The organism is Pseudorhodoferax soli (assembly GCF_003337555.1).
Taxonomy (GTDB): domain Bacteria; phylum Pseudomonadota; class Gammaproteobacteria; order Burkholderiales; family Burkholderiaceae_C; genus Pseudorhodoferax; species Pseudorhodoferax soli.
Window position 1 is genome coordinate 1 of record NZ_QPJK01000021.1, and the last position, 48,388, is coordinate 48,388.

A 48,388-nucleotide genomic window follows, 5' to 3' on the forward strand; every position below is an offset into this window, starting at 1 on the left:
CAAAACGTTGGACTGGAGGACTCCCACGGAGGCGCTGAACGACTACCTAAAATCCGCCGCGTAACCCGGTGTTGCGTCGACCGGTTGAATCCACCTGGTGTTCCAGGACCCGTATGCCTCGCTGAACCCGCGCCACCGCATCGGTTCGGCCATCGCGCAGGGCCCGATCGCACAGGGCTTGTCGAAGGACAAGGCGCTGGCGCGCGCGGCCGAGCTGCTGCAGCTGGTGGGCCTGGGGCCGGAGGCGCTGGACCGCTTCCCGCACGAGTTCTCGGGCGGCCAGCGCCAGCGCATCGGCATCGCGCGCGCGCTGGCGATGGAGCCGCAGCTGCTGGTGGCCGACGAGCCCGTCTCCGCGCTGGACGTGTCGGTGCAGGCCCAGGTCTTGAAGCTCTTCGCCGAGGTGCGCGAGCGCTTCCAGCTGGCCATGGTCTTCATCACGCACGACCTGCGCGTGGCCGGCGAGATGTGCGACCACATCGCCGTGATGCAGCGCGGGCAGATCGTCGAGTACGGTGAGACCGCCAAGGTGCTGGCGGACCCGCAGCACGCCTATACGCGCACGCTGATCGAGGCGCAGCCGAGGTTGTCGGCTGCTGCTGTGGAGGCGGTAGCGGTATGAGCGCACGCGACGAGGGGCCCCGCGCAGCGGGGATCGGCGCCAGCGCGCATGCCGCTGGCCACCGACTGCATGCCCCGTGGAACAACAGCGACTGTTCGGAGGTGGCGGCATGACGTTGCAGATCGCCCTGGTCTCCGACCAGATCGCCATGGACTACCTGCGCCCCGCCTTCAGCGCGCGTTTTCCGCAAGCCAAGCTCCACCGCATCGACACCGAGGTGCAGGAGCTCGACGCCCTCGCAGAGATCGACGCCGTGGTCTGCTGGTCGCCCCCCGTCGGCCTGCTCGCCCGCATGCCCAGGCTGCGGCTGATCCAGTCCGTGGGCGCGGGCACCGACCACATCACGCGCGACACCACGCTGCCCGACGTGCCGATCCACCGCATCGTCGATTCCGAGATGGCCGCCGGCATGAACGCCTACGTGGCCTGGGCCGTTGTGCACGGCCAGCGCCACATGGGCGGCTACATCGAGAGCCAGCGCCGCGCCGCGTGGGAAGAGTCGCCCGTCGTGCCGCCGGGCCGGCACCGCGTGGGCATCGCCGGCCTGGGCGTGCTGGGCCAATCCGCCGCACGCGCGCTGGCAGCCATCGGCTACCGCGTGCGCGGCTGGAGCCGCAGCCCCAAGCAAGGCTTGCCCGAAGGCGTCGAGGCCTACCACGGCGATGCCGCGCGCGCCGACTTCCTGGCCGGCTGCGACACGCTGGTCTGCCTGCTGCCGCTGACGGACGACACCCACCGCATCCTGAACGCCGAGCTGTTCGCGCAGCTGCCGCGCGGCGCCCGGCTCGTCAACGCCGGCCGTGGCGCCCAGCTGGTACAAGACGACCTGCTCGCGGCGCTGGAGAGCGGGCAGATCGCATCGGCCGTGCTGGACGCCTTCGTCGAGGAGCCGCTGCCGCAGGCGCACCCGTTCTGGCACCACCCGCGCATCACCGTCACCCCCCACATCGCCACGCGCACGGGCCCCGAGGCCATCGCACGGCAGACCGAAGACAACCTGAAACGCCTGAGCGTTTAAAACCAAGAGGAGCCCCATGGCCAAAGACCTGCTGAGCACCGGCGAGAAAGATGTCGCCACCCACCTGCATTCCTACACCAACCTGGCCGCGCTGCCGCAGACGCCGCCGCTCGTCATCGTCAGTGGCGACGGCATCCACGTCGTCGACGACCAGGGCAAGCGCTATGTCGAGGGCATGTCGGGCCTGTGGTGCGCCTCGCTGGGCTTCTCCAACAAGCGCCTGGCCGCAGCCGGCGCCAAGGCGCTGGACACCCTGCCCTACTACCACACGTTCAACCAGCGCACCAACGTGGCCGTGGCCGATCTGGCCGAGAAGCTGCTGGCGCTGGCGCCCGTGCCCATGGCGCGCGTGTTCTTCGCCAACTCGGGCTCCGAGGCCAACGACAGCGCGGTCAAGATGGTCTGGTACTACCACAACGCCATCGGCATGCCGGCCAAGAAAAAGATCATCGCGCGGCGCAACGCCTACCACGGCGTGACCGTGGCCGCGGCCAGCCTGGGCGGGCTGGACGGCAACCACCGCGACTTCGACCTGCCCATCGCCACAGCGCCCGAAGCGCGCTTCCTGCATGTCGACTGCCCGCACCACTACCGCTACGCGCAGGATGGCGAGACCGAGCAGGACTTCTCCACCCGCCTGGCGCAGCAGATCGAAGAGCGCATCCTGGCCGAGGGCCCGGAGACGGTGGCCGCCTTCATCGCCGAACCCGTGATGGGCGCGGGCGGCGTGCTGGTGCCGCCGGCCGGCTACTTCGAGAAGGTGCAGGCCGTGCTGCGCAAGTACGACGTGCTCATGATCGCCGACGAGGTGATCTGTGGCTTCGGCCGCACCGGCAACATGTTCGGCTCGACCACGCTCGGAATCCAGCCCGACATCCTGTGCTGCGCCAAGGCGCTGTCGTCGGGCTACGTGCCGATCTCGGCCGTCATGGTCAACGACAAGGTGCACAGCGCGATCGCCGCCAACAGCGGCAAGCTGGGCAGCTTCGGCCACGGCTACACCTACTCGGGCCACCCGGTTGCCTGCGCCGTGGCGCTGGAGACGCTGCAGGTCTACGAGGACGAGAAGCTCATCGACCACGTGCAGGCGCTGGCCCCCGCCTTCCAGGCCGGCCTGCGCTCCTTCGCCGAGCGCCGCTGGGTGGGCAACTGGCGCGGCGTGGGCCTGATCGGCGCCATCGAGCTCATGGCCGACAAGGCCGCGCGCACGCCCTTCGCGGCCGACCGCAAGGCCGGCTACCGCTTCGCCGCGCTGGCGCTCGAGGAAGGCCTGATCGTGCGCGCCATGGGCGACAGCATCGGCCTGTGCCCGCCGCTCATCATCACTGCCGCCGAGCTGGCCGACCTGTTCGCGCGCCTCACGCGCGCCATGGACCGCTTCGACGCCGAGATGGGGGTCTGAGCATGCAGGCCTTCTTCTCCGACGACCAGCTGCTGCACGATCCGCAGCAGTACATGCGGCTGGGCCGCATCTGCAAGCCCACCGACCTGCCCACGCGCGCCGAGGCGCTGATGGGCACGCTGGCCACCCGCGGAATCACCGTCAGTGCGCCGCCCGAGGCCGGCCGCGCCGCGCTCGAACTGGTGCACAGCACCGACTATCTGGACTACCTGCAGACCGCCTACGCGCGCTGGCAGGATGCCGGCGCCTTCGGCCTGCAGCCCGGCATCGAGGTGCTGCCCAACCTGTCGCCCCACGGCCAGCGGCTGGGCCCCTGCCCTTCGCCCTCGGTGGTGGCGCAGACCGGCTGGTACATCGGCGATCTGTCCTGCCCCATCGGCCCGAACACCTGGCGCTCGGTGCTGCGCTCGGCCCATGCCGCGCAGGCCGCGGCAGAGACCGTGCGGGCCGACGGCGGTGTCGCCTATGCGCTGTGCCGCCCCTCGGGCCACCATGCCCAGCATGCGCGCGCCGGCGGCTTCTGCTACGTCAACAACAGCGCCATCGCCGCCGCCACGCTGCGCCAGAGCCATGCGCGCGTGGCCGTGCTCGACATCGACGCCCACCACGGCGACGGCACGCAGCAGATCTTCTACGACCGCGCCGATGTGCTGACCGTCTCCACGCACGCCGATCCGGCCGGCTACTACCCCTGGTACACCGGCTACGCGCACGAGCGCGGCGCCAGCGACGGGGAAGGCTTCAACCTGAACCTGCCGCTGCCCCATGGCAGCGGCAACGCCGCGTTCGCCCAGGCGCTGGACCAGGCCATGGCCGCCATCGAGCGCTTCCAGCCGCAGGCGCTGGTGATGCCGCTGGGCTTCGACACCTACAAGGACGACCCCATCAGCGTGCTGAAGTTCGACATGGAGGCCTTCCGCCTGGCCGGCGCGCGCGTGCGTGCGCTGGGCCTGCCCACCGTGGTGGTGCAGGAAGGCGGGTACATGGTCGAGGCCATCGGCGCCGCACTGGACGCCTTCCTCGAAGGCCTGCAGGCATGACGGTTTCGGTGAACGGCGAGCGGCTCTGGCAGAGCCTGATGGACCTGGCCCGCATCGGCGCCACGCCCAAGGGCGGCAATTGCCGCCTGGCACTCAGCGCGCTGGACGGCCAGGGCCGCGATCGCGTGGTCGGCTGGATGCGCGAGGCCGGCCTCCAGATCACGGTCGACGCGATCGGCAACATCTTCGGCGTGCGCGCAGGGCGCGACGCGGCGCGCAAGCCGGTCATGACGGGCAGCCACATCGACACCCAGCCCACAGGCGGGCGCTTCGACGGCTGCTACGGCGTGATGGCCGGGCTGGAAGTCATGCGCACGCTGAACGACCAGGGCATCACCACCGAGGCCCCGCTCGCCCTGGCGATCTGGACCAACGAGGAAGGCACGCGCTTCGTGCCGGTGATGATGGGCTCGGGCGTGCACTGCGGCGTGTTCCCGCTGGAGACGGCGCTGTCTGCCACCGACACCGACGGCCTGGTCGTGCGCGACGAGCTGGCCGCCATCGGCTATGCCGGCAGCGCGCCCATCGGCACCGTGCAGGCCGGCAGCTACCTGGAAGCCCACATCGAACAGGGCCCGATCCTGGAGGCCGAGGACACCGTCATCGGCGTGGTCACGGGCTCGCTGGGCCTGCGCTGGTACGACGTGACCGTCACCGGCATGGAGGCCCATGCCGGCCCCACGCCCATGGCGCTGCGCCGCGACGCGCTGTACGCGGCCACGCACCTGATGCAGGCGGTGGTCGACATCGCCAACGCGCCCGAGTTCGCGCCGGCAGGCCGCGGCACCGTGGGCGTGGTGAACGTGCACCCGGCCTCGCGCAACGTGATCCCGGGCCGCGTCACGTTCACGGTGGACCTGCGCCACGAAGACGCCGCGCTGCTGGAGCAGATGGAGCAGCGCTTCCGCGCCGCGGCTGATGCGCTGGCGGCCGGCGAGACCACGGGCACGCCGGTGCAGGTCGACATCGCCTTCGTGCAGGAATTCCCGCCCACGCCATTCGACAGGACGCTGGTGGAGCGCGTGCGCAGCGAGGCCGTCGCGCGCGGCAGCAGCCACCGCGACATCGTCACCGGCGCCGGGCACGACGCCGTCTACATGGCGCGCTGCGTGCCCACCGCGATGATCTTCGTGCCCTGCAAGGACGGCATCAGCCACAACGAGGTGGAAGACGCCGATCCGCGCCATTTGGAGGCCGGGGCCAACGTGCTGCTGGGGGCGATGCTGTCGCAGGCGGCATGAGCGCGGTGCAAGCCACGGCCCCGCTGCCGCGCAGCGACAGTGCCGCCACCGGCATCGCGCTGTTCCTGGGCGCGCTGGTGCTGTTCGCCGCCTACGACGCGTTCGCCAAGCAGATGGTGGCCAGCTACGCGCCGGCCGTCGTCAACCTGGGCCGCTACACCGCCATCGGCGCGCTGGCCTTCGTGCTGCTGCTGCGCCATGGCGACCTGCGCCTGTGGCGCCAGCCGCACCAGAAGCTGCTCACCGCGCGCAGCGTGTCGCTGGCCATCGTGGCCACCTGCTTCATGACGGCGCTGGTGACCATGCCGCTGGCCGAGGCCACGGCCATCTACTTCACGGCACCGCTGATCATGGTGGCGCTGTCGCCCTGGCTGCTCGGCGAACGCGTGGGCCGCGCGCAGTGGACAGCCGTGCTGCTGGGCTTCGCGGGCATGCTGTGCATCGTGCGGCCCGGCGGCAGCCTGCCGCTGGTGGGCACGCTGCTGATGGCGGTGTCGGCGGTCTGCTATGCGGTGTTCCAGGTGCTCACGCGCAAGCTCTCGGGCCTGGTGCCGGGGCCGGTGCAATTCGCCCACATGGCGCTGGCCTGCCTCGTCGTCACCAACATGCCGGTGCTGTTCATGCCGCACGTCACGCTGCCGCCGTGGCCCGAGATGGCGCTGCTGATCGCCGGTGGCGCCGTGAGCGGTTGCGCCCAGCTGCTGTTGCTGGCCGCGTTCCGCCGCGTCGGCGCGGCCACGCTGGCGCCGCTCAACTACGTGCAGCTGCTGCTGGCGGTGCTGATCAGCACGCTGTGGTTCCAGCGCCCGCCGGACGCACTGGCGCTGGTGGGCATGGCGTTGATCGCTGTCGCCGGCGTGTACCTCGCCAGGGCCCGCCGGCCCGCATGATCCAGACCAACACACGAGAGACAAAGGGAGCACACCATGAGCACGAGCCGGCTTGAAGCCGCCGCCCCACCCGCCTTCTCCTCGATCCAGATGCCGGATCTGGTCGGCGTGGTCGAGGCGCAGCTGCAGGAGGCCATCCTGTCGGGCCGCATTGCGCCCGGCGAGCGCATCGTCGAGGCCGAGTTGGCACGGCAGATGGGCGTGAGCCGCGCGCCCGTGCGCGAGGCCGCGCGCCGGCTCGAGAGCCTGGGCCTCTTGGTCTCGCGCCCGCGCCACGGCTTCGCGGTGCGCACGGTCTCGTCCAAGCAGGTCAACGACCTCTACGAAGTGCGCATCCAGCTCGAGCTGCTGGGCGCCGCGCTGGCCTGCCAGCACGCCAGTGACGCCGAACTCGCCGCACTCGATGCGCGCGTGAACGACATGGTGGAGCGCGCCGAGACCATGGCGTCGCAGGAGCGCGTGGCGCTGGACCTGGACTTCCACTTCGCGATCAGCGCGCTCTCGGGCAACCACTACCTGCACCGTTTGTTCGACAACATGCAGACCGAAGTGCGCATGTTTCTCGCGCTCAGTGAAGACAGCTACGGCGACCTCAAGGTGCTGGCAGAGACGCACCGGCCGATCGCCCAGGCCATGGCCCGGCGCGACGTGGATGCGGTGCAGCATGCGCTGTGCTTCCATCTGGAAGACGCCAAGGCGCATGCCAGCGGACTCTTCAAAAACTGACATGAAAAGCCGCCTGTCAGCGCGCAGCACGCCAAGTCTCGCCCCATGCTTTGGCCGAGCGCAGCGATGGCCCGAGCCCCAGGCCGAGCGCAGCGACGGCCCGTGTGGGACTTCCCCCTGTGCCACTGCCGAGGAGCGCAGTGCCATGGGCTGCGCGGGGAACCTCGCGCTTCAACATCTGACTCATTGCGCTTGTCCGAGCGTAGTGAACGCAGTGAACGGTGCGAGTTGCGCAATGCAGCCCATGGCGCGAGCACCGCAGGTTGCCCGGAGCGTTAGCGGAGGGACAGGGGCACCGGGGTCGCCTTCTTTTGCTTACTTTTCTTGGCGAAGCAAGAAAAGTGAGTCGTCGTGCGGGGGCGAAATCCCCGCCTCCTCATCTCGATCCACAGTTGGTGTGCATAGAAACACTGCTTTGAAACAAGCACCAGGGACCGGGATATGCCCCCGGCAGTGCAGTCACTTTCTCTTGCTCGCCCAAGAGAAAGTAACCAAAGAGAAGGCGGCCCCGGTGCCCCCGTCCCTGCGCTGGCGCTCCGGGCAACCTGCGGTGCTCGCGGCCTGGGCGCATTGCACAACTCGCACCACTCACTGCGTTCGTTCAGCTCGAACAAGTGCAATGAGTCAGTTATTGAAGCGCGAGGTTCCCCGCGCCGCCCAGTCCACTGCGCTCCTCGGCGTGGGCACAGGGGTGGGAGCGGGGTCACACACGGGCCATCGCTGCGCTCGCCCCTGTCCATGAACGGAGCACGTGGATGAACGAACACTCCCCCATCGCCATGGTCAGCGGCGGCACCCGCGGCATCGGCCTGGCCATCGCCCGCGAACTGCTGGCCCACGGCTGGCGCGTCAGCGTGGGCGCGCGCAGCGCGACCGACGCCTTTGCCGGCTACAGCGCCGACCAGCTGCGCGTCTACCGCTTCGACGCCGAAGACAGGCAGACCGAGACCGACTGGGTGGCCGCCACCGTGCGCGACTTCGGCGGCATCGACGCGCTGGTGCACAACGCCGGCATCCTCAGCACGCGCTCTGTCGTCGCGGCCGACGACGACGAGGTCGACCGGCTGCTGGAGGTCAACGTCAAGTCGCCGCTGCGGCTCACGCGCAAGGCCTGGCCGCACCTGCTTGCCGCGCGCGAAGGCAAAGTGCTGGTGATGGCCTCGCTCGCGGCCAAGCGCGTGCGCAACGCCGACGCCTCGCTCTATGCGCTCAGCAAGGCGGCGGTGCTGTCGCTGGCGCATGGCATCCGCCACTGCGGCGCCGAAGCGCGCGTGCGCTGCACGGCGCTGTGCCCGGGCTTCGTCGCGACCGACATGGTGGCCGGCCTGCCGCTCGAACAGCAGCAGCAGGCCACGCGCCCCGAAGACATCGCCCGCATCGCGCGCATGGCGCTCGAACTCCCCGCTTCGGCCAGCGTGGCCGAGATCCCCATCAGCTGGACCGTCGAACCCCAATACTGAAAGCCCCCATGAAAGTCATCTACAGCGACCAGCACACCGGCCACGACCCGCAGCAGTTCATCGTGCGCGGCCGCATGAAGCGCAGCAACGAGCAGCCCGAACGCGGCACGCTGCTGCTGAACGCCGCGCGCGCCCAGGGCCACGAGGTGGTGGCGCCCGCCGACCACGGCCCCGGCCCGCGCGCCGCGATCCACACGCCGCAGTACCTGCGCTTCCTGGAGACCGCGTGGGAGCGCTGGCAGCAGCTCGAGGGCGCGTCCGAAGAGGTGATGCCCAACGTGCACCCCTTCCCGGGCCAGCCCTTCACCTACCCCGACAGCCTGGTCGGCCAGGCCGGCTACCACATGGGCGACATGGCTTGCTCGATCGGCCGCCACACCTGGCACGCCGCGACCTGGTCGGCCCACGTGGCCACGCACGCGGCCCAGCTGGTGCTGGACGGCGAACGCGCCGCCTACGCGCTGTGCCGCCCGCCCGGCCACCATGCCTATGCCGACCGCGCCAACGGCTTCACCTACCTCAACAACGCGGCCATCGCGGCCCAGCATCTGCGCGGCCGGCACGACCGCGTGGCCATCCTGGACATCGACGTGCACCACGGCAACGGCACGCAGGGCATCTTCTGGCGCCGCCGGGACGTGCTGACCATCTCGCTGCACGGCGACCCCCACTTCTGCACGCCCTTCTTCACGGGCCACGCGCACGAGATGGGCGAAGGCGAAGGCCTGGGCTACAACCTGAACCTGCCGCTGGCGCGCGGCACGCAGGACGAGGGATTCCTCGCCGCGCTGGCGACGGCCCTGGCCACCATCCGCGCCTATGCGCCCGGGGCGCTGGTCGTGGCACTGGGGCTGGACGCGCACGAGCACGATCCCTACCAGATGCTGGGCGTCAGCACGGCGGGCTTCGGCCGCATCCTGGGCGAGATCGCGCGGCTGGGGCTGCCCACGGTGCTGGTGCAGGAAGGCGGCTACCTGTCGGAAGACCTGGGGCCCAACCTGGCGAGTGCGCTGGGTGGGTTCGAGAAGGCGGCCTGAGCATGGAAGACCTCGACGCCGCGATCCGCGCGGCTTTGCCCGAAGCCGCGGTGTTGACCGCCCCGCCGGCGCCCGTCGCCACCGACTGGGCCGCCGACTTGCTGCAGCGCCTGTACGGCATGCAGGGCCAGCTCAAGCCACTGACGGGCGAGCGCGATGCCAACTTCCTTCTGGAGCCCGCGGACACGTCCAACGGCGGCACGCGCTGCATGCTCAAGCTCTCGCACCCGGACGAAGACCCTGTGGTGGCGGACTTCCAGACCCAGGCGCTGCTGCATGTCGCGCGCACCGACCCAACCCTGCCCGTGCAGCGCCTGCTGCCGGATCGGCATGGCGCACCCTCGGTGCAGATCGAAGACGCGGAAGGCCGCGCCCGCGTGGCCCGCCTGTTCAGCTACCTCGAAGGCATGCCCATGCCGCAGGCGCCGCGCTCGGCCGCACAGCGGACCAGCGTGGCACGCATGTTGGCCCGGCTGGACTGCGCGCTGGCCGGCCTGGACCACCCGGCCGCCATGCGCGAGTTGCCCTGGGACATCCAGCGCGCCGACCGCGTGCGCCCGCTGCTCGTGCACGTGGCCGACCCGGCCCGGCGCGCACTGGCCGAGGCCGCGCTCGACGGCTTCGCGCAGCGCACCCAGCCCCGGCTGGCAGCCCTGCGCCGCCAGCCCATCCACAACGACTTCAACCTCTACAACCTGCTGGTCGATCCGGCCGACCCGACGCGTGTGTCCGGCATCCTGGACTTCGGCGACATGGTGCATGCGCCGCTGGTGGACGACCTGGCCGTCGCGGCCTCGTACCACATCGACGAACAGGGCGACGCGCTGGCCACCATCGCACGGTTCGCGGCGGACTACCACGCGGTCTCGCCGTTGACGGAGGCCGAGACCTTCGTGCTGCTCGACCTGGTGCGCGCACGCCTGGCCATGGTGGTCGCGATCAGCGGCTGGCGCGGCGCGCGCCAGCCCGATAACGTTCTCTACCTGATGCGCAACAACGCCGTGTCGTGGGCGCGCCTGCAGGCCTGCGCCAACCTGACTCCCGAGCAGGTGCAGGACGCCATCCACGCCGCCTGCCGCACCCAGGAGACCACCCATGCCTGAGACCACCACCGCCGACCTGCTCGCGCGCCGCGCCCGCCTGCTGGGCCCGGCCTACCGGCTGTTCTACGAAGAGCCCTTCCACCCCGTGCGCGGCGACGGCGTGTGGCTGTTTGATGCCGCCGGCACGCCCTGGCTGGACGCTTACAACAACGTGGTGCCGCTGGGCCATGCGCGGCCCGAGGTGGTGGAGGCCATCGCGCGCCAGGCCTCCGTGCTGAACACGCACACGCGCTATCTGCACGAGGGCATCCTCGACTACGCCGAGCGCCTGTTGGCCACCATGCCGCCCGAACTCGGCCACGCCACCTTCACCTGCACGGGCAGCGAGGCCAACGACCTGGCCATGCGCATCGCCACGGCGCACACGGGCGGCACCGGGCTCATCGTCACGCGCTTCGCCTACCACGGCGTGACGGCGGCCATCGCCTGCGCCTCGCCCTCGCTGGGCCAGTACGTGCGCATCGGCGACCACGTGCGGCTGGTCGACGCGCCCACGGGTGGTGATGCTGAAACCGGCAAGCGCTTCGCCGATGGCGTGCGCGCGGCCATCGCCGACCTGCAGGCCCATGGCCTGAAGCCGGCCGCGCTGCTGGTCGACACCGTGTTCTCCAGCGACGGCGTGTTCACGGCCCCGGCCGGTTTCCTGCGCGAAGCCGTGGACGCCATCCACGCGGCCGGTGGCGTGTTCATCGCCGACGAGGTGCAGCCCGGCTTCGGCCGCACCGGCGAGGCCTTCTGGGGCTTTATGCGCCACGGCGTGGTGCCCGACATCGTGACCATGGGCAAGCCCATGGGCAACGGCCACCCGGTGGCTGGCCTGACGGTGCGGCCCGAGGTGATGAAAGCCTTCGGCCAGGCCAGCCGCTACTTCAACACCTTCGGCGGCAACCCGGTCTCCATGGCCGCGGCGTCGGCCGTGCTCGACGTGATCGAGCAGAACGATTTGCAGCGCAACGCGCTGAACGTGGGCAGCTACCTGCGCGAGAAGCTGGCCGCGCTGGGCCAGCGCCATGCCATCGTCGGCGAGGCCCGCGGCGCCGGCCTGTTCATCGGCCTGGAACTGGTGACCGACCGCGCCACGCGCGCGCCGGCCACCGCGCAGGCGGCCAAGGTGGTCAACGGCCTGCGCCAGCGCCAGGTGCTGCTCAGCGCGACCGGGCCAGACGCCAACGTGCTCAAGATCCGCCCGCCGCTGGTGTTCCAGCGCGAGCATGCGGACCTGCTGGTAGAACGGCTGGACGAGGTGCTGGGCACGCTGTTCGGCTGACGGCTTGAAAACGATTTTTTTGTTACTACAATGAAATCGTGTTCACCGTCGTCGAAACACCGACCTTCCAGAAGCAGGCCGCTGCCATCTGGTCGCAGGACGAGCGCCATGCCTTCATTGCCTGGATCGCAGCCCACCCCGAAGCGGGTGATGTGATCCCTGGCGCCGATGGCGCGCGCAAGGTCCGCTGGGCCGTGCAGGGCAAAGGCAAGCGGTCCGGCGCACGGGTGATCTACTTCAACCTGTCCGGCGACGAGATCGTGTTGCTGGTGGCCGTCTATGCCAAGGCCGACCAGACCAACATCGCGCCCAAGGACATCCACCGGAGTTAGGCATGGGGCTGAAACGTCTGAACATCGACAAGGTTGCGGCCGCCATCGAGGCGGATGCCGGCGAGGCCTTGCAAGGCCTGCGGGAGTCCTTGGCCGAAGCCAAGGCGGCCCGGTTCGCGGCCGTCCACACGCCAGAGCAGATCGCGGCGCGCAAACGCGGCCGACCAGCCGGCAGCGTGAAGGCAGATGCCAAGGTCTCGACCACGATCCGTTTCGACCCGGAGGTGCTGGAAGGGCTCAAGGCCACGGGGCCGGGCTGGCAAACCCGCGTGAACGACACCTTGCGCCGGGCACTCAAGGCCGGCCGCCTCAAGCCCGACACGGCCGAGACGGAAAGTTGAGCGGCTGGGCTATCCTTCGGCCCGCACCACCATGGGCCAAGCCTTCCAATCCCTCTCGCTGCCCGCCGTCATGGCCTGGGGCCTGCTGTTCTTCGGCGGCATCTACCTGGGCCTGGGCGGGCTGAACTGGCTGCTCACGCGGCACCTGCTGCCGGCGCTGGGCATCGGCCGCATCCTCGATCCTCGGCCCGTCACGCCCGAGCAGCTGCGGCGCGAGTTGCTGCAGTCCGGCGGCTCGGTGCTGGTGTTCGGCCTGGGCATGGTCTTTCCCTGGGGGCTGCTGCAGCTGGGCTGGGCCCGCTTCGCGGTGGATCCGAGCGGCTGGCGCATCGCGGCGGAAATCCTGGTGCTCGTGGTCTGGAACGACATCCACTTCTGGATCAACCACCGGCTGCTGCACACGCGCTGGCTCAGGCGCTTCCACGGCCCGCACCACCGCTCGGTGGTCAGCACGCCCTGGTCCACCTACAGCTTCCACCCGGTGGAGGCGGCCATGCTGGGCAACGTGATCCTGCTGCCCATGGTGCTGCACGACTTCAGCTTCTGGGCGCTGGCCTCGGTGCCGGTGTTCAGCCTGGTGCTCAACAACATCGGCCACGCCAACTACGACTTCTTCACCGGCGTCTCCTACAGCCACTGGTTCGCGGCCAGCCGGCGCCACCACCTGCACCATGCAGCGCATGCCGGCAACTACGGCTTCCAGTTCACCTTCATGGACAGGCTGTTCCGCACCCGGCTGCCGGCCGATGCGGCCGATCCGCAGATCGCCGCGTTCCGGCGCAAGCAACAGGCCCGGCGTGCGCCCGTGGGCTGAGCGCCTGCCCCGGCTGCGCCACCGCAGCGACTGGCAGAGCCTGCTGTACCTGGTGGCCTTGCCGGCCCTCGCGGCCTGGCAGTGGCTGCATGGTTTCAACGCCCTGCTCTACGCGGCGATGCTGTTCCTCACGCTGGGCATCGGCGTGATCCACCACAACCACACGCACCTGCGCATGTGGCGCGGGCGCCGCACCAACCGGGCCACCGACCTGTGGATCACGCTGCTGCAGGGCCACCCGAGCTTCGTGTTCTGGCCGGCGCATGTGGCCAACCACCACCGCCACCGCCACGGCCCGCTGGACATGGCGCGCACCTACCGCTTCGGCGGCGACACCAACCACCTGCTCGGCTACCTGCTGCACCCGTTGCAGGCGGCGTGGGTGCTGTACCCGCTGTTCCTGCGCTGGCTGGGCCGGCTGCACCGCCACCAGCCCGGCGCCTTTCGCTACTGCATGGCGCAGTACGCCGTGTGGCTGGGTTCCTGGGCGCTGCTGCTGGCAATGGACTGGCGCAAAGCCCTGCTGTTCGTGATCGTGCCGCAGCTGCACGGCCTGCACTGGCTGCTGGCCACCAACTACCTGCAGCACGCGCACGCCGACGGCAGCGCGGGCGGGCGCCAGCCGCAGGGCCAGTTCAACTACGCGCGCAACTTCGAGGGCTGGCTCAACCCGCTGCTGTTCAACATCGGCCTGCACACGGCCCACCACGAGCACCCGCACGCGCACTGGTCGGAACTGCGCGGCCTGCACCACGCGCACTACCGCGCGCGCGTCGATCCTGCCCTCAACGAAGGCGGGCTGGTGCCGTATATGCTGCGCGTGTTCGTGCTCGGCAGCGTGCTGCCGCGCTACCGCAGCCGCTCGCTGATGCCGGCCCCAACCGACTGATTCCAAGAACAACATGCCCGTCACCTTCGACCGTGTCTTCGTCCAGAGCGCCGGCTACTTCCTGCCCGGCGAGCCGGTGGGCAACGCGCAGATGGACGCCTACATCGCGCCGCTGAACCGCATGTCCACGCGCATCCAGCGCCGCATCCTGGCGGAGAACGGCATCCAGCAGCGCCACTACGCCATCGACACCGAAGGCCGCACCGTCTTCAGCAACGCGCAGATGGCAGCCCACGCGGTGCGCGACTGCCTGCAGCGCGGCGGCAGCACGCTGGCCGATGTCTCGCTGTTGGCCTGCGGCAGCTCGGGCGGCGACACGCTGATGCCCGGCTTCGCCAACATGGTGCAGGGCGAGCTCGCCGCGCCGCCGATGGAGACGCTGTCGGTGCATGGCATCTGCGCCGCCGGCGTCTCGGCCATCCAGGCCGCCGCGCAGGGCGTGCAGCTCGGCGCGCACCGCGCCGCGCTGGCCGTGGCCAGCGAACTGCCCTCGCGGCTGTTCAAGCGTTCGCGCTTCGCGGCGCGCAACTACGACATCGATTTCGACGCGCACTTCCTGCGCTGGATGCTGTCCGACGGCGCCGGCGCGCTGCTGCTGTCCGACAGCACCGCCGCCCTGCCCCAGGCGCCCGGCCTGCGCCTGCAGCTCAAATGGGTCCACCAGCGCGCGTTCTCGGGCGACTACCCGGTCTGCATGCAGCTGGGCCTGACGGAAGACCGCGCGCGCGGCCACCTGGATTTCGACTCCTGGGGCGAGGCCGAGGCCGCCGGTGCGCTGTCGCTGCGCCAGGACATCCGGCTGCTGCCGCACTTGTTCGATATCGGCATCCACGAGTACGCGCAGCTGGTGCACGGCGGCTGGCTCGACCCGGCCAAGGTCGACCATTTCCTGTGCCACTACTCGTCGGAAAAGTTCATCCCCGTGGTCGAGGACCTCATGGACAAGGCCGGCCTCGCGATCCCGCGCGAGCGCTGGTACAGCAACCTGGCCTGGCGCGGCAACACCGGTGCGGCCTCCATCCTCGTGATGCTGGCCGAGTTCCTGCACACGCGGCAGCTCAAGGCCGGCGAACAGCTGTTTTGCTACGTGCCCGAGTCGGGCCGTTTCATGGCCGCCTACATGCTGCTGGAGGTGCAAGCGGTCGATGCGCCCGTGCCGGCCCGCCCGGCCGCACGCACGGCCGCCCCCGACGAGGCCAGCATCGCCCCGCCGCACGACCCGGCCACCGCGCCCGCGCCGCTGCGCGACCTGCTGACCGAGCTGGCATCCATCTGGCACGGCTACCGCTCCGAGGTCTGGCGCACGCCCCTCGTGCGGCAGATCCGCGAGCGGCGCTTCGCCGTGCCCGACTACCTCAACTGGATGGAGCACTGGGTGCCGCAGGTGCGCGAAGGCAGCCTGTGGATGCGCGAGGGCGCGGCCTCGCTGAGCGCGCCCTACCAGGGCCTGGCATCGCTGATCGGCCTGCACGCGGGCGAGGAGCAGAACGACTTCCGCATCCTGTTCGACGACTACCGCCGGGCCGGCGGCGCCATCGCCGACATCGACGTGTTGCGTCGCAACCCGGGCGGCGAGGCGCTCAACGCCTACCTGCACCGGCTGGCGGCCATGCCCGACCCGTTCGGGCTGCTGGGCGCGATCTACATCATCGAGGGCACGGGCCAGCGCATCGTGCCGGCCCTGCTGCCGCTGCTCAAGGCCGGCCTGCCGCTGCCGCCGGACGCCTTCCGCTTCCTCGAATACCACGGCCACAACGACGAGAACCACCTCGCGCGCTGGCTCACGGCCGTGGAGATGGTGGTGGCGCTCGATGGCGAGGGCCGCGCTGCGCGGCAGATCCTCGCCACGGCGCGGCACACGGCGGCGCTGTACCTCATGCAGTTCCAGCATGTGACCGAAGGGCGGGGGGCGGCATGAGCAAGAAGCCGCTGCCCGACTTCCTCGCGCGGGAACACGACGAGCGCGACCCCAGCCCCTGGCTCGCGCTGTGGCTGGACCAGAGCACACCGCTGCCGGACGCGGTGAAGACGGCCTGGCTGGCCGATTCGAGCTCGGCCTCGCGCCAGTTCCTGCTGCCCTTCCTGCGGCCGCTGGCGCGCACCTTCATCATCCTGATCCAGGTCTGCAAGGTCTTCGTGCCGCGCAACTGGTCGCACTCCGGCCTGCTGCACAACGTCCTGGTCTGGGGCCTCAAGCGCTTCGTGTCGCCCGAGGCGAACTGGCTGATCCTGCGCCACTTCCACCTGGGCTCGCAGGTGCTGGGCTTCATCGGCCGCAACTCGCCGGCGCCCGTGGGCACCACGCCGCTGGAGCCAGCCGACATCGAGGCGCTGCGCGACCACCTGTTCTTGAAGCACGACCTGAACCTGTTCAACTTCGTGATCCGGCTGGGCGAGGCGTTGCGCGCCCAGGGCCTGGAGTTGCGCAAGCCCGAGCACCTGGACCTCACCATGCTGCGCGACCCGGGCCTGAGGCTCGAAGACATGCCGCACGGCCGGCTCAACTTCCTGGACCTGCAGAGCGCGATCGAGCTGTTCACGCCGCTCTACCAACTGCTGCTGACCGACAACGATTTCTGGCGTGCCGCCAATTCGCTGCAGCTCGACGAGACCGTCGGCATCTACTGCGCCACGCTGCTGGCAGCGCCCGAGCACCTGGTGCTGGTCAACAACAAGCACCCGCTGGTGCCGTTGTCCACGCTGCGCGCGGGGCACCGGCTGGTGGTGCACGGCCTGTCCACCGAAATGCTGCACGCGCTGCTGATGCGCTTTCAGGCTGCGCAGGCCGAAGGCGGTGTGGTGCACACCACCAGCGGCGACGCCACCGCGGAGTAAGCCGTCAGTAGCGCGCCAGGCCCAGGCCTTCGGTGTCGATGGCCGGCTTGCGGCCCGCCATCCAGTCGGCCATGAGCCTCCCCGTGCCGGCCGCCATGGTCCAGCCCAGCGTGCCGTGGCCGGTGGACAGCCAGAGCTTCGGATAGCGCGTCGGCCCCAGGATGGGCGTGCCGTCCGGCGTCATCGGCCGCAGGCCGCACCAGAACTTCGCCTGCGACAGGTCGCCGCCCCGGGGAAACAGGTCGCTGACCACGTGGTCCAGCGTGCGCCGGCGCCCGGGCTTCAGGCTCAGGTCGAAACCGCCCAGTTCGGCCGTGCCGCCCACGCGGATGCGGTCGCCCAGCCGCGTGACGGCGACCTTGTGGGTTTCGTCCATGACCGTGGATTCCGGTGCGCCGCTGGCGTCCGTGATCGGCAGCGTGAGCGAGTAGCCCTTGACCGGATACACCGGCAGGCGCAGGCCGAGCGGCTCGAGCAGCAACGGCGAGTAGCTGCCCAGTGCGACGAGGTAGCGGTCGGCCTGCAGCAGGCCCGCATCGGTGCGCACGCCGGTGATGTCGCCACCGGCATGGTCCACGCCGCGGATGGTGACGCCGTGGCGGAACTGCACACCCAGCCCCTCGGCCAGCTGGGCCAGACGCTGCGTGAACAGGAAGCAGTCGCCGGTCTCGTCGCCGGGCAGGCGCATGCCGCCGACGAACTTCTGGCGCACGGCCTGCAGCGCGGGCTCGTGGCGCACGCAGCCGTCCATGTCCAGCACCTCGTAGGGCACGCCGTACTGCTTCAGCACCGCGATGTCGCTGGCCGTGCCGTCCAGCTGCTTCTGCTCGCGGAACAGCTGCAGCGTGCCCTGGCTGCGCTCGTCGTAGGCGATGCCGGTCTCGGCACGCAGGGCCTGCAGGCAGTCGCGGCTGTACTCGGCCACGCGCACCATGCGCGCCTTGTTGATGCGGTAGCGCTCGGCGGTGCAGTTGCGCAGCATCGAGGCACCCCAGCGCCACATGGCCGGGCTCAGCAGCGGCTGGATGACCAGCGGGCTGTGGTGCATCAGCAGCCACTTGATGGCCTTGACCGGCACCCCCGGCCCGGCCCACGGCGCGGAGTAGCCAGGCGAGACCTCGCCCGCATTGGCGAAGCTGGTCTCCATCGCTGGGGCCGGCTGGCGGTCGACGACGGTGACCTCGTGCCCCTCGCGCGCCAGATAGAAGGCCGCCGTCGTGCCGATCACGCCACTGCCCAAGACCACCACTTTCATGCCCGCCCTCCCGCGATTTCGTGTGGCGGGATTGTGCGAGCGAAGACCGGGGCGCGGTGGCCTGCGGCGCCGATCACATCCGCCATTAGCCGGGCTGATCGGCGGGGCGGATCGGCGCCGGGATCACACCCCGCCGTGCGGGTGCGTCGGGTCCACCCACAGCACCGTGTCGGGCTTCTCCACGGGCGCGATGTCCAGGTTGACGGCCACGGCCTCGCCGTCGCTGCGGCACAGCACGCACTCCAGCGCCTCGGTGGCGCTGGCGTTGATCTCCTGGTGCGGCACATAGGGTGGCACGTAGATGAAGTCGCCCGGCCCGGCCTCGGCCGTGAACTCGAGCTGCTCGCCCCAACGCATGCGCGCGCGGCCGCGCACCACGTAGATCACGCTCTCCAGGTGGCCGTGGTGGTGGGCCCCGGTCTTGGCGTCGGGATGGATGGTCACGGTGCCGGCCCACAGCTTGCTGGCGCCCACGCGCGCGAAATTGATCGCGGCCTTGCGGTCCATGCCGGGGGTCTGCGCGGTGTTGGCGTCCAGCTGGTTGCCGGGCACCACGCGCACGCCGTCGTGCTTCCAGCGCGCCTGCGCGTCGCCGTCGTGGTGATGGTGGTGGTGGTCGTCGTGCCCGTGGGCCATGGTGGTCTCCCTGTTCATTCGAAGGCGAAGGTCCTGAGCGCGCGGCGCTGGCGCTTGACGCTGTACATGGCGGCATCGGCGTCCATGAGCACCTGCTCGGGGCTCTCCTGGCTGCCCACCAGCAGGCGGATGCCGATGCTGGCCGAGCAGCGGTGCGTCTCGCCGCGCAGGTGGTAGTTGCGCTCGATCGCGTCCAGGATCTTGTCGGCCACCGTGTTCACATGGTCGGCCGCGGTCTTCTCGTCCACGCCCAGCTCTTCGAGCAGCACCACGAACTCGTCGCCGCCCAGCCGCGCCACCGTGTCGTGCTGGCGCACGGCAGCCTGCAGCCGCCGGCCGACCTCGATCAGCATCTGGTCGCCGGCCTCGTGGCCGAAGCTGTCGTTGATGCGCTTGAAGCCGTCCAGGTCGATGAACAGCACGCCGAAGTAGCTGCGCTGGCGGCTGCTGGACAGCTGGGCCTGGCGCAGCCGGTCCATCAGCAGGCGCCGGTTGGGCAGCCGCGTCAGCGGATCGTTGAAGGCCATGCTGCGGATCTCCACCTCCATCGCCTTGTGGCGGCTGATGTCGCGCGCGATGACCGAGATGCCGGCGATGCGCCCGCGCGCGTCGAGCACCGGTGAGACCGCCATCGACACGTCGATCAGGGTGCCGTCCTTGCGCAGGCGCTGGGTCTCGTAGTCCTGCAGGCTTTCTCCGCGCCGCACGCGGGCGATCAGCGCGGCGTCCTCGCCTTGCCGGTCGGTCGGGGCCAGCCGCACGGCCGACTGCCCGCGCATCTCCGCCTCGGTGTAGCCGAACATCTGCTGCGCGCCGCGGTTCCAGGTGGTGATGTGGCCCTGCAGCGTCTTGCTGACGATGCTGTCCGAAGAACTCTGCACGATGGCCTCGAAGCGGTTGTGCAGCGCGCGCAGCTGGCGGCGCGACGAGCGCACCAGCATCAGCCAGGCCCACAGCGTGAGGACGATGGTCAGTGCCGCCAGCGCCGCCACCATCAGCGTGTTGGCACGCCAGCCGGCCATGGCGTCCTGCATGGACTGCCCCACCACCACGTAGAACGGGTGGTCGCGCAGGCGCCGGTAGGCGTTCAGGCGCTGGTGGCCATCCACCGTTCCCGCGGCCTCGTACGAGCCCTGCGCCGGCGCCACGCGGACGGCCCGGCGCAGGCCATCGGACACGCCGGCGGGCGCGCCCTGCGTCGCCGGGTGGTAGTGCACGGCCTGCAGATCCTCGGTGCGCAGCGATGCGGCGCCGTGCACGCCGAAATCGATGCCCTCGAACAGCTGGTCGAACTGCGCGCCGGACATGCCGGCGAACACCACGCCGCGCAAAGTGCCGCGCGCATCGCGCACCGCCCTGGCGAACACGATGCGGGACGCACCGTCCTGCGCGCCCGCCGGCCCGCCTGGCACCGGCCCGACCACCACCACCAGCGCGCCCCGCGGCTCGGCCACGGCACGCCGGAAGAACTCCTGCGCGCCGACCTGCGCCAGGGGCGCCGGCAGCGACGCGGTGCGCAGCCGCACGGCACCGTCGGCATCGGCGATGGCAACGTCGTCCAGCGCGACCCGCGCCATGCGCGGCTGCACCTGCAGCCCCGTGCCGCCGGGGTCGGCGCCGCCGCCCTGCAGCACCGACCCATGGCGCAATGCCACCAGCTGCAGGTAGATGTCGATCTTGTCGAAGTTGTCGGAGAGCTGCGCCTCGATGAGCCGCGCGAGGTTCTGTGTCCCCACCAGGGCGCGCTCGCGGCTGCGCACGTGGTCGGTGGCGACCGCCAGCACCGCCAGCGCCAGCACCAGCACGATGACCAGCACGGGGCCCACGGCCTGGCCCAGCCAGGGCGGCAGCATGGGCGGGCGGTCGCGGGAACCTTCGTCAACGTGCATGCGGGTCGTTACGTGCGGAGGGGAGCCGGTCATTCTAGGAGGCCGGGAGGCACACCGGACAGCATGCAGGCGGGCCGGGGCATTCGTCCCGCATGCACTGTCCTGCGCTAGTATTTGCTGGCGCCCAATACCAAATTTCCGGAAGGATTGGCACAAGATATGCGCACTTCGAGAATGCTGCGGCGGGCCATATGGCCGTGATCCGCACAAGGTCGGTGATGGCCTCCTGGCGTCGGTTTGCGGCGGGTGGAGCCCTGCTGGTGCTGGCGGTCGGTGCCGCGCAGGCCGGCCCCACGCTGGAGGCGGTGCGCGCACGCGATGCCCTGCTGTGCGGCATCAGCCCCGGCATGCTGGGCTTCTCGCATCCGGGCACCACCCCCGGCCACTGGGAAGGCATGGATGTGGACATCTGCCGCGCCGTGGCGGCCGCGGTGCTGGGCAGCGGCGACAAGGTGAAGTTCGTGCACCTGCAGGTGGACGAACGCCTGCCGGCCTTGCGCGAGGGACGCTTCGACATCCTCGCCTTCGCCGCCAGCTACACCATGTCGCGCGACACCAGCATGGGTGCGCAGGCCACCGTGGTCACCTACTACGACGGCCAGGGCTTCATGGTGCCGACGGCCAGCAAGGTGCGCAACACGCGCCAGCTGCGCGGCAAGCCGATCTGCGTGACGACGACGGGCAGTTCCGAGCAAACGCTGCAGGAGTACTCCGACGCCCAGAAGATGGGCTTCAAGCTGCTGCGCTTCGCCCGCTTCAAGGAGGCCGCCGAGGCCTACCTGGCCAGGCGCTGCGCCGCCATCTCGGCCGACGCCACCAGCCTGGCCGTGATCCGGCGCACGCAGACACCGCTGCCGGCCGACCACCTGATCCTGCCCGAGCTGATCTCCAAGGAGCCGCTGGGGCCCCTGGTGCGCCGCGGCGACGACGCATGGGCCTTGGTCGTCACCTGGGTGATCCAGGGCCTGATCGCGGCGGAGGAGCATGGCCTGACGCGCGCCAACGTGGTCGAGCAGGCCGCGAGCAACCCGAATGCCGAAGTGCAGCGCATGCTGGGCCGCAGCGGCGACAGCGGCAAGATGATCGGCCTGGAGCGCGACTGGCTGCTCAACGCCTTGCGCGCGACCGGCAACTACGGCGAGATCTTCGCCCGCAACGTCGGCGTGGACTCCCCGCTGGGCCTGCCGCGCGGGCTCAACGCGCTGTGGAGCCACGGCGGCCTGCAGTACGCGCTGCCGATCCGCTGACCAGCCCATCGCGCCAGACTGGTGCATCCATCTTGCATACCAGCGGGCACGCTTCCTGCTGATGCAGGTGCATGCCCAGCACCGCATCCGAGATCAGCGAACGCATCATCCAGGCCGTCATGGCGCAAAAGCTCGCGCCCGGCGCCAGGCTGGGAGAGCAGCCGCTGGCCATGCTGTTCGACTGCAGCCGCACCGTGGTGCGGGAGGCGCTCACGCGGCTGGCGGCGCGCGGCATCGTCACCGTCAGCGCGCGGCGCGGCTGGTATGTGATCGAGCCCTCCGAAGACGAGGCGCGCGAGGCCTTCGCGGCCCGCCGCGTGATCGAGACCGGCCTGATCCGCAGCCTCACCACGGTGCACAAGCCCGCACTGAAAAAGCTCAAGACCCACCTGGCGCGCGAGAAGGCCGCGCTGCAAGGCAGCGACGTGGGCGCGCGCAGCTTCCTGCTCGGCGACTTCCATGTGTGCCTGGCCGAATGCCTGGGCAATTCGCTCTTGGCCGACACGCTGCGCGACTACACGGCACGCACCACGCTGATCGCCATGCTCTACCAGTCGCCCCACAACGCGGAGGCCTCGTGCGAGGACCACGTGCAGATCGTCGCCGCACTGGAGCGCGGCGACTTCGCCAGCGCCGAGGCGCTGATGCACCAGCACATCGGCGCCGTGCACGACGCGCTGCGCCTGCCCGTGGACAACGACCCGCTGGCCCAGCTGCGCGATGCGCTGGCCCCGGTCGATGCCCCTGCGGCACAAGTCTTGCGTACAAGAACCCCGCCACGCCGGCCCGCCCGCCCCGACGCACCAGCTTCGGGCGGCGCGCCGGACGAACCATCCACCTACCTCGGAGCCCTGCTATGAAGCACCTGACCCGCCGCCTTGCCGCCACTGCCGCCTTCGCCGTTCTCGCCAGCGTGGCCGTCGGCGCCCATGCCCAGAACGCACTGGACAAGGTGATGGCATCCAAGAAGATCACCATCGCGGTTCCGACCGATTTCCCGCCCTACGGCTTCGTCGGCACAGACATGGCGCCCCAGGGCCTGGACATCGACACCGCGCGCTACATCGCCGACAAGCTCGGCGTGAAGGTCGAGCTCACGCCCGTGACCAGCGCCAACCGCATCCCCTACCTGCAAAGCGGCAAGGCCGAGCTCGTGATCTCCACGCTGGGCAAGAACCCCGAGCGCGAGAAGGTGATCGACTTCACGGTGGCCTACTCGCCCTTCTTCCAGGCCGTGTTCGCACCCAAGGCCATGGCCGTCAAGAGCTTCGCCGACCTGGGCGGCAAGAGCGTGGGCGTCACGCGCGGCGCCATCGAAGACCAGGAACTGACCAAGCTGGCCCCGGCCAGCGCCGACATCAAGCGCTTCGAGGACAACAACGCCACCGTCTCCTCCTTCGTCGCGGGCCAGGTGCAGCTGATCGCCACGGGCGCCTCGGTGGCCGGCAACATGATGGCCAAGAACCCGCAGCTGGGCACCGAGTACAAGTTGCTGCTCAAGGACTCGCCCAACTTCATCGGCGTGGCCAAGGGCGAGGACAAGTTGCGCCTGCGGATCAACGAGATCCTGATCGAAGGCAAGAAGGCCGGCGACCTGGACAAGCTGGCCCAGAAGTGGCTCGGCCGCCCGGCCGGCGACCTGCCCCAGTAAGCCCGCGCGAAGAACAGCGCCATGCGGATCGCATTCGACTTCGGGGCCGTGCTGTCCCAGTGGCCGTTGCTGGTCACCGGGATGCTCTGGACCATCGGCCTGACGGCCATCTCCGCGCTGCTGGGCGTGGCGCTGGGCGTGGTGTTCGCCTGGGTGCGCTCGCACGGCGCCCCATGGCTCAAGTGGGTGGTCGGCACCTATGTGGAGCTGATCCGCAACACCCCCTTCATCGTGCAGCTGTTCTTCATCTACTTCGGCCTGCCGGCCGCTGGCGTGAAGCTCAGCGCCGAAACCGCCTCGGTCATCGCCATGGTGGTCAACCTGTCGGCTTACGCCACCGAGATCATCCGCGCCGGCATCGACGCCACGCCCAAGGGGCAGATCGAGGCCGCCGCCAGCCTGGCGCTGTCGCGCATGCAAACCTTCACGCGCGTGGTGCTGCCGCCTGCGCTCAAGAAGGTCTGGCCGGCACTGGTCAGCCAGACCATCATCGTGATGCTGGGCTCGGCCGTGTGCGGGCAGATCTCCACGCCCGAACTGAGCTACGCCGCCAACCTGATCCAGAGCCGCAATTTCCGCGCGTTCGAGGCCTTCATCATCGCCACGGTGCTGTACCTGTTGCTGGCCATGGCGCTGCGCCGGCTGCTGAACTGGGCCGGCCCGAAGTTCATCTACGGAAGGTAGCGCCATGGTCGACTTCACCTTGTGGGACATCCTGCGCAACCTGCTGCTGGCGCTGCGCTGGACAGTGGTGCTCTCGCTCATCGCCTTCGTCGGCGGCGGCTTGATGGGCCTCGGCCTGCTGGTCGCGCGCCTGTCGGGCCGGCGCGGCGTGGAGCCTCTCGTCGCCGGCTACGTGCAGGTGTTCCAGGGCACGCCGCTGCTCATGCAGCTGTTCCTCGCCTACTTCGGCATCGCGCTGTTCGGCATCCAGACCTCGGCCTGGGTCGCGGCATCCGTCGCGCTCACGCTGTACACCAGCGCCTTCCTCGCGGAGATCTGGCGCGGCTGCGTGGCCGCCATCCCCAAGGGCCAGTGGGAGGCTGCCGACAGCCTGGCGCTGTCGTTCGGCGAGAAGCTGCGCCATGTGGTGCTGCCGCAGGCCATCAAGATCGCCGTGCCGCCCACCGTCGGCTTTCTCGTGCAGGTGGTCAAGGGCACGGCGCTGGCCTCGGTGATCGGCTTCATCGAGCTCACCAAGGCCGGCACCATGATCACCAACGCCACCTTCAAGCCCTTCGTGGTCTACAGCTGCGTGGCGCTGCTGTACTTCGTGCTGTGCTTCCCGATCAGCCTGTACGCCAAAACCCTAGAGAGGAAACTCCATGTCCGCCATGCCTGAGGCCACATCGGCGCCCATCGTCCAGATCAACGGCCTGCGCAAGTCCTACGGGGCCAACGAGGTCTTGAAAGGCATCGACCTGCAGGTGCAGCCCGGCGAGGTCATCGCCATCATCGGCAAGAGCGGCTCGGGCAAGAGCACCCTCCTGCGCTGCATCAACGGGCTGGAGGTGTTCCAGAGCGGCAGCCTCACCGTGGACGGCAAGCCGCTGCTGCACGACGACGCCAACGCCATGCGCACACTGCGCCAGCGCGTGGGCATGATCTTCCAGAGCTTCAACCTGTTCCCGCACCTGACCGTCGGCAAGAACGTGATGCTTGCGCCCAGCTTGGTCAAGAAGAAGGACGCCGCCGCCGGTGCCGAGCAGGCGAAAAAGCTGCTGGCCCGCGTGGGCTTGGCCGAGAAGTTCGACGCCTGGCCCGACCAGCTCTCGGGCGGCCAGCAGCAGCGCGTGGCGATCGCGCGCGCGCTGGCCATGGAGCCGGCCGTGCTGCTGTGCGACGAGATCACCAGCGCGCTGGACCCCGAGCTCGTGGGCGAGGTGCTGCGCGTGGTCGAGAGCCTGGCCGAGGAAGGCATGACGCTGCTCATGGTCACGCACGAGATGAACTTCGCACGCAAGGTCAGCGACCGGCTGATCTTCATGCACCAGGGCCGCGTGCACGAGATGGGGCCGCCGAACGAGCTGTTCGCCAACCCGCAGACCCCCGAGCTGAAGCAGTTCCTGTCGTCGCTGCACTGAGCGGCCCACCCGCCTCGCCGGCCCTGCCCCACGGCCCTCACTGCGCCTCGATGCCCAACTCGCGGATGCGCTGGGTGATGATGTCGAACTCCGCCGCGTAGCCGGCGGCGAACTGCGCGGGCGTGGTGTTCAGCATCTCGAACCCGCGTCCCACGAACAGGTTCCTGACATCCGCTGCGCCCACGATGGCATGGACCTCCTTCGCCAGCCGGTCCGTGGTCGCTTGCGGCGTCCTGGCCGGCGCCAGCAACGCAATCCAGACGTTCGAATCGTAGAGCGCATCCTTGAACCCCAGCTCGGCCATGGTGGGCACCTGCGGCAAGGTCGTGGAACGCTGTCGGCCCAGCACCGCCAAGGGCACCACCTTGCCGGTGGGCACGTGCTGCATCGCGCTGGCCACCGAAGACAGTCCAATGTCGATGGTGCCCGAAAGAAGATCCGTCACCACAGGCCCCTCGCCGCGCTGGGGCACATGGACCATGCCGGCCTTCAGGTTCCGGTTGAGGGTCTCGCCCGCGAGATGCCCCAGACCACCGACGCCCCAGGAGCCATAGCTGAGCCGCGCGTCACCCTTGGCCACCCTGGCTTGGAGATCGGCGATGGACTGGATGCCGGTGCCCGGATGCGTGGAGATCAGCGCCGGGCTCCGGACCACCTGCGCGATGCCGATGAAGTCCTTGCGCGGGTCGTACGCCAGGACCTTGTAGAGGGCCGTGTTGTTGATCTGCGTGTCGGTGATGGTCATCAGCAAGGTGTATCCATCCGGCTTGGACCGGGCCACTTCGCCTGCGCCGATGGCCCCCGCTGCGCCGGTCTTGTTGTCGACCAGCACTGCCTGCCCCAGCGCCTTGGACAGCCGCTCGCCGACCGTGCGCGCCACGAAATCCGTGGCGCCGCCGGCCGCATAGGGCACGACGATCCGGACAGGCCGAGAAGGGAACGGTTCCTGGGCCATGGCGGGCAAGGCCAACGTCATGGCCGCACCAACGCACGCAAGCATCTTCAACATCGTTGTCTCCTGTGGGGTTGCGATTCGAGAGGGGGAATCAAAGGTCCAGCACCAACTCCGCGGAGCGGGCGCGCGAGACGCAGGGCAGGATGCTGCGGTGGGCATCGCGCTCTTCGTCGCTGAGGACAAAGTCGCGGTGCTCGGCTTCGCCGGCCAGCAGCGGCACTTCGCAGCTGCGGCACATGCCTTCGCGGCACGAGAAGGGGACGCTGACGCTCGCCTCTTCCAGGGCCTCCAGCAGGCTCTGCCCGGGCTGCACGCTGAGCGTCCTGCCACTGCGGCGCAGCAGCACGTTGAAACTGCCGGCGGGTTGTGCCGACACGGGCGACGCAGGCGCCGCGAAGCGCTCGAAATGTGTCGCCGACCGGAGCACGCCAACGCCAGCCGCGGCCACGCCTACCGCGCTCATCAAACCTTCCGGACCGCAGCAGTACACATGGGCACCTGGCGGCGTCCGTTGGAGCCAGCCGGCCAGATCGGGTGGCACGCCATCCGTCTCCTGGTCGACGTGCAGCGCGACCCGGTCGCCATGGCGCGCCAATGTCCAGGCGTAGGCGGCGCGGGCGCGGGTGCGCACGCAGTACAGCAGCCGCCACGGGTGACCGTGGGCCTCACACCACAGGACCATGCTCAGGATCGGCGTGATGCCGATGCCGCCGGCCACGAAGAGATGTTCCGAAGCGTACGGGGCGAGGCCGAACAAGGCCCGCGGCGCACCGACTTCGACGACGTCGCCGACGGCCAACCGTTGGTGCACGTACGCCGATCCGCCGCGGGATGCGGGCGCCAGGCCCACCCCCAGCACGTACCGGTCGCGCTCCAACGGCGAGTTGGCGAGCGAGTACTGACGGCAGATCGCGCCGGGCAAGTGCAGGTCCACATGGGCGCCTGCGGTGAAGGCCGGCAGCGCCGCGCCGTCCGGCGCGCGCAACTCCAGGCCGAGCACATCCTGCGCCTCCTGCGTGAGGCGCGACACGATGAGCTGCATGGCTTACACCCTGACGGCGGGCGCGGCCGGTGTTTGCACGGCGACCACCGGGATCACCGCCCGAGTGGCCGCCGCCTCCTGCTCCAGGCGGCGCGCGACGATCCAGCGGAACTGGTTCAACGCTGCATCGATGCCGAAGGCCACCATCTTGAAGTCCGGTGCCAGCGACAGACTGCGGTGCTGCGCCGTGATGATCTCGCGGTCTTCCTCGAACGCATCGACCACCGCCTGGTGGATTGACCGCGTCACCTGCGGCTGGTCGATCGCGAAGTTGTGTGGGTGCGCGAAAAAGTAGTGGGTCGAATGCTCCGTCTCCGGTGTGATGGCCTGGCATCCGCGGAATTCGATGGCGCCTTCTCGCTCGCCCTGCTGGGCTCCCTGCCCCGTCGGGGCCATGCCCGAATCCATCAGCAAGATGGCCGGCACGGTGAAGTTGTAGATGTTCCAGCGGTCGACCTTGCCGCCCCAGTCCTTGACCGCCGTAGCGAACGGCGGCGGATCGGTGTCCAAGGCCCAGCGCGTGATCCTGACGCCGTTGTCGAGCCGCTCGACCTTGGGCTGGCTGGCTGCATAGTCGGCCCCGCCGCCCAGGGTCGTGGGGTGCACGAAGGGCAGGTGCGAAAAATCCAGCAGGTTGTCGCAGATCAGCAGGTAGTTGACGTCGTAGTGGATGTAGCCGTCCTCGCTGCGCCAGCCTGGATCGTCGAGCCACGGCGTGTCGGCGATGAGCGCAGGGTCGGCCTGGTCCTGGTCGCCCATCCAGATCCAGATCCAGCGGTGGCGCTGCACGACGGGAAACGTGCGCACCCTGGCCTGCGGCGGAATGCGGGGTTGCGCGGGCGCCTCGACGCACTGGCCAGTCGCGTCGAACTTCAGCCCGTGGTACAGGCACCGAACGCAGTCGCCTTCGCGCCGCCCGACCGACAACGGCGCGCCGCGGTGGCAGCAGCGGTCTTCCAGGGCGACGATCTCGCCGTCCTGCTTGCGGTACATCAAAACCGGCACACCGATGATGGTGCGGGCAAACAGGCCGTCGGTGCCGACCTCCTTGTCCCAGGCGGCCACATACCAGGTGTTCTTGATGAACATGGGGCGTCTCCTTGTCGTTGTGCCGTCTGAGTTGCGGCGTGGGGACAAGTTTGGCCCCTGGGTTTGCATGTATCAATCGCATGATGCTCATTCCTACAATGAGCGCCATGCATGAAGATGGGCTGGACCTGAACCTGCTGACCGTGTTCGATGCCCTGCTGCGCGAACGCAATGTCACCAAGGCAGCGCAGGCGCTGGGCATGACGCAGAGCGCCACCAGCCATGCGCTGAACCGGCTGCGCGCGTTCTACGACGACCCGCTGTTCGTGAAGGTGGCCGCCAGGATGGAGCCGACCTTGAAAGCCGAGGCGCTGCGGACCGCCGTCGTCGAAGTCATGTCGCTGGTGCGCCAGCAGATCCTTGCGGGCGCGCGCTTCGAGCCCAAACAGGCCCGCAGAACCTTCACGCTGTGCATGACCGACATGGGTGAACTGGTCTTCTTGCCACCGCTGCTGGAGCGGTTCAAGCACGACGCGCCAGGCTGTTCCCTGCGCACGATGCAGGTGCCGACCGAACAGATCGAAGGCCTGCTGGCATCCGGTGAGGCAGATCTGGCGGTGGGCTCCATCCGGTCGGCGCCAGAAGGCCTGTACCAGCAACGCTTGTTCCTGCACTCGTTCGTGACCATCGCCAGCACGCGCAACCGCGAACTCGGCACCAAGCTGACCCGCGCGCAGTTCGAGAGCATGCGGCACATCGTGGTGACGCTCACGGGCCGCACCGCGGAGAGCTACGACAAGGTGCTGGAAGAGCAAGGCATCCAACGCAAGGTGGCGCTGCTGACGCCGCACTTCCTCGCGGTTCCTTTGCTGATGGACCGCCAGCCTGACCTGCTTGCGACGGTGCCCCGGCAGTTGGCGGACACCTTCCACCAGCTCGGCGCGGTGCGGATCTTCGATCCTCCGGTCGCGATTCCGGACTTCCAGCTCAACCAGCACTGGCATCCGCGCTTCCACCACGACCCGGCCATCGTCTGGCTGCGTGAGGCGATGAAGCGCACCTTCGAGAACTACCCGCACGTCGTCACGCGCGACATGCCGGCTTGAGGCAGGCAGCGGATCCACAGGGCTCCCTGGCCGACCGGCCGCGCGGGGCCGCGGGGCAGCAGGCCGTGGCCGTGCGGCCGGCTACCATGGCCAGCCCATGCCCGACGACCTGCATTCACTGAGCCTCGCCGACCTGCGCCTGCTGGCCCTGCTGCTGGCCGAGCGCAGCATCACGCGGGTGGCCGAGGCGAGCGGCCAGGCCCAGCCGGCCGTGAGCCGCAAGCTGCAGCGCCTGCGCGAGGTGCTGGCCGACCCGCTGCTGGTGCGCAGCGGCGCGCGCATGGTGCTGACCGAGCGCGCCCAGACCCTGCGCGAGCCTTTGCGCGAGATCATGGCGCAGGCCGCGCGGCTGGAAGCCGGCGGCAGCTTCGACCCGGCGCGGGCCGAGCGCGCCTTCCACATCGTCTGCTCCGACTGCCTGCCGCCCGATTTCCTGCCTGGCGTCGTGGCGCGGCTGGTCGGCGCCGGCCCGCGCATCGCCGCCCATGTGCGGCCGGCCGACGCGGCCTTCGACCTGGCCCAGGCCCTGGACGAAGGCAGCGTGGACCTGGTCATCAACAACGACCCGCGCCCGCGCGAGGACCTGCGCATGGCCGCGCTGTTCACCGACGACATCGTCTGCCTGATGCGGCGCGGCCACCCGCTCGCGCAGGAGCGCCGCATCCCGCTCGCGCGCTACCTGCGCATGCGCCACCTGGCGCCGCACACGGGCGCGCAGCCGCGCACCGGACCCATCGACGGCGAGCTGGCCAAGACGGGCTACCAGCGCCAGATCGTCGCCACCGTGCCCGAATTCAACCTGGCGCCCTATGCGCTGCTGGACAGCGACCTGGTCTTCACGACGGCCAGGCGCTTCGCTGCGCACTACGCGGCGCGCCTGCCGCTGGTGATGGCGCCCGCGCCGGCCGAACTGCCGCCCATGCGCTTCTACCAGCTCTGGCACGAGCGCAGCCACGCCAGCGCGGCCAGCCGCTGGCTGCGCGCGCAGGTGCAGGCCCAGGTCCAGGCGCCGGAGCAGGCGCCATCCGCGGCGCCCGGCTGACCGGAGCGCCGGCGCGCCGCCCCCCGGCCCGATCGCCGCGGATCAGTGCTTGTGCTGTGCCGGCGCGGCGCTGGCGTTGACCGCGCGCACGGGCGCCTGCACCTGCACCGATTCGCGCTGGCCGTCCTTGCCCTCGAACACCAGCGTCAGCGGCACGGTGTCGCCGGCCTTCACCTGCGCGGGCAGGTCCATCAGCATCACGTGGTAGCCGCCAGGCTTGAGTTCCACGGTCTTGCCGGCCGGCAGCTCCAGGCCGGGCACATGGCGCATGCGCATCACGTTGTCCTGCAGCGCCATCTCGTGCACCTCGACGATGGGCGCGCTCGGTGAGCTGGCAGACACCAGGCGCACGTCCTTGGCCGAGCGCAGCTGCATGAAGGCGCCCGTGCCCTTTTGCTGCGGCACGGTGGCGCGCACCCAGGCGTCCTGCACGGTGACCTGGGCCTGCGCGGCGCCGGCGGCGAGCAGCGTGGCGGCGAGGATGGTGCGCAATGTGTTGTTCATGGAAGCTCTCCTGTGGATGGTGGTGGGGGTCAGGCCAGCAGCCGGCGCAGGTCCTGCGCGTACTGCTCGGCGGTCTGGTCGTGCTTCAAGACCACGCGCAGCTTGCCGGCGGGATCGTAGACATAGCTCAACGCCGTGTGGTCCATGGTGTAGGAGGCGCCGGTCGGCACCTTCTTGTAGTAGGCCTTGAAGTCCCGCGCGAGTGCTGCGGTCTCCTCCGGCGAACCATACAGGCCCAGGAAGCTCTCGTCGAAGGCCGTGGTGTAGGCCTTCAACACATCGGGCGTGTCGCGCTCGGGGTCGACCGTGACGAAGACCACCTGCAGCCGCCCGCCCTGCGCGCCGAGCAGGGCCTTGGCCTGTGCCGCGCGGGCCAGCGCGGTCGGGCAGACATCGGGGCACTGCGTGAAGCCGAAGAACAGCAGGACCGCCTGGCCCTTGAAGTCTGCCAGCGTGCGGGTGCGGCCATCCGGATCCTTCAAGCTGAAGTCGCGCCCGTAGTCGGCGCCCGAGATGTCGATGCCGTGCCAGGCCGGCGTACCAGGCTGGCAGGCCGTCAACAGGCTGGCCAGCGCGGCGCTGCCCGCCACGAGCAGGCGGCGGCGGTGGAGGTGCAGGTCGTTCAGGTGCATGGTGGTGCTCCGCGTCAAAAGGTGTACAGCGCCGACAGCTGCGCATGGCGCCCCTGCGCCGGCGTGATCCAGCGCGCCACGTGCAGGTGGCTGGACACGTGGTAGGCCTTGCCAGTCACGTTGCGCAGCGCCAGCTGCAGCTCCACGGCCTGGCCGGCGCCCAGCGGCTTCTTCCAGGACTGCGTGAGGTCCAGGCGCGCGTAGCCCGGCAGCACCACCGTGTTGGCGCGGTCGGCGTAGCGCGCGCTCTGGGCATAGATGCCGGCACCGGTGCGCCACTGCACGTCCGAGGTGCTGGCCCATCGGTATTCGCCCCACAGGCTCAGCGCGTGCGGCGCGACGTTGGGCGTGGTCTTGCCGGCCAACAGCGCATTGGCCAGCACCACGGCGCGGGTGTAGGCGTAGGCGGCCCGCACGCTGAGGCGCTCGCCGAGCTGGCCCGTCAGCGAGGCCTCCAGGCCGCGCGAGCGCCCCGTCCCGTCGACCGTGAAGTCGAAGGCGTTCAGCGGGGTGCTCTGGTCGGCCGAGATCATGTTGCGCTGGTCCAGCTGGAACAGCGCCACGTCGGATGCCAGCACGCCGCCCCGCCACAGCGACTTCCAGCCGACTTCGACCTGGCGCGTGCGGCGCGACGGCAGCGACTGGCTGGACGACGACGCCACCTGGTTCGGCGCCATGCCCTTGGCCCAGTTGGCGTACAGGCTGTCGCTCTCCGAGAGCCGGTGCAGCAGGCCGAGCTTGGGCGAGAACACGGCCTCGTGCACGGCGCGCGTACCGGCCGTGCCGTAGAGGAAGTCCTGCTGCGCATAGCGCAGGCCTGCCACGAAGGTCCAGGCGCCCAGGTCGATCTGGTCCTGCACCGAGGCGGCCAGGCTCCTGAGGTTCTGTGTGGTCAGGGCACCGGCCGCGAGGCTGCTCCAGGCCGGGATGGCGACGCGGCCGTAGACCGGGTCGAACACGTCGATGGGCGCGCTGGCCGATGTGGGCACGGTCAGCGAGGGCTGGTCGAGCGTCTCGCGGTAGTAGTCCAGCCCGAAGAACAGCTGGTGCCGCGCCGCGCCCGTCGCCTGCCGGCTGCTCAGCGACACCGCCGCCGCATCGATGCGCCGGTCCGTGCCGGGCTCCACCGAGGCGCTGCGGGCCCAGGTGCCGGCTGGCGTGGCCGGCGAAACGGGGAGCGGGTTGCCAATCAGGAAGCTCTTCACCGAGGTGGCGTCGGCCCGCAGGTGCGTGAGGTCCACGGCCAGCCGCGTGTCGGCACCCAGCGCCACATCGCCGTGCAGGTCGAGGATGCGCGTGTCCGTGGTCGAGTCCTGGCCCGGTTCGCCGAACTGGCGGTCGCGCGGCACGTCCACGGGGCGGTCGCCCAGCGATGGGATGCCGTAGTCGGGCTGGTAGCGCTGGCGGATCAGCTCGGCCCCGGCGCGCAGGTGGTAGCGCGCGCCGTCGCTCTTGGCGATGCCGAGCTTGAGGCCTTCCAGCTGGTCGGGCACGTGCCGCCATTCGCTGGCATGGGACCGCGTGAGCACCAGCCGGGCCGCCAGCTCCTGCTCGGCGTTCAGCACGCGGTTGATGTCGGCAGACCAGGCCAGTGCGCCGGCGTTGCCGACGCCCGCGCTGACCGAGCCGAAGTCCGCCAGCCGCGGCTGCTTGGTCACGAGGTTGACGGTGCCGCCGGGTTCGCTGCGCACGCCCAGTGCCGCGCCCGGCCCGCGCAGCACGTCGATGGATTCGACGAAGGCCGCGGCGAAGGGGTAGTTGGACAGCCGCACGCCGTCGCGCAGGATGCGGCTGGAGCCGGTCGCGCTGTCCATGATGGCGCCGCGCAGCGTGAAGAACTGGCTGTGCGCGCCATTGAAGCCGGAATCGGCCTGCACGCCGGGAATGTTGCGCAGCGCCTCCTGCAGCGTCGTGCCGCCCTGGGCGCGCAGCACGTCCACGGGCAGGCTGGAGGCCGAGAACGGCGTGTCCATGGTCGAGGCGCTGGTGCCCGTCGCCAGGCTGCCGGCGCGCAGGATCTGGGGCACGGCGGATTCGCGCACCACCACTGCGGGCAAGGCGCTGCCGGGCTCGGCCTGCGCCTGGGCCCAGGCCGCGGGCGCGGTGGCGGCCGCCATGGCCCAGGTGAGCTGCCGCAATGCGCGGCGGCGGGTCGATCGGAATGCGTGGTGCACGGCACAACCTCGAAGGAACAGGGTCTGCAATCGCGCAGGCCATCGGCGAACGCGGCGGCACTGCACAGTAAGGAGCGCCGGCGCACGCCCTTGCGGGCGTGAAGCGTCGCGGCGCGAACTCAGACCAGGGAGGGTGGGCCGCGTGGCGGCAGCGGCGCGCCGACCAGCGCCGCGATGTGCGCAGCCACCGAGGGCTGCAGGGCATGCGCCAGCGGCTGCGGCGCGGCGCAGGGAGCCGGGTACGGTGCCGCTGGCAAGGTGGCCGCCAGGCACATGGGGCAGTCCAGCGTGTGGTGCACGGCGGCACCGTCCTTGGCGCCACCATCGCCGAGTGCCACCAGCTTCACGCCGCCGCTGGCCGTGCAGACCAGCTCCATGGCCTGGGGCTGCACCAGGGGCGACGCGACCGCCACGCCCATGGCCAACACGAACCACGCCAGAACGAGGCGGGCCAGCAGCGTGGAGCGGCGCAGCGATTGCATGGGCGGCGATCATAAGTCGGCCGGCGCGCTGCGGCCTTCGGCCACCAGTGGGGCAAATTGACCCAGGGCGGGCGCGCCCGGGCCACGGTGCTGCAGGGACGCTGGCTATACTGCGCCCGCCCTCGGAACCACGTTCCGCGGGCATCCGTGCGACAGGTGTCCGCATGCCCTGCATGTGGAGTAAACGGGAACGGGGTGAAGGCTGCAGCCACGATGAGGCGGCGGCCCAGGCCCCGGCTGCCCCCGCAACGGTAAGCAAGCGACAACGCCGATCGCCTCTCTGGCAGGACCATCCTGCCAGGCGGGCCGTCACTGGGTTCGCACGTGGTCTGCCACAGCAGATGCGCGACGGGCCTGGGAAGACGCGGCGCTGGCAGGGCCTCCCTCTGCCCCTTGCGAGCCCGGAGACCGGCCTGGCGCGTTCGTGCATGCCCAGCATGCGAAAGCCAGCCGTCTGCGGGGTGCAGGCAGCGGCGCTCGGCCGCCTGGCGCACGCGCGCAGCGACCGGGCGTTGCTGTCGCAGCAAGCGGTCCGGCCCTGCCCTTGACGATGCCGCGCCGCCACGCTCCTGCCCCGCCACTGCACCACGCCGCGCCGACCTGCGCGGCGCACGCCGTGCACCGGCGCCGCGCCACCGCCTGTCCAGCCTCCCAAAGGAAACCCGCATGCACATCGAACCCGGCGTCGTCGACGGCGCCAAGATCGTCCTGAGCTACGCCACCGCCACCGCCGCCTTCGGCCTCACCGCCTGGATGGCGCGCCAGGATGCGCGCGCCGATGCGCGCCGCGGCGGGTGGCCGGCGCTGCTGGCGCGCAGCCCGCTGACCAGCCTGGCGGTGTTCTGCTTCTTCGAGGTCTTCCCGCACGAGCCGGTGGGCGTGTCCGAGGTGCACCTCGTCCTCGGCTCCACGCTGCTGCTGCTGTTCGGCGCCGGTGCCACGGCCATCGGCCTGGCGGCGGGGCTGCTGGCCCAGGGCCTGTTCTTCGCGCCGGCCGACCTGCCGCAGTACGGCATGAACGTGACCACGCTGCTGGTGCCGCTCTATGCCATCCACCAGCTGGCACGGCGCATCATCCCGGCGCGCACGGCCTACGTGGACATCCGGTACCGCCAGGCACTCGCGCTGTCGCTCACCTACCAGGGCGGCATCGTGCTGTGGGTCGCGTTCTGGGCGCTGTATGGCCATGGCGTGGGCGCCGAGACGCTGGCCGAGGTCGGCCGCTTCGGCGCGGCCTACCTGGGCGTGGTGCTGCTGGAGCCGCTGGTCGACCTGGGCGTGCTGTGGGGCGCCAAGGCCCTGGCCGGCCTCACGCGCGGCCGCTTGTTCACGGCGCGGCTGCACGCTGCCGCCTGAAGGCGCTGCCCCGCGCATGCGCGCGCACGGCCCGGCGGCGCTGCTGGCCGCACTGCTGTTGCACGGCGGGCCCGGCCTGCCCCCGGCCTGCGCGGCCGATGCCCCGGCGCGCCCGCCAACGGCCGCGCCGGCCACGGCCTGGCGCATCGTCTCGCTGCAGCCTTCGCTGACCGAGACGCTCTGCGCGCTCGACGCCTGCGACCGGCTGGTCGGCATCGACCGCTACGCCGACTGGCCCGCGAGCGTGCAGCGGCTGCCGCGCTTGGGCGGCCTGGCCGATGCCGACATCGAGCGCATCGTCGCCACCCGCCCCGACCTCGTGCTGCTGCGCCCGCGCAACCGCGCGGCCGAGCGGCTGCGCGAACTGGGCCTCAACGTGCTGGCGCTGGACGCCCGGTCGCATGCCGACATGCGCCGCAACATGGAAACCGTGGCCCAGGCCATCGGCCGCCCCGGCGCGGGCGAGGCGCTGTGGGCGCGCACGGACGCGCGGCTCGAGGCGCTGCGCGGGCAGCTGCCGGCGCACTGGCAGGGCAAGCGCGTGTACTTCGAGCTGCACGGCGGCGTGGCCGCGGCCGGCGAGGCCTCGTTCATCGGCGAGACGCTGGCGCGGCTGGGCCTGCGCAACGTGGTGCCGGCCCAGCTCGGCGCCTTTCCCAAGCTCGGGCCCGAGTACGCGCTGCGCGCCGACCCCGATCTGCTGATCGTGCACGACATGCCGGGCGCGCCACCGCTGCAGGCGCGCCCCGGCTGGCATGCGATGCGCGCCGTGCGCGAGGGGCGCGCCTGCCGCATTGCGGAGCCGCGCTTCGACGTGCTGGTGCGGCCGGGGCCGCGCCTGGACGAGGCGGCGCAGCACATCCTGGCCTGCCTGGCGGCGGTGGACCGGCAGTTGGCCGGCGCGCGCTAGCCGCCTGGCCAGCGCGCACTGCCGACGCCATGGCCGACCGCCCTGCGCCGATCGCGGCATCCACGGCGATGGGCCGGTGCGGTGCAAGAAGCGCTTGCCCGCCAGCGCCTGGCGCGCGGGCGCCGCGTCAGCACCAGGCCTCGGCGTGCAGGCACTCGGCGCCCCAGGCCTGCGCCAGCGCCTGCGCGCGGCCCAGCCGCAGGCGGCCCAGCTCGAAGTCCACCACGCGCAGCTGCGCAGCCTCTGCCGGGCGCGCCGGCCAGTCGCGCGAACGGCCGTCGGTCAAGAGCCAGAGCCAGCCCTCGCCGCCGGCCCGGGCCAGCAGCTGCCCGGCCTGGGCGATGGCCGGGCCCAGCGGCGTGCCGCCGCCACCGCCGATCGGATGCACCCAGTCGTCGTTCCAGGCCGCGGCCTTGCGCGGCGGCAGGCGCAGTTCCACGCGCGTGCCGGCGAAGCACAGCAGCGCCACGCGCTCGCGCCGGCGGTAGGCCTGCTCCATCAGCGCCAGCAACACGCCCTTGGCACGCGCGAGCGCGCCGCCGCTGGCCATCGAGCCCGAGCAATCGAGCACGAAACAGTGCAGCCGCTGGCTGGACGGCGGCTGCGGCTGGCGATGCAGGTGCTGCCACGCGAGTGGCGCTGCACCGCGTGCCGCGAAGGTCGCGGGCCAGTCCCAGCCGCCGGTGGCGGCGCCGCGCTGCGGCGGGCTCGCGGTCTGCGCCTTCGCACCGGGCGCGCGCCCTGCCGCCAGGCCGGGCGCTGCGTCGGCACGAAGGCTCAGGCTTTTTTTGCGGCGGCCCTCGTGCCGGCTGGCAGCAGGTCGGGCACGGCCAGGCGCACGGTGCCCACGGGCTCGGCCGGCATCGCCCCCCAGTCCGACACTGCGTCGCCGCGGCCCTGGGCGGTGCTCTCGCCGACATGCGCCTGCGGCGGTGGGGCCGCAGGCGGCGTCGCTGGTGCCGGTGCCGGCGCGGACGAAGGCGCTGGCGCTGCCACCCCCGGCTTGCGCCGGTGCACGAGCGCCAGTTCGGCCACGGCCTGCACGTGCGCGGGCGTGACCTCTGCATCGCCCTGCCAGGCCGCCAAGGCACGCGCCGCGCGCAGCAGCACGAGGTCGGCGCGCACGCCGTCCACCTCGGCTTGCACGCACAGCGCGCCCGCGGCCTGCAGCACCGCGTCGGACCAGGGCAGCGCCTCGGGGCCCAGCACGCGGGCGCGGGCCATGGCCAGCCGCTCGGCCAGCGCGGCCTGCGCCGCGGCATGCCGGGTGCGGAAGGCCGCCGGATCGGCCTCGAACTGCAGCCGCGCGCGCACGATGGCCTGGCGCTCCGCCGGGTCGGCCACGTTGGCCAGGCGCACGCACAGGCCCAGGCGGTCCAGCAGCTGCGGGCGCAGCGCGCCCTCCTCCGGGTTCATGGTGCCCACGAGCACGAAGCGCGCGGCATGGCGGTGCGAGATGCCGTCGCGCTCGACCGCGTTGACGCCGCTGGCCGCGGCATCGAGCAGCACGTCGACAAGGGCGTCGGGCAGCAGGTTGATCTCGTCCACGTAGAGCACGCCGCCGTGCGCGCGCGCCAGCAGGCCGGGCGCGAACCGCACGGCGTGGCCGGCCAGGGCCTGCTGCAGGTCGAGCGTGCCGGCCACGTGCGCGAGCGAGGCGCCCAGCGGCAGCGTGACGAAGGGCGCGGCAGGGATCAGCTCGGCCAGCGCGCGCGCGGCCGTGGACTTGGCCGTGCCGCGCGGGCCTTCGACGAGCACGCCGCCGATGCGCGGGTCGATCGCGGCCAGCAGCAGCGCCTGGCGCAGCGCGGGCTGGCCGGCGATGGCGGCGAACGGGAACAGCGCGGGCAGCTCGGTGGCTTCGGTGGCGCTCATGGCCTTCCTTCCTGGTGGTTCTCGTGGTCCAGCAGCAGGTCTTCGAGCTGCTGGCGGTAGTCGCCGGGTTGCTCCCACAGGCCGCGCTGCATGGCTTCGAGCAGCCGCTCCAGCATGCCGCGCAAGGCCTCGGGGTTGTGCTCGGCGACGAAACCGCGCGTGGCGGCGTCGAGCACGAAGGCGTCGGCCACGAGCGCGTAGTGGTGGTCGGCGACCTGGCCCGTGGTGGCGTCGAAGCCGAACAGGTAGTCGACCGTGGCGGCCATCTCGAACGCGCCCTTGTAGCCGTGGCGCATGGCCCCCGCGATCCACTTGGGATTGGTGACGCGCGCGCGCACCACGCGGCCGATCTCCTGGTGCAGCGTGCGCACGCGCGGCTGCAGCGGGTTGGCGTTGTCGCCGTGGTAGAGCGCCGGCGTCCGGCCCGACACCGCGCGCACGGCCGCGGCCATGCCGCCCTGGAACTGCAGGTAGTCGGACGAGTCGAGGATGTCGTGTTCGCGGCTGTCCTGGTTCTGGGCCACGATGTCGAGCGCGCCCAGGCGCCGGCGCAAGGCGGCACCGGCGGGCTCGCCCTCGCTGTCCTGGCCGTAGGCATGGGCGCTCCAGCCGATCCACGCCGTGGCCAGGTCGCCGGCGTCCTGCCAGTCACCGCTGTGCAGCAGCGGGTCCAGGCCCGTGCCGTAGTGGCCGGGCGGCGCGCCGAACACGCGCCAGCCGGCCTGGCGGCGTGCCTGCGCTTCGCCGGCGCCTTGCGCCTGCAGCGCCTGGGCTTCGGCCAGGATGCGCGCGCGGATGGGGTTGTCCTCGGCGTCTTCCTCCAGCGCGGCCACGGCCTGCACGGCGGCGTCGAACATCTGCACGGCGAGCGGAAACGCGTCGCGGAAGAAGCCCGAGATGCGCAGCGTGACGTCCACGCGCGGGCGGTGCAGGCCGGCGCGCGGCACCACCTCGAAATCCTGCACGCGCTGGCTGCCGGGGGCCCAGCGCGGCCGCACGCCGATCAGCGCGAAGGCCTGGGCGAGGTCGTCGCCGCCGGTGCGCATGGTGGCCGTGCCCCAGACCGACAGGCCCAGCGCGCGCGGGTACTCGCCGTGTTCCTGCAGGTAGCGCTCGATGAGCTGGCGCGCAGCCTGCTGGCCCAGTTCCCAGGCGGCCTGGGTCGGGATGGCGCGCGTGTCCAGCGTGTAGAAGTTGCGGCCGGTGGGCAGCACGTCGGGCCGCCCGCGCGACGGCGAGCCGCTGGGCCCGGCCGGCACGAACAGGCCGCGCAGGCCGCGCGCGAGCTGGCGCAGCTCCTCGCTGCCGCAGGCGTCCAGGGCCGGCGCCAGCTGATCCTGCACGCGCTGCAGGACGGCCTGGGTCTGCGGCCAGCCGGCAGCCTGCCGGCCGTCGTCCAGCAGCTGCTGGGCCAGCAGTTCGAGCCGTTCGCGTGTGTCGCCTTCGTGGCGCCAGGGCTCGGCGCTCAGGGCCTGCAGTGCGGGGGGCCGCGGGCCGGCCCAGGGCCGTGCCGGCTCCAGCCGCAGCGGATCGAAGCCCGTGTCCGGCAGCAGATCGGCCGCCAGTGCCCCCAGTAGCCCGGCATCGCCGCCCGACGGAAAGCGGGCCAGCGCGAGCAAGGTGTCGCGCCGTTGCCGGCCTTCGGGCGAGCGGCCGAACACATGCAGGCCGTCGCGGATCTGCGTCTCCTTGAGTTCGCACAGGTAGGCGTCGATGCGCTCGAGCAGTGCTTGCTCGTCGTCCTCGGCGCCCGGCGGCAGGTCCAGTTCGCCGGCCAGGTGCTGGCGCCGCACGGCGCCCACGATCTGGCGCCGCAGCAGCGCGGCACGGCGCGCGTCGACCAGCAGCGCGTCGTAGTACTCGTCCACCAGCCGCTCCAGGTCCTGCAGCGGCCCGTGGCTCTCGGCGCGCGTGAGCGGCGGCATCAGGTGGTCCACGATCACGGCCTGGCTGCGGCGCTTGGCCTGCGCGCCCTCGCCCGGGTCGTTGACGATGAAGGGGTACAGGTGCGGCAGCGGGCCCAGGATGGCGTCGGGCCAGCAGGTGCCCGAGAGCGCCAGGCTCTTGCCGGGCAGCCATTCGAGGTTGCCGTGCTTGCCCACGTGGACGATGGCGTCGATGGCGAAGGCGTCGCGCAGCCAGAAGTAGAACGCCAGGTAGTGGTGCGGCGGCACGAGCTCGGCGTCGTGGTAGGTGGCGTAGTCCTGCGCGCCGGCGGTGCTCAGCGCACGCGCCGGCTGGATGCCGATGAAGACCTGGCCCAGCCGCAGGCCGGCGACCATGAAGCGGCCCTGGCGCAGCGCCGGGTCGGCCTCGGGCGGGCCCCAGCGCGCATCGATGGCGGCGGCCATGCCGTGGGGCAGCGCGGCCAGGCGCGCCCGGTAGTCGGCCAGCGCGTAGCTTTGCCAGGCCGGGCGCAGCGGCCATTGCGCCGGGTCGTTGGCGATGCCCTGCTGCAGCAGGCGCATCAGCGCGTCGCCGTCCTGCGGCAACGGGGCGTCGCCGAGCTGGTAGCCCTCGGTGGCCAGCGCCTGCAGGATGGCCATCACCGAGGCCGGCGTGTCCAGCCCCACGCCACTGCCGATGCGGCCCTCGCTGCCCGGGTAGTTGGCCAGCACGAGCGCGAGGCGCTTCTCCTGCGGCGCCAGGCTGCGCAGCCGGCACCAGCGCTGCGCGAGCTCGGCCACGAAGTCCACGCGGTCGGGCTCGGGCTGGTAGGCCACGATGTCGGCCTGCGTGACCGGGCAGCGGTGGGCCAGGCCCTTGAAACTGACCGCGCGCGTGACGATGCGGCCGTCCATCTCGGGCAGCACCACCTGCATGGCGATGTCGCGCGGACGCAGTCCCTGGGCATCGGCCAGCCAGTCGGCATGGTTGCCGCCGCTCGTGATGACCTGCAGCACGGGCGCGTCGCCGGCCAGGGCCTGGCCAGGCTCCAGCGCCGAGAAGGCCGTGGTGTTGAGCACGAGCTGCACCGCGTGCTCGCTGCACAGCGTGCGCAGCGTGGACAGGCACAGCGCGTCCTTGAGCGAATCCAGCGCCAGCGGCAGCGGGTTCATGCCGCGCGCATGCAGCGCCAGGGCCAGCGCGTCGAAGGCGGCCGTGTTGCCCGCCAGCAGGTGCGAACGGTAGAACACCAGCGCGACCACCGGTGCGCCAGGCTTCCAGGCGGCGCGCAGGTCGTCGATGCCGGGCACGGCATGGGCCGTGGCGCACAGCGCGGGCGGCACGTGGAGCGCCGCCTGCGGCAGGCTGCGCGGCGGGGGCGGTGCCTCGCCCTGCTGCAGGCCCAGGTGCGCTGTGGCCTGCAGGAAGGCGCGCGCGTTGGCCGGCCCGCCCGCGCGCAGGTACTGCCAGAGCAGCCGGCCATCGGCCTGCGGCAGCGTGCCACGTGCGAGCAGGTGCGGGTCTTCCTGCAGGTCGCCCGAGAACATGGCCAGGCGCTGGCCCTTGGCGCGCGCGAGTGCGGCGATCTGCTGCACGCCGTAGGGCCAGGCCGATTCCGAGCCCAGGTGGTCGACCACCACCACGCGCGCGTGCTGCAGCACCTCGTCCACGTACAGGTCGAGCGAGGCCGGCTGGCGCAGGTACAGCAGGTTGGCCAGGCGCAGGCTGGGGTAGCCGGGCAGTTGCTGGGCGGCGGCCGACAACAGGGCCAGCGTGGTGTCGGCCGAGCTCAGCACGACGATGTCGGCCGGCTGCTGGTCGAGCCGCGTGACGATGCTGGGGTCTTCGACGAAGCCGCCGGGGCGGGTGGACAGCAGGTGCATGTCAGTGCTCCAGGGCGACAAAGCCCGCGGCCGAGCGCAGCGATGGCACGAGTCCCAGGCCGAGCGCAGCGATGGCCCGTGTGGGAGTTCCCCCTGTGCCCACGCCGAGGAGCACAGTGGACTGGGCGGCGCGGGGAACCTCGCGCTTTGTGAACTGACTCATTGCACTTGTCCGAGCTGAGTGAACGCAGTGAACGGTGCGAGTTGTGCAATGCGCCCAGGCCGCGAGCACCGCAGGTTGCCCGGAGCGCCAGCGCAGGGACGGGGGCACCGGGGCCGCCTTCTCTTTGGTTACTTTCTCTTGGCGGAGCAAGAGAAAGTGACTGCACTGCCGGGGGCATATCCCGGTCCCTGGTGCTCGTGCGAACGCAGTGCGTTCTATGCACGGAAGTTGCTGATCGGCGTTCGGGAGCGGGGATTTCGCCCCCGCACGACGACTCACTTTTCTTGCTTCGCCAAGAAAAGTAAGCAAAAGAAGGCGACCCCGCTGCCCCTGTCCTTCCGCTTCGCTCCAGGCAACCTGCGGTGCTCGCACCATGGGCTGCATTGCGCAACTCGCACCGTTCGCTTCGCTCACTACGCTCGGACAAGCGCAATGAGTCAGTTCACGAAGCGCGAGGTTCCCCGCGCAGCCCATGGCACTGCGCTCCTCGGCAGGGGCACAGGGGGAAGTCCCACACGGGCCATCGCTGCGCTCGGCCGCGAATGGCCTGCGCTGCGCGCGGCGAAGTCCGAAGGTGCGATGTTTCATGTCAGGCCTGGACGCCCGCCAGGCCCGCGCGCAGCGCGGCCTCGTCCAGGTCCTGGCCGATGAACACGAGCCGCGTGCCGCGTCGCTCGCCCTCGCGCCAGGCGCGGTCGAAATGGTGGTCCAGCCTTCTGCCCACGCCCTGCAGCAGCCAGCGCATCGGCTTGCCGGGAATCTCCGCGAAGCCCTTCACGCGCAGGATGGTCTGCTGCTCCACCAGCCGCGCCAGGGCGGCCAGCAGGCGCTCGCGGTCCACGGCCGGCAACTCGACCACGTGCGCGTCGAACGCGTCGTGGTCGTGGTCTTCGTCGTGGTCGTGGTGGCTCACGCGCTGGTCGATGGTGGTCTCGGCCGCCTTGGCCAGGCCCAGCAGCACGTCGAGCGGCAGCTGGCCCTGGGTCGACTGCACGATCTTCACGGCGGGCGGCAGCTCCTCGCGCACCAGGGCGGTCACGCGCGCCAGGGCAGCGGCGTCGACCAGGTCGGTCTTGTTCAGCACCACGAGGTCGGCGGCCGAGAGCTGGTCTTCGAACAGCTCGTGCAGCGGCGATTCGTGGTCGAGGTTGGCATCGGCACGGCGCTGTTCGTCCACGGCCGCCGGGTTGGCCGCGAACTGGCCGGCATCGGCGGCCGGCGTGTCGACCACGGTGACCACCGCGTCGACCGTGAACACGTTGGCGATCTCCGGCCACTGGAAGGCCTGCACCAGCGGCTTGGGCAGCGCCAGGCCGCTGGTCTCGATCAGCACCGCGTCGATGCGGTCGCGGCGCGCGGCCAGCTGCTGCATGACGGGGAAGAACTCTTCCTGCACGGTGCAGCACATGCAGCCGTTGGCCAGCTCGTAGAGCGCGCCTTCCTGCACCTGGCCGTCTTCGTCGCAGCCGATGCCGCAGCCCTTGAGGATCTCGCCGTCGATGCCGAGTTCGCCGAACTCGTTGACGATCACGGCGATGCGCCGGCCGTCGGCGTTGTCCAGGATGTGGCGCAGCAGCGTGGTCTTGCCGCTGCCCAGGAAGCCGGTGACGATGGTGGCGGGGATCTTTTGCATGGGTACTTCTCCAGATGAGGAATGTCAGAGGGCGCGCAGTGCAGGCAGCACTTCGCGGGCGAACAAGGCCATGGCGTCCAGGGCCTGGGCGTTGCGCCACAGGCCGTTGGCGTTGAAGACGCAGCGCAGGTGGCCGATGCCGGTGCGCGCGCGCAGCGCGGCGATCTGGGCATGGCAGGCCTCGGGCGTGCCGTGGATGAACTGCTCGCGCAGCACGCGCGCGGCATCGATGGGCGGCACCTGCGCGGGCGGCACACCGCGCCGGCCGGCGAAGTGGATGCGGCGCTGGTGGAGCTGCGGCCACAGCGCGGCGAGTTGCTGCGCCACGGCGGCATCGTCCCTGCCGATGCAGACATAGCGGGCCAGCGAAGAGCGCTGCTGCAGCGCCGCGGCGTCGCGGCCCTGCGCGGTGGCCACGGCCTGCAGCTGGGCCAGCTGCGGGCCCTCGGGTGGCTCCAGGCTCAGCAGCAGCGGCAGGTCCTGGTCCAGCGCAAAGCCGAGCGTCTCGGGTGTGGACCCCGCGACATAGAACGGCGGATGCGGCCGCTGCACCGCCGGCGCCATGGCCGCGCGGGCCGGGAAGCGCCAGGCCCCCTGCTCCGCCGGCAAGGCCTCGCCCCGCAGCGCCTGGCGCAGCAGCCGGCAGGACTGCTCGAAGCGCGCACGGGTGGACTCGGGTGCGATCTGCAGCGCCTGCAGCGCGGCGGGCTCGGTGCCGCGGCCGATGCCCACGTCGAGCCGGCCAGCGCTTTGGAAGTCGACTTGCGCGATCTCCTCGGCCAGCACCAGGGGGTGGTGCAGCGGCAGCACCAGCACCGAGGTGCCCACGCGCAGCCGCTCGGTGCGCGCGAGCAAGGCGGCTGCCAGCAGCAGCGGCGAGGGATAGGGCCAGGGCGTCTCGGGCAGGCGGAATTCGTTGAACCAGACACCGTCGAAGCCCAGTTGCTCGGCGCGCTCGAACAACAGGGCGAAGGCGCGGTGATCGCCGCAGGTGGCCTCGCGCGTCCAGCCGGCCAGGTCAATGCGCATGGTCAGCCCTTTGCAGCCGGTGCGCGCGCAGCAGCGTGTGCGGTGGCACGGCCACGCGCTCGAAGTGCACGCCGAACACGGCATCGAGCGCGGGCGCGTGCAGCAGTTCGGCGCCACCGTCCAGCGCGATGCGGCCCCGGTCCAGCACGATGACCCGCGCGAAGTGCTGGAAGGCGAGGTCCAGGTCGTGCATGGCGACCACGACCAGCCGCTCGCGCCCGCGTGCGGCCAGCGCCTCCACGAGCGCGAGCCGGTGCCGCACGTCCAGCGCCGCGCCCGGCTCGTCGGCCAGCAGCGCGGGCGGGTCGGTGGCCAGCACGGTGGCCAGCAGTGCGCGCGCCTGCTCGCCGCCCGACAGCGTGGACCAGTGCCGGGCAGCGAAGGCGGCGAGGCCGGCCTGTTGCAGCACTGCCCCTGCGTCCCGTGCGGCCTGCTGGCCTTGCAGCCGCATCGCCACGAGCTCGTCCACGCGCAGGTCCCAATGCGGCGCGAAGTGCTGGGGCATGAAGCCCATGGCCTGGGCACGGCGCGCCACGGGCATGGACGCCAGGTCCGCGCCGTCGAGCAGCACGCGGCCCGCATGCGGTGCCAGCAGCCCGGCCAGCAGCGACAGAAGCGTGGACTTCCCCGCCCCGTTGGGGCCGACCAGGGCCACGGCGCCACGCGCGGGCAGCGCGAGGTCCACGCCATCGACCACGGCGCGGCCGCGCCGGCGCAGCGTGAGGCCGTGCGCCTGCAGGCGCGGTACGGACGCCGTCGTCATGCCGTTCTCAGGCGCCGCGCCAGCAGCACGATGAAGAAGGGCCCGCCGGCCACGGCCGTGATCAGGCCCAGCGGCACCTCCGCCGGCGGCAGCGCGGCGCGCGCGATGGCGTCGGCCACGGTCACCACGATGGCCCCCACCAGCGCCGAGGCCGGCAACAGCCTGCGGTGCAGCGGTCCCACCATCCAGCGCGCGATGTGCGGCGCGGCCAGGCCCACGAAGGCCACCAGGCCGCCATAGGCCACGGCGGCGGCCACCACGAGCGAGCCCACGAGCACGGCGCGCGGCACGAAGCGGGCCACGTGCAGCCCGAAGCCCTGGGCGGCCTGGTGGCCCAGGCCCAGCAGGTCCAGCCCGGGGGCGATGGCGCGCGTGGCGGCCAGGCAGGCGACCGTGATCAGCGCGAGCAGGCCGAGGCCGGCCCAGCTTGGCGTCTGGATGCCGCCCAGCACCCAGCTCATGACGACCTGCAGGCTCACGGTCTCGTCCGACAGGGCCAGCATCAGGAAGGAGCGCACGGCCCCCAGCACGGCCGCCAGCGCCACGCCGGCCAGCAGCAGGCCCGCGGAATCCAGCGCACCCGCCACGCGCGCCACACCCAGCACCAGCAGGGTTGCGCCCCAGGCGCCGACGAAGGCGAGCGAGGACAGCGTCAGCGCCTGCGGCAGGCCCAGCGGCACCAGCAGCGCGATGGTGGCGCCCAGCGCCGCGCCGCCGGATGCGCCCAGCAGGTAGGGCTCTGCCAGCGGGTTGCGGAACACGCCCTGGAACACCGTGCCCGACAGGCCGAGCAGCGCCCCCACCAGGGCCGAGGCCAGCACCCGTGGCAGGCGCCACTCGAACAGCAGCCGGCTGCGCAGTGCCTCGTCGCCGAGCACGGCGCGCCACACGTCGGCCGGGCTGGCCCACTGGTGGCCCGCGCACGCGCCCAGCAGCAGGCACCCGGCCAGCAGGGCCCAGGCCGCGCCCCAGGCGCGTGTGGCCTTCATGCCGGATGCAGCCATCGTGCGAGCTTCTCCACGCCATCGACCGTGCGCGGGCCGGGGATGAGGAATTCGGAGCGCGAGACCGTGGCGGCGCGGCCCACGCGCACCGCGCGCATGCCGCGCCAGCCGGGCTGGGCCACGAGGTCGCGCAGGGCTTCCTCGCTGCCGGCGAACAGCAGCACGTCGGGGTCGGCCGCCAGCACGGCCTCGGGCGACACCTGCGGCACCGCGCCCGCGCCGGCCAACGCGAAACGGCCACCGGCGCGCAGCATGGCCTCGCCCGTGTAGGTGTCGGGGCGCGCCACCAGCAGCATGCCGCTGCCCAGGCGGCCGGTCAGCATCAGCATGCGTGGCGGCGTGCGGCCCGCCACGCGCGCGTCGACCTGCGCCAGCCGCGCCTGCAGGCTGGCGGCCAGGGCCTCGCCGCGCCCGGACACGCCGCCGGCCTGCGCGATGAGGCGCACATTGCCCAGCACCTCGGCCAGCGAGCGGCTCAGCAGCACGAGGATGGGCACGCCGATGCGCTCCATGGGCGCGACCAGCTGGTGCGCGGCCTGGCGCGCGGGCGTCACGATCACGAGGTCGGGCTGCTGCGCCACCACGGCGTCGGCCGAAAAGCCGAGCCGCCCGCCGACCTTGGCGATGCGCGCGACCTCGGCCGGAAAGCGCGTGAAGTCCTCCACGCCGACGATGCGGTCCAGCATGCCCAGCGCCACGACCAGCTCGGTGTTGGACGAGAAGATGGTCACGATGCGCTGCGGCGGCGCAGGCAGCACCACGCGGCGACCCAGCGCGTCGTGCAGCACGATCGGCGCGGCGCGCGCGGGCAGGCCGGCCAGCGCGAGGCTGGCCACGGCGCCGTGGCGCAGCAAGGCGCGGCGCGCGGTCGATGGCGAGGCCATTTCAGTCATCGATGCCTGAGCGCCCAACGGCGTGGCCGAGCGCAGCGAAGGCCCGAAACCCAGGCCGAGCGCAGCGATGGCCCGTGTGTGACCCCGCTCCCACCCCTGTGCCCACGCCGAGGAGCGCAGTGGGCTGGGCGGCGCGGGGAACCTCGCGCTTTGTGAACTGACTCATTGCACTTGTCCGAGCTGAACGAACGCAGTGAGTGGTGCGAGTTGTGCAATGCGCCCAGGCCGCGAGCACCGCAGGTTGCCC

At 71.2% G+C, this 48,388-nt stretch carries 45 protein-coding genes, 1 pseudogene and 1 riboswitch; of the genes and pseudogenes, 27 read left to right on the plus strand and 19 right to left on the minus strand.

The window, feature by feature from the left end; genetic code table 11:
* Nucleotides 1–88: 88 nt before the first annotated feature.
* The 17 genes and pseudogenes from DES41_RS37330 to DES41_RS37410 form a co-directional block, all read left to right on the plus strand.
* A pseudogene (locus DES41_RS37330) lies at nt 89–622 on the plus strand (ABC transporter ATP-binding protein); the annotation flags it as partial.
* 109 nt (nt 623–731) lie between these two features.
* Entirely contained in the window at nt 732–1,640 is a 909-nt protein-coding gene (locus tag DES41_RS37335) for a 2-hydroxyacid dehydrogenase (protein WP_114472752.1), read from the plus strand.
* Nucleotides 1,641–1,656: 16 nt separating this feature from the next.
* A complete protein-coding gene (locus DES41_RS37340; RefSeq protein ID WP_114472753.1) occupies nt 1,657–3,042 on the plus strand; it encodes an aminotransferase in 1,386 nt (461 codons plus the stop codon).
* Nucleotides 3,043–3,044: 2 nt separating this feature from the next.
* Nucleotides 3,045–4,082 (plus strand): histone deacetylase family protein, encoded by a 1,038-nt coding sequence (locus tag DES41_RS37345; protein WP_114472754.1) that lies wholly within the window; start codon nt 3,045–3,047, stop codon nt 4,080–4,082.
* Entirely contained in the window at nt 4,079–5,323 is a 1,245-nt protein-coding gene (locus DES41_RS37350) for a Zn-dependent hydrolase (RefSeq protein WP_114472755.1), read from the plus strand. Before DES41_RS37345 ends, DES41_RS37350 begins: the two co-directional genes overlap by 4 nt.
* Nucleotides 5,320–6,213 carry a DMT family transporter gene (locus tag DES41_RS37355; RefSeq protein WP_114472756.1) on the plus strand — a complete coding sequence of 298 codons (894 nt, stop codon included), beginning with the start codon at nt 5,320–5,322 and terminating at the stop codon, nt 6,211–6,213. The genes DES41_RS37350 and DES41_RS37355 overlap by 4 nt, the downstream gene beginning before the upstream one ends.
* Before the next feature lie 36 nt (nt 6,214–6,249).
* A complete protein-coding gene (locus tag DES41_RS37360; protein ID WP_114472757.1) occupies nt 6,250–6,939 on the plus strand; it encodes a GntR family transcriptional regulator in 690 nt (229 codons plus the stop codon).
* A gap of 755 nt (nt 6,940–7,694) precedes the next feature.
* Nucleotides 7,695–8,399, plus strand: a complete 705-nt coding sequence (locus tag DES41_RS37365; protein WP_114472758.1) for an SDR family NAD(P)-dependent oxidoreductase — start codon at nt 7,695–7,697, stop codon at nt 8,397–8,399.
* 8 nt (nt 8,400–8,407) lie between these two features.
* The gene (locus tag DES41_RS37370; RefSeq protein WP_114472759.1) at nt 8,408–9,436 is read left to right on the plus strand and encodes a histone deacetylase family protein; all 1,029 of its coding nucleotides are present in this window, start codon (nt 8,408–8,410) and stop codon (nt 9,434–9,436) included.
* A gap of 2 nt (nt 9,437–9,438) precedes the next feature.
* Complete coding sequence (locus tag DES41_RS37375; RefSeq protein ID WP_114472760.1) at nt 9,439–10,539, plus strand: phosphotransferase; 1,101 nt, start codon at nt 9,439–9,441, stop codon at nt 10,537–10,539.
* A complete protein-coding gene (locus DES41_RS37380; protein WP_114472761.1) occupies nt 10,532–11,806 on the plus strand; it encodes an aspartate aminotransferase family protein in 1,275 nt (424 codons plus the stop codon). Before DES41_RS37375 ends, DES41_RS37380 begins: the two co-directional genes overlap by 8 nt.
* A gap of 38 nt (nt 11,807–11,844) precedes the next feature.
* Nucleotides 11,845–12,138 (plus strand): type II toxin-antitoxin system RelE/ParE family toxin, encoded by a 294-nt coding sequence (locus DES41_RS37385; RefSeq protein ID WP_114472762.1) that lies wholly within the window; start codon nt 11,845–11,847, stop codon nt 12,136–12,138.
* A gap of 2 nt (nt 12,139–12,140) precedes the next feature.
* Nucleotides 12,141–12,479 carry a BrnA antitoxin family protein gene (locus DES41_RS37390; RefSeq protein ID WP_114472763.1) on the plus strand — a complete coding sequence of 113 codons (339 nt, stop codon included), beginning with the start codon at nt 12,141–12,143 and terminating at the stop codon, nt 12,477–12,479.
* 31 nt (nt 12,480–12,510) lie between these two features.
* Nucleotides 12,511–13,293 carry a sterol desaturase family protein gene (locus tag DES41_RS37395; RefSeq protein WP_114472764.1) on the plus strand — a complete coding sequence of 261 codons (783 nt, stop codon included), beginning with the start codon at nt 12,511–12,513 and terminating at the stop codon, nt 13,291–13,293.
* Nucleotides 13,226–14,182, plus strand: coding sequence for a fatty acid desaturase family protein (locus DES41_RS37400; RefSeq protein ID WP_114472765.1), 957 nt, complete (start codon nt 13,226–13,228; stop codon nt 14,180–14,182). Before DES41_RS37395 ends, DES41_RS37400 begins: the two co-directional genes overlap by 68 nt.
* 13 nt (nt 14,183–14,195) lie before the next feature.
* Nucleotides 14,196–16,100, plus strand: a complete 1,905-nt coding sequence (locus DES41_RS37405; protein WP_114472766.1) for a StlD/DarB family beta-ketosynthase — start codon at nt 14,196–14,198, stop codon at nt 16,098–16,100.
* Nucleotides 16,097–17,017: a DUF6999 family protein gene (locus tag DES41_RS37410; protein ID WP_114472767.1), complete on the plus strand. Its 921-nt coding sequence runs from the start codon at nt 16,097–16,099 to the stop codon at nt 17,015–17,017. Before DES41_RS37405 ends, DES41_RS37410 begins: the two co-directional genes overlap by 4 nt.
* 4 nt (nt 17,018–17,021) lie before the next feature.
* Here the strand turns inward: DES41_RS37410 and DES41_RS37415 are convergent, their stop codons facing one another.
* The 3 genes from DES41_RS37415 to DES41_RS37425 form a co-directional block, all read right to left on the minus strand.
* A complete protein-coding gene (locus DES41_RS37415) occupies nt 17,022–18,272 on the minus strand; it encodes a D-amino acid dehydrogenase (protein ID WP_114472768.1) in 1,251 nt (416 codons plus the stop codon).
* Between the two features lie 123 nt (nt 18,273–18,395).
* Nucleotides 18,396–18,908, minus strand: coding sequence for a cupin domain-containing protein (locus DES41_RS37420; RefSeq protein ID WP_114472793.1), 513 nt, complete (start codon nt 18,906–18,908; stop codon nt 18,396–18,398).
* Nucleotides 18,909–18,922: 14 nt separating this feature from the next.
* Nucleotides 18,923–20,797 (minus strand): diguanylate cyclase domain-containing protein, encoded by a 1,875-nt coding sequence (locus DES41_RS37425; RefSeq protein ID WP_170168419.1) that lies wholly within the window; start codon nt 20,795–20,797, stop codon nt 18,923–18,925.
* Between the two features lie 218 nt (nt 20,798–21,015).
* Here DES41_RS37425 and DES41_RS37430 point away from each other — a divergent pair, with 218 nt between their 5' ends.
* From DES41_RS37430 to DES41_RS37455, 6 genes are all read left to right on the plus strand, one after another.
* Nucleotides 21,016–22,044 (plus strand): amino acid ABC transporter substrate-binding protein, encoded by a 1,029-nt coding sequence (locus DES41_RS37430; RefSeq protein WP_114472794.1) that lies wholly within the window; start codon nt 21,016–21,018, stop codon nt 22,042–22,044.
* A 71-nt stretch (nt 22,045–22,115) separates the two neighbouring features.
* The gene (locus DES41_RS37435) at nt 22,116–22,904 is read left to right on the plus strand and encodes a GntR family transcriptional regulator (RefSeq protein WP_114472770.1); all 789 of its coding nucleotides are present in this window, start codon (nt 22,116–22,118) and stop codon (nt 22,902–22,904) included.
* Nucleotides 22,901–23,695 (plus strand): transporter substrate-binding domain-containing protein, encoded by a 795-nt coding sequence (locus DES41_RS37440; RefSeq protein ID WP_114472771.1) that lies wholly within the window; start codon nt 22,901–22,903, stop codon nt 23,693–23,695. Before DES41_RS37435 ends, DES41_RS37440 begins: the two co-directional genes overlap by 4 nt.
* 21 nt (nt 23,696–23,716) lie before the next feature.
* Nucleotides 23,717–24,379: an amino acid ABC transporter permease gene (locus DES41_RS37445; RefSeq protein ID WP_114472772.1), complete on the plus strand. Its 663-nt coding sequence runs from the start codon at nt 23,717–23,719 to the stop codon at nt 24,377–24,379.
* Between the two features lie 4 nt (nt 24,380–24,383).
* Nucleotides 24,384–25,037 carry an amino acid ABC transporter permease gene (locus tag DES41_RS37450; protein WP_114472773.1) on the plus strand — a complete coding sequence of 218 codons (654 nt, stop codon included), beginning with the start codon at nt 24,384–24,386 and terminating at the stop codon, nt 25,035–25,037.
* Nucleotides 25,021–25,779 (plus strand): amino acid ABC transporter ATP-binding protein, encoded by a 759-nt coding sequence (locus DES41_RS37455; protein WP_114472774.1) that lies wholly within the window; start codon nt 25,021–25,023, stop codon nt 25,777–25,779. The genes DES41_RS37450 and DES41_RS37455 overlap by 17 nt, the downstream gene beginning before the upstream one ends.
* Before the next feature lie 37 nt (nt 25,780–25,816).
* Here the strand turns inward: DES41_RS37455 and DES41_RS37460 are convergent, their stop codons facing one another.
* From DES41_RS37460 to DES41_RS37470, 3 genes are read right to left on the minus strand one after another with little or no spacing between them, the layout of a single operon-like run.
* A complete protein-coding gene (locus tag DES41_RS37460) occupies nt 25,817–26,788 on the minus strand; it encodes a Bug family tripartite tricarboxylate transporter substrate binding protein (RefSeq protein WP_114472775.1) in 972 nt (323 codons plus the stop codon).
* A 37-nt stretch (nt 26,789–26,825) separates the two neighbouring features.
* Nucleotides 26,826–27,776 (minus strand): PDR/VanB family oxidoreductase, encoded by a 951-nt coding sequence (locus tag DES41_RS37465; RefSeq protein ID WP_114472776.1) that lies wholly within the window; start codon nt 27,774–27,776, stop codon nt 26,826–26,828.
* Between the two features lie 3 nt (nt 27,777–27,779).
* Nucleotides 27,780–28,865, minus strand: a complete 1,086-nt coding sequence (locus DES41_RS37470) for an aromatic ring-hydroxylating dioxygenase subunit alpha (protein ID WP_114472777.1) — start codon at nt 28,863–28,865, stop codon at nt 27,780–27,782.
* A 50-nt stretch (nt 28,866–28,915) separates the two neighbouring features.
* On the opposite strand from DES41_RS37470, the gene DES41_RS37475 reads away from it, so the two are divergent.
* On the plus strand, nt 28,916–29,911 hold the full coding sequence (locus DES41_RS37475) for a LysR family transcriptional regulator (RefSeq protein ID WP_342769705.1): 996 nt from the start codon (nt 28,916–28,918) through the stop codon (nt 29,909–29,911).
* A gap of 97 nt (nt 29,912–30,008) precedes the next feature.
* The gene (locus DES41_RS37480; RefSeq protein WP_114472779.1) at nt 30,009–30,953 is read left to right on the plus strand and encodes a LysR family transcriptional regulator; all 945 of its coding nucleotides are present in this window, start codon (nt 30,009–30,011) and stop codon (nt 30,951–30,953) included.
* Nucleotides 30,954–30,995: 42 nt separating this feature from the next.
* Here the strand turns inward: DES41_RS37480 and DES41_RS37485 are convergent, their stop codons facing one another.
* The 4 genes from DES41_RS37485 to DES41_RS37500 all read right to left on the minus strand — a co-directional run bounded on the left by DES41_RS37485 (nt 30,996) and on the right by DES41_RS37500 (nt 34,745).
* Nucleotides 30,996–31,457, minus strand: coding sequence for a copper chaperone PCu(A)C (locus tag DES41_RS37485; RefSeq protein WP_114472780.1), 462 nt, complete (start codon nt 31,455–31,457; stop codon nt 30,996–30,998).
* A gap of 29 nt (nt 31,458–31,486) precedes the next feature.
* On the minus strand, nt 31,487–32,089 hold the full coding sequence (locus DES41_RS37490) for an SCO family protein (RefSeq protein ID WP_114472781.1): 603 nt from the start codon (nt 32,087–32,089) through the stop codon (nt 31,487–31,489).
* 14 nt (nt 32,090–32,103) lie between these two features.
* Nucleotides 32,104–34,263: a TonB-dependent receptor gene (locus DES41_RS37495; RefSeq protein WP_245966068.1), complete on the minus strand. Its 2,160-nt coding sequence runs from the start codon at nt 34,261–34,263 to the stop codon at nt 32,104–32,106.
* A gap of 119 nt (nt 34,264–34,382) precedes the next feature.
* Complete coding sequence (locus tag DES41_RS37500; RefSeq protein WP_114472782.1) at nt 34,383–34,745, minus strand: DUF2946 family protein; 363 nt, start codon at nt 34,743–34,745, stop codon at nt 34,383–34,385.
* Between the two features lie 137 nt (nt 34,746–34,882).
* Nucleotides 34,883–35,176: riboswitch (cobalamin riboswitch) on the plus strand.
* A gap of 235 nt (nt 35,177–35,411) precedes the next feature.
* On the opposite strand from DES41_RS37500, the gene DES41_RS37505 reads away from it, so the two are divergent.
* Complete coding sequence (locus DES41_RS37505; RefSeq protein ID WP_114472783.1) at nt 35,412–36,101, plus strand: energy-coupling factor ABC transporter permease; 690 nt, start codon at nt 35,412–35,414, stop codon at nt 36,099–36,101.
* Nucleotides 36,102–36,117: 16 nt separating this feature from the next.
* On the plus strand, nt 36,118–37,011 hold the full coding sequence (locus DES41_RS37510; RefSeq protein WP_114472784.1) for an ABC transporter substrate-binding protein: 894 nt from the start codon (nt 36,118–36,120) through the stop codon (nt 37,009–37,011).
* A gap of 127 nt (nt 37,012–37,138) precedes the next feature.
* Here the strand turns inward: DES41_RS37510 and DES41_RS37515 are convergent, their stop codons facing one another.
* From DES41_RS37515 to DES41_RS37550, 9 genes are all read right to left on the minus strand, one after another.
* Nucleotides 37,139–37,582, minus strand: coding sequence for a vWA domain-containing protein (locus DES41_RS37515; protein WP_114472785.1), 444 nt, complete (start codon nt 37,580–37,582; stop codon nt 37,139–37,141).
* Between the two features lie 206 nt (nt 37,583–37,788).
* The gene (locus DES41_RS37520; RefSeq protein WP_114472786.1) at nt 37,789–38,886 is read right to left on the minus strand and encodes a magnesium chelatase ATPase subunit I; all 1,098 of its coding nucleotides are present in this window, start codon (nt 38,884–38,886) and stop codon (nt 37,789–37,791) included.
* Nucleotides 38,883–42,656: a cobaltochelatase subunit CobN gene (cobN, locus tag DES41_RS37525; RefSeq protein ID WP_114472787.1), complete on the minus strand. Its 3,774-nt coding sequence runs from the start codon at nt 42,654–42,656 to the stop codon at nt 38,883–38,885. The genes DES41_RS37520 and cobN overlap by 4 nt, the downstream gene beginning before the upstream one ends.
* A gap of 1 nt (nt 42,657) precedes the next feature.
* A complete protein-coding gene (locus tag DES41_RS38655) occupies nt 42,658–42,819 on the minus strand; it encodes a hypothetical protein (protein WP_170168420.1) in 162 nt (53 codons plus the stop codon).
* A 589-nt stretch (nt 42,820–43,408) separates the two neighbouring features.
* On the minus strand, nt 43,409–44,452 hold the full coding sequence (cobW, locus tag DES41_RS37530; RefSeq protein WP_114472788.1) for a cobalamin biosynthesis protein CobW: 1,044 nt from the start codon (nt 44,450–44,452) through the stop codon (nt 43,409–43,411).
* A 24-nt stretch (nt 44,453–44,476) separates the two neighbouring features.
* Nucleotides 44,477–45,481 (minus strand): LLM class flavin-dependent oxidoreductase, encoded by a 1,005-nt coding sequence (locus DES41_RS37535; RefSeq protein WP_114472789.1) that lies wholly within the window; start codon nt 45,479–45,481, stop codon nt 44,477–44,479.
* Nucleotides 45,471–46,244 carry an ABC transporter ATP-binding protein gene (locus tag DES41_RS37540; protein ID WP_114472790.1) on the minus strand — a complete coding sequence of 258 codons (774 nt, stop codon included), beginning with the start codon at nt 46,242–46,244 and terminating at the stop codon, nt 45,471–45,473. The genes DES41_RS37535 and DES41_RS37540 overlap by 11 nt, the downstream gene beginning before the upstream one ends.
* Entirely contained in the window at nt 46,241–47,248 is a 1,008-nt protein-coding gene (locus DES41_RS37545; RefSeq protein ID WP_114472791.1) for a FecCD family ABC transporter permease, read from the minus strand. Before DES41_RS37545 ends, DES41_RS37540 begins: the two co-directional genes overlap by 4 nt.
* Nucleotides 47,230–48,132, minus strand: a complete 903-nt coding sequence (locus DES41_RS37550) for an ABC transporter substrate-binding protein (protein ID WP_114472792.1) — start codon at nt 48,130–48,132, stop codon at nt 47,230–47,232. The genes DES41_RS37545 and DES41_RS37550 overlap by 19 nt, the downstream gene beginning before the upstream one ends.
* Nucleotides 48,133–48,388: the final 256 nt, after the last annotated feature.

What these genes read in the sequence shown, in the direction of transcription:
- DES41_RS37540 (WP_114472790.1), bottom strand. Translation starts at nt 46,244, where the DNA reads ATGACGACGGCGTCCGTACCGCGCCTGCAGGCGCACGGCCTCACGCTG.
- DES41_RS37455 (WP_114472774.1), top strand. Translation starts at nt 25,021, where the DNA reads ATGTCCGCCATGCCTGAGGCCACATCGGCGCCCATCGTCCAGATCAAC.
- DES41_RS37410 (WP_114472767.1), top strand. Translation starts at nt 16,097, where the DNA reads ATGAGCAAGAAGCCGCTGCCCGACTTCCTCGCGCGGGAACACGACGAG.
- DES41_RS37520 (WP_114472786.1), bottom strand. Translation starts at nt 38,886, where the DNA reads ATGAGCGCCACCGAAGCCACCGAGCTGCCCGCGCTGTTCCCGTTCGCC.
- DES41_RS37375 (WP_114472760.1), top strand. Translation starts at nt 9,439, where the DNA reads ATGGAAGACCTCGACGCCGCGATCCGCGCGGCTTTGCCCGAAGCCGCG.
- DES41_RS37550 (WP_114472792.1), bottom strand. Translation starts at nt 48,132, where the DNA reads ATGGCCTCGCCATCGACCGCGCGCCGCGCCTTGCTGCGCCACGGCGCC.
- DES41_RS37405 (WP_114472766.1), top strand. Translation starts at nt 14,196, where the DNA reads ATGCCCGTCACCTTCGACCGTGTCTTCGTCCAGAGCGCCGGCTACTTC.
- DES41_RS37345 (WP_114472754.1), top strand. Translation starts at nt 3,045, where the DNA reads ATGCAGGCCTTCTTCTCCGACGACCAGCTGCTGCACGATCCGCAGCAG.
- DES41_RS37390 (WP_114472763.1), top strand. Translation starts at nt 12,141, where the DNA reads ATGGGGCTGAAACGTCTGAACATCGACAAGGTTGCGGCCGCCATCGAG.
- DES41_RS37355 (WP_114472756.1), top strand. Translation starts at nt 5,320, where the DNA reads ATGAGCGCGGTGCAAGCCACGGCCCCGCTGCCGCGCAGCGACAGTGCC.
- DES41_RS38655 (WP_170168420.1), bottom strand. Translation starts at nt 42,819, where the DNA reads ATGAGTCAGTTCACAAAGCGCGAGGTTCCCCGCGCCGCCCAGTCCACT.
- DES41_RS37500 (WP_114472782.1), bottom strand. Translation starts at nt 34,745, where the DNA reads ATGCAATCGCTGCGCCGCTCCACGCTGCTGGCCCGCCTCGTTCTGGCG.
- DES41_RS37420 (WP_114472793.1), bottom strand. Translation starts at nt 18,908, where the DNA reads ATGGCCCACGGGCACGACGACCACCACCACCATCACCACGACGGCGAC.
- DES41_RS37480 (WP_114472779.1), top strand. Translation starts at nt 30,009, where the DNA reads ATGCCCGACGACCTGCATTCACTGAGCCTCGCCGACCTGCGCCTGCTG.
- DES41_RS37415 (WP_114472768.1), bottom strand. Translation starts at nt 18,272, where the DNA reads ATGAAAGTGGTGGTCTTGGGCAGTGGCGTGATCGGCACGACGGCGGCC.
- DES41_RS37365 (WP_114472758.1), top strand. Translation starts at nt 7,695, where the DNA reads ATGAACGAACACTCCCCCATCGCCATGGTCAGCGGCGGCACCCGCGGC.
- DES41_RS37445 (WP_114472772.1), top strand. Translation starts at nt 23,717, where the DNA reads ATGCGGATCGCATTCGACTTCGGGGCCGTGCTGTCCCAGTGGCCGTTG.
- DES41_RS37470 (WP_114472777.1), bottom strand. Translation starts at nt 28,865, where the DNA reads ATGTTCATCAAGAACACCTGGTATGTGGCCGCCTGGGACAAGGAGGTC.
- DES41_RS37395 (WP_114472764.1), top strand. Translation starts at nt 12,511, where the DNA reads ATGGGCCAAGCCTTCCAATCCCTCTCGCTGCCCGCCGTCATGGCCTGG.
- DES41_RS37505 (WP_114472783.1), top strand. Translation starts at nt 35,412, where the DNA reads ATGCACATCGAACCCGGCGTCGTCGACGGCGCCAAGATCGTCCTGAGC.
- DES41_RS37485 (WP_114472780.1), bottom strand. Translation starts at nt 31,457, where the DNA reads ATGAACAACACATTGCGCACCATCCTCGCCGCCACGCTGCTCGCCGCC.
- cobN (WP_114472787.1), bottom strand. Translation starts at nt 42,656, where the DNA reads ATGCACCTGCTGTCCACCCGCCCCGGCGGCTTCGTCGAAGACCCCAGC.
- DES41_RS37380 (WP_114472761.1), top strand. Translation starts at nt 10,532, where the DNA reads ATGCCTGAGACCACCACCGCCGACCTGCTCGCGCGCCGCGCCCGCCTG.
- cobW (WP_114472788.1), bottom strand. Translation starts at nt 44,452, where the DNA reads ATGCAAAAGATCCCCGCCACCATCGTCACCGGCTTCCTGGGCAGCGGC.
- DES41_RS37435 (WP_114472770.1), top strand. Translation starts at nt 22,116, where the DNA reads ATGCCCAGCACCGCATCCGAGATCAGCGAACGCATCATCCAGGCCGTC.
- DES41_RS37440 (WP_114472771.1), top strand. Translation starts at nt 22,901, where the DNA reads ATGAAGCACCTGACCCGCCGCCTTGCCGCCACTGCCGCCTTCGCCGTT.
- DES41_RS37535 (WP_114472789.1), bottom strand. Translation starts at nt 45,481, where the DNA reads ATGCGCATTGACCTGGCCGGCTGGACGCGCGAGGCCACCTGCGGCGAT.
- DES41_RS37460 (WP_114472775.1), bottom strand. Translation starts at nt 26,788, where the DNA reads ATGTTGAAGATGCTTGCGTGCGTTGGTGCGGCCATGACGTTGGCCTTG.
- DES41_RS37425 (WP_170168419.1), bottom strand. Translation starts at nt 20,797, where the DNA reads ATGCACGTTGACGAAGGTTCCCGCGACCGCCCGCCCATGCTGCCGCCC.
- DES41_RS37370 (WP_114472759.1), top strand. Translation starts at nt 8,408, where the DNA reads ATGAAAGTCATCTACAGCGACCAGCACACCGGCCACGACCCGCAGCAG.
- DES41_RS37545 (WP_114472791.1), bottom strand. Translation starts at nt 47,248, where the DNA reads ATGGCTGCATCCGGCATGAAGGCCACACGCGCCTGGGGCGCGGCCTGG.
- DES41_RS37400 (WP_114472765.1), top strand. Translation starts at nt 13,226, where the DNA reads ATGCGGCCGATCCGCAGATCGCCGCGTTCCGGCGCAAGCAACAGGCCC.
- DES41_RS37360 (WP_114472757.1), top strand. Translation starts at nt 6,250, where the DNA reads ATGAGCACGAGCCGGCTTGAAGCCGCCGCCCCACCCGCCTTCTCCTCG.
- DES41_RS37335 (WP_114472752.1), top strand. Translation starts at nt 732, where the DNA reads ATGACGTTGCAGATCGCCCTGGTCTCCGACCAGATCGCCATGGACTAC.
- DES41_RS37510 (WP_114472784.1), top strand. Translation starts at nt 36,118, where the DNA reads ATGCGCGCGCACGGCCCGGCGGCGCTGCTGGCCGCACTGCTGTTGCAC.
- DES41_RS37450 (WP_114472773.1), top strand. Translation starts at nt 24,384, where the DNA reads ATGGTCGACTTCACCTTGTGGGACATCCTGCGCAACCTGCTGCTGGCG.
- DES41_RS37465 (WP_114472776.1), bottom strand. Translation starts at nt 27,776, where the DNA reads ATGCAGCTCATCGTGTCGCGCCTCACGCAGGAGGCGCAGGATGTGCTC.
- DES41_RS37340 (WP_114472753.1), top strand. Translation starts at nt 1,657, where the DNA reads ATGGCCAAAGACCTGCTGAGCACCGGCGAGAAAGATGTCGCCACCCAC.
- DES41_RS37430 (WP_114472794.1), top strand. Translation starts at nt 21,016, where the DNA reads ATGGCCTCCTGGCGTCGGTTTGCGGCGGGTGGAGCCCTGCTGGTGCTG.
- DES41_RS37350 (WP_114472755.1), top strand. Translation starts at nt 4,079, where the DNA reads ATGACGGTTTCGGTGAACGGCGAGCGGCTCTGGCAGAGCCTGATGGAC.
- DES41_RS37490 (WP_114472781.1), bottom strand. Translation starts at nt 32,089, where the DNA reads ATGCACCTGAACGACCTGCACCTCCACCGCCGCCGCCTGCTCGTGGCG.